The sequence below is a fragment of the Kitasatospora sp. NPDC018619 genome (genome assembly GCF_044391605.1).
GTDB lineage: Bacteria > Actinomycetota > Actinomycetes > Streptomycetales > Streptomycetaceae > Kitasatospora.
Window position 1 is genome coordinate 1 of sequence record NZ_JBISAI010000026.1, and the last position, 56,083, is coordinate 56,083.

Consider the following 56,083-nt stretch of genomic DNA (forward strand, 5'->3'; position numbering starts at 1 on the left):
GCGGATGATGCGGGACGCGAAGATCACGCAGATCTACGAGGGGACCAACCAGGTCCAGCGGATCGTGATGGCCCGCAACCTCCCGTAACCCGCACCGACGCGCCCCGACGGCCGACCGGAGCAGCCGGCCGACCGTCGGGGCCGACCCGTCGTGCCGATGCTAGGTTCCGGAGAATGAGCGAGAAGGAAGAGCAGGACCAGCCCATGACTGACGGGCCCTCGAAGCCGGCGATGCGCGAGGCGCTGGTGGCCGCGGCCTTCGAGCTCTTCCTGGAGCGCGGCTTCGAACAGACGACCGTCGACGACATCGTCTCGCTGGCCGGTGTCGGCCGGCGCTCCTTCTTCCGCTACTTCCCGGCCAAGGAGGACGTGGTCTTCCCCGACCACGAGCGCAGTCTCGCCGAGATGACGGAGTTCCTGGAGTCCGGCTCCGGCGAGGAGGACCCGGTCCGGCACGCCTGCGACGCCGCCCGCCTGGTCCTGCGGATGTACGCCGAACAGCCGTCCTTCTCCGTCCAGCGCTACCGCCTGACCCGCAAGGTGCCGGGCCTGCGGGCGTACGAGCTGTCCGTGGTCTGGCGCTACGAGCACACCCTGGCGGCCTACCTGCGCGGCCGCTTCGCCGACCGTCCGGACGGCCCGCTGCGGGCGGACGTGATCGCCGCGGCCGTCGTCGCCGCCCACAACCACGCCCTGCGCACCTGGCTGCGCTCGGGCGGTCAGAGCGACTGGGTGGCCGAGGTGGACGCGGCGATGGCCTTCGTCACCGGCACCTGGGGCGACCGCCCGGCCGAGAGCACGGCCGAGGGCGAGTCCGACGACGTGGTGGTGCTGGTCGCCAGCCGCCGGGCGCCGCTGTGGCGGATGGTCCAGGGCATCGAGAGCGCGTTGGGCACGGACGCCCACCGGCCGTAGCGCCCCGCCCGGCCGGCCCGGGGCGGTCCGCCACGGCCCCGGCCGACGGCCCGCCCGGGGCGAGCGCCGGGGGCGTCGGGCCGCCAAGGGAGCCGGTCCGCAGGGGGTGACGCGGAGTGCTCCGGCCGACTGATTCACGAGATGGGCGTACGAACTGTATTTCTGCTGATGGGCACGGCGTTTCTGACGGGCCGTGAGGCCGTACGGGTCCGGGCGCCGGTTGCGGCGGGATCGGGGGCGTGGCTCCCTGAATCCTGTGCGGGGCCGACCGGCACCGCCGCCCGTGAATCCCGAAACTCCGTGGAGGAGATCTTCATGCGTGCTCTCAAGCGAGTCGTGGCCGTCGGTGCCCTCACCGTCCCGCTCGTGATCGGCTGCGCCGGCCTGGCCTCGGCTCAGGAAGGCCTGGACGCGTCCTTCGGCAAGGGCCAGTTCATCGCGAACGAGAACGGTGCCGGCGTCGCCGCCACCGAGTCCTCCGTCAGCCCCGACGGGGTCTCGCACGCCGACTTCTGGATCTGGGCGGACGACACCGGCGTCTACGGCTCCTTCACGGGCTCGGGCGCCACCTGGCAGAACGGGTGAGGTAGCCCACGCCCCCGGAACCCGGGTTCCGGGAGAACCGCACCGGAAGAGCAGAGGACAGGAAAAGCCGAGGACCGGAAGAGCAGAGGATCGGAAAAGCAGAAGGGCCCCAGATCGAATCTGGGGCCCTTCGACAGTGTCCGAGGGGGGACTTGAACCCCCACGCCCGATAAAGGGCACTAGCACCTCAAGCTAGCGCGTCTGCCATTCCGCCACCCGGACGGGGTGTTGTCCTCGCGGCTTCCGATCTCTCGTCCGTCGCGCTGACAGATGTAACTGTAGCAAAGATCGGCTTGGGGTCCCAAAACGGTTCCGAGGCCGGGTGCGGGCCCGGTGGCGGGCGCAGGGGGCGGCCTGTGGCGGGGGCGTGACCAGGGGGTTTCGGGACCGTGCGGGGGGTGGATCGGGATCCGGGCCTGGGGGAGGATGGGCGGACGTGCTCGTACGGCCCGGGTGCAGGTCCTGGGGGTGGCGCGCTGGTGCGTCGGTTGCGGGCCCAAGACGAGGAGTGACCGTGAGCGAGCGGAGCGAGTCGGCGGCGCCGAAGGTGACGGCTGAGTCGGAGGTCGCCGGGATCTGTCGCGATCTGATCCGGATCGACACCAGCAACTACGGGGACGGCTCCGGGCCGGGGGAGCGCAAGGCGGCCGAGTACGTGGCCGAGCAGCTCGCCGAGTTCGGCCTCGAACCGAAGATCTTCGAGTCGGCCAAGGGGCGGGCCTCGACCGTGGTCCGGATCGAGGGCGAGGACCGCTCCCGTCCGGGCCTGCTGATCCACGGGCACACCGACGTGGTGCCCGCCAACGCCGCGGACTGGACCCACGACCCGTTCGGCGGGGAGATCGCGGACGGCTGCGTCTGGGGGCGCGGCGCCGTCGACATGAAGGACATGGACGCGATGACCCTGGCGGTCGTCCGCGACCGGCTGCGCACCGGGCGCAAGCCCCCGCGCGACATCGTGCTGGCCTTCCTCGCCGACGAGGAGGCCGGCGGCACCTACGGCGCGCGCTTCCTGGTGGACAAGCACCCGGGGCTGTTCGAGGGCGTCACCGAGGCGATCGGCGAGGTCGGCGGCTTCTCCTTCACGGTCAACGACCAGGTGCGCCTCTACCTGGTGGAGACGGCCGAGAAGGGCATGCACTGGATGCGCCTGACGGTCGAGGGCCGGGCCGGCCACGGCTCGATGGAGAACGACGACAACGCCATCACCGAGCTGTGCGAGGCGGTCGCCCGGCTCGGCCGGCACCAGTTCCCGCTGCGGATCACCAAGACCGTCCGGGCCTTCCTGGACGAGCTGTCGGACGCGCTCGGGGTCGAGCTGGACCCGGAGAACATGGACGAGACGCTGCGGGTCCTCGGCGGCATCGCCAAGATGATCGGCACCACGCTGCGCAACACCGCCCAGCCGACCATGCTCGGAGCCGGCTACAAGGTGAACGTGATCCCCGGTCAGGCCACCGCGCACGTGGACGGACGCTTCCTGCCCGGCTACGAGGAGGAGTTCCTGGCCGAGCTGGACAGCGTGCTCGGCCCGCGCGTGAAGCGCGAGAGCCTGCACTCGGACAAGGCGATCGAGACCGGCTTCGACGGCGCCCTGGTCGAGGCGATGCAGACCGCGCTGCGCGCCGAGGACCCGATCGCCCGTGCGGTGCCGTACTGCCTGTCGGGCGGCACGGACGCCAAGTCCTTCCAGGACCTGGGCATCCGCTGCTTCGGCTTCGCGCCGTTGCAGCTGCCGCCGGAGCTGGACTTCGCCGGGATGTTCCACGGCGTGGACGAGCGGGTGCCGGTGGACGGCCTGAAGTTCGGCGTCCGGGTGCTGGACCGCTTCATCGACGCCTGCTGAACGACTGATCAGGCGACTGGGTCGGCCCGCTCCCGGAGTGCCGGGGGCGGGCCGACCGCATTGTCCGAGCTGATGATTGTGGGACCGGGAAAAGGAGATCGACAGAAGCGATTCTGCTAGTGATTCCAAGCTGATCAATTGTGCGAGGCCTCACCGTTGCGGGTGAATGGGAGATCCACTCCGTACCCCGTTCGGCCGCAGCGTCGTTCATCCCTGTGCAGCCCGCCGAACGGGTTGCGTTGTCCATACAGGAGGAACGATGAAGGTCAAGAAGATCGCCGCTGTCACCGCCGCCACCGGTGGCCTGGTGCTGGCCGCCGCCGGTGTCGCGTCCGCTCACGCGGGCACCGAGGGTGTGGCCGCCGGCTCCCCGGGCGTGCTCTCGGGCAACCAGATCCAGGTTCCGGTGCACATCCCGGTCAACTTCTGCGGCAACACCGTCAGCGTCGTCGGCGTGCTGAACCCGACCTTCGGGAACCACTGCGCCAACGTCTGAGCCGCGCTCCGGGCCGACGGGGCCCGTTGAGCCGGTTCGGACCGGCCCCCGGGTGGCGGACGCGCCGCGCCGGGGGCGTTCGCGTTCCCGGCGGTCCACCGGCCGGTCCGCCCCGGTCGGCGGCCGTCCGCCCGTACCGGTCCGGACCGTGTCCGGTCGGCCCGTGGACCCGTGGATACACCGGGAGCGACACGATCGCTCGATCGGGTGAAGCCGAGAGGTTCGGCTCAACCTCCCCGTGGGGCTCTCGTTAACTCGTGTGCAGCCGAAGCCCTTGCGTGATTTACGGATATACCGAAATTCCGACTTTCTTGCAAGGTTCATGTCAAGTCGACACGTCATCTCGAAATGTCAGGGGAAAACATGAGGAATGTAGCCAAGAAGGGGATCCTCACGGCCGTGGCCACCGGCAGTGTGCTGGCCTCGACCGCCGGCTACGCCTACGCGGGTGGCGCCGAGGCGCAGGGGGTGGCCGCCGGCTCAGCCGGTGTGGTCTCGGGCAACTCGGTCCAGGTGCCGATCGAGGTGCCGATCAACGCCTGCGGCAACACGGTCGACCTGATCGGCTTGCTGAACCCGTCCTTCGGCAACCGCTGCGCCAACGTCAACGGCGGCGGCCACACGGCGGCCAAGCCCGTCCAGAGCGGCCGGCCCGGCGGCTCGGGCGTCACGGGCGGCGGCACCACCGGCGGTGGCCCCGGCACGGTCGACGGCTCCGGCACCGGGGGGAGCCAGGTGACCGGCCTGCCGGGCGCCGGCCTTCCCGGCACCGCCGTCCCCGGTGCCGCCGTGCCCGGCACCTCCGTCCCGGGGGCCGGGGCCTCCGGCGTCACCGCCAACTCGCCGGGCGTGATCTCCGGCAACAGCGTCCAGGCGCCGGTGGACGTCCCGGTCAACGCGTGCGGCAACTCGGTGAACGTGGTCGGGGTCGGCAACCCGGCCTTCGGCAACGACTGCGCCAACGTGGAGAAGGTCGCCCCGAAGCCGCCGGTCGAGGGCTGCGACGAGGCCTGCCCGACGCCGCCGCAGGTCTCCGCCGAGCGGGAGGTGGCGAACGTCGCGCGCACCGGGGCCACGGCCACCGCGGCCACCGCCGTCGAGCCCCCCGCCGCGGCTCCGCTCGCCGCTCCGGCGCCGACCGCCCAGCTGGCCTCCACCGGCGCCGGCGGCGTCGAGCTGCTCGGGGCCGCCGGCCTCGCGCTGCTGCTCGGCGGCGGCGTGCTCTACCGCCGGGCCCGGGCCGGCGCCCGCTGACCCGGAGAGGAACGCACCCGCGGCCGCCCGTTCACCGGGCGGCCGCCGGTGCGTGAGGGCTCCGGGCGGCCCGGGCGGCGGGGCCACCGCGCCCGGCCCGTCACCAGCTCCGGACCTGCCGGATGATCCGCCGCTTCAGCCGGACCGTCCGGCTGCCGTCGGGGAACAGCCTCAGCCGGTCGAGCTCCCAGTGCCCGTACTCGGCGTGCTCGGTGAGCAGTTGGCGCGCCGCGTTGCGCGTCGTGCCGCGCGGCATGCGCAGGGACTGGTACTCGTACTCCGGCTGCCGGACCGGCTTCCGTGGGGTCAAAACGCTCCTCCTGGGGATCACCTTCAGGCAAGCCTACGGCCTGCCCCGGACAGTCGGCCCGGGCATTTCCGGCCGTCCTCCCGCGCGGAGGGAGCGGCCCGAAGGACAGCGGCCCGGGTCGTCGACTGACAGTGCATCAGTCCTGCTGCCGCCGTGGAGGGGATACCCCGTCCCCGGCGCGCGAAGCGGCACCCGGACGGCCTCGGCGGGCCCACTGCGTGCCCTGCGCGCCCTCTTCGCGCCGGTGGCGCGTGGGGACGAAAGGGAAGGGATCGGACATCAGGGCGGAAGTTGCGGTGAAATCGCGGGTGTAGGTGACAACCGCTGTGCGTACCGACGCCGCGGGGAGATAGCGTCTGCACCATGTCTGATGCCGCGCAGCCCACCATTGCCGAGGTACGCGCCGCCGCTGAGGCGGTCAAGGCCGCCATCGACCGTCATCTGGAAGCGGTGTCAAGCCCCAACGCAGCCGATGATCCCGCCGTCTCCGCCGCCTACGAGCAGCTCGCGACGGCGGCCATCGCCTACGACCAGCTCCTGTACGAGGCGTACGACGAGGTCACGCCCTTCGAGATCCCCGGGGACGAGGGCCCCGGCGGGTACCACGGCCCCGACCAGCCCGAGGCGATCAGCGTGTTGATCCGCCGCGACTACCACGTCGTCGACCCCAAGCGGCTGCGCGCCCAGGCCGAGCGGTTGGACGAGTCGCTGACCCCCGGCGGTGCCGACGGAGCGGGCGGGGTGAACACCGCGATCGGTGTGCTGTTCGGCGAGTACGAGCCCGACGAGATCGCCGCCCGCGCCGAGGAGTTCGGCCTGGAGGAGGCCGACTCCACGCTCTGGGTCGCGGCCGCGGAGCCGACCGAGCCGGGCGAGTGGCTGCCGGAGCCCTTCGAGCACGCCGATCCCGAGCTGCTGATCTGCCGGTTCGACGTGAGCGAGGTCTACGACGACGAGGACCCGGACGACTGACGCCGTCCGGGACGGCCGACGGGCGGGCCCGGTGCCACCGGGCCCGCCCGTCGCGCGTTCCGCGCCCGCGCCGCGGTCAGTACGCCGAGGCGGCGGCGTTCTCGGCGAGGACCGCGCGCAGCCGGGTGGTGCGCGGCTGCGCCGGGCGCTCGGCGACGGCCTGGGCGAGCGCCGGGCCCGCCGCGTGCACCACGGACAGGTGCCGCTCGCCGCGGCCGAAGGCGGTGTAGACCCACTGCCGGGTGAGCACCGGGGCGGCGTCCTCCGGGACCACCACGACCGCGCCCGGCCAGCGCCGGCCGAGCGCCTGGTGGACGGTCAGTGCCCAGCCGTGCCGCAGCCTGGCGGCCTCGGCCGGCGGGACGGTACGGCGCGAGCCGTCCGGGTACTCCAGGTGCAGACCGGTGGCGTCGCCGTCCAGCACCCGGGCCGGGCGGGTGGTGCCGGGGGCGGGGGAGTCGACCACCCGGTCGCCCGGGTCGAAGCCGCCGAACCGGCCGGGGCCGGGGTTGAGCCGGGCCTTGGCGGCGGCGTTCAGCGCGCGGGTACCGGCCGGGCCGCCGTGGCCCGCGGTGAGCAGCACCACCTGCTCGGCCGGGATGCCCAGCGCGCGCGGAATGGAGTCGGTGAGCAGCTGGACGGCGCGGTGGACGGCCTCCCCGGCGTCCTTGGCGGTCAGGAGGACCACCTCCTTGTCCGGCGCCTCGACCGGCTGGAGCTCGCCGACGCCGACGCCGGAGACCAGTTCGCCGATCGGGCCGAAGTCCGGGGTGCGGGAGGCGACCGCCGGGCAGGCCTTGGCGGCCAGCAGGTCCGCGAAGAACCGGCCGGGGCCGGCCGACCAGAGCTGGCCCGGATCGCCGCTGAGCACCAGCCGGGTGCCGTCGGCCAGCGACTCCAGGACGGTGGCGGCCAGCTCGACGTCCAGCAGCGGGGCGTCCAGCACGACCAGCAGGTCCAGGGCGAGGGTGCCGTCCGGGGCGCGGCCGGGGCCGGCGGTGCCGGAGAGCAGTTCGGCGAGGGTGACGACGGCGGCCCCGGCCCCGGTGCCGCCGAGCGCGGCGAGGGAGTCCCGGCCCTGGTCGGTCCAGGTGGCGGCCCAGGCCCGCAGGCCGAGGCCGCGGGCTGCGGTGACCAGTGCCACCGGCTCGGCGCGGGCCGCCTCGCCGCCGGTGTGCAGCACCACGGCGCTGTCGGCGACGGCCTTGATCAGGGCGGTCGCGGAGGAGGACGAGGCGGCCTCGGCGGCGGCCGCCCAGGCGCTCGGGCCGGGGGCGGCAGGGCCCTCGGCCTGGGCCGGCCCGGCCTCCTCGGCCGGTTCGGCCTCCTCGCTGTCGGAGGCCCCGGCGGGGTCGGAGGCCTCGGGTGCGTCGGGGTCCTCGCCCGGGGTGAACGTGGCCATCAGCTGGAGCAGCTTCTCGGCGAGGCTGTCCTCCGCCATCGCCAGCCCGGCCAGCCCGAGCAGCGTCCGGGACGGTGCCTCGTCCTCCTCGTCGCCGCCCGCCGGGCGCGCCTCGGGGCCGGACAGCTCCTCCTGGAAGGAGAGCACCCGCCCGTCCTCGACGGCGGCCTGGATCGCGGCGGCCGGCTCGGGCATCCGGAGCCGGTCGAGCCCGGCCGCCACCTCGGCGAGCTCCAGGGCCGAGTGCCCGCGCAGCGCCGCCTGCTCCAGCAGCCACGGCACCAGCGCCCGGGCCCGGCGCGCGTCGCCCGGGCCGGCGTCGGAGCCGAGCAGCTCCCGGGCGAAGCCGTCCGCGTGTTCGGGACGCACGCCGGGCAGGCCCAGCACCGCCCACGGGTCCGCGCGCAGCCGCGCGGGCGCCTCCTCGCCGAGCGCGGCCACGGCGGCGGCCGCCAGCTCGGCCGGGGCGCCGCCGGCGGTCAGCACCTCGGCGGTGGCGCGGAGCGCCTCGGCGCGCTGTCGGTCGGACACCACCGGGGCGGGCGCGGCCGGAGCGGCCTGGGCAGCAGCCGGGGCGCGAGCCGGAGCCGGGGCGGCCGGGGGAGTCGGCTCGGGCCCCTCGGGCTCCCGGGCCTCCGCCGCGGGGGCCCCGTCCGCCGGGGCCCCCTTTCCCGCGATCCCCTCCGCGGGGGCCTCCTCCGCGGGGGTCCCCTCCGCCGGGGCCTCCTCCGCCGGGGTCCCCTCCGCCGGGGCGTCCTCCGCCGGGGCCTCCTCCGCGGCGGCCTCCGCCATCGAGGCCTCCGCGCGGGCGGCACCCGCCCGCGCGGCGCTCGCCGCGGCCTCCGGCGGCTGCATGCCGCGGATCCGCTGGGCCAGCTCCGCGAACTTCGCCGCCTTCTGCTCCGGGGTCAGCCGGGCCCCGGAGGTCACCTCCGGAGCGCCGTTCCCCGTGTCCGTCATCGTCGTCCGCTCCAAAGGTCACTCCACTGCAGGTTCTGCTCGACACCCCGGGCCGGGGGTCACAGCTCGGTCCACCCCTGGTCCGGGTAGCGGTGCACCGGCGACGAGATGTCGTCCAGTGCGCCACGGATCTCATCCGGAAGCGTAAGCGCCTCCACCGACAGCGCCGCCTGGAGCTGGGCCGTCGTCCGTGCGCCGACCAGGGCGCTCGCCACCCCCGGCCGGTCCCTGACCCAGGCCAGCGCGACGGCCAGCGGGCTGCTGGCGAGCCCGTCGGCGGCGGTGGCGAGGGCGTCCACGATCCGCCGCGAGCGCTCCCCGAGGTACGGCTGGACGAAGGCGGAGAGGTCCGCGGAGGCGCCGCGGGAGTCCTGCGGGACGCCGTGCCGGTACTTGCCGGTGAGCACCCCGCGCCCGAGCGGGGAGCCGGCCAGCACCCCGACCCCGCCGTCCAGCGCGGCGGGCAGCGCCTCCCGCTCGATGCCGCGCTGGAGCAGCGAGTACTCCAGCTGCGCCCCGGCCAGCGGCACCCGCCCGTGGTGGGCGCGCTGCCAGGCGGCGGCCTTGGCGAGCTGCCAGCCGCTGAAGTCGCAGACGCCGACGTAGCGGGCGCGCCCGGACGAGACGGCGATGTCGAGGGCACTGAGCGTCTCCTCGACCGGGGTAACCGGGTCGAAGGAGTGCACCTGCCACAGGTCGACGTAGTCGGTGCCGAGCCGGCGCAGCGAGGCGTCCAGGGCGCCCAGCAGGTGGCCGCGCGAGCCGTCGAAGCGGCGGGCGGACGCGGGGACGCTGCCGGCCTTGGTGGCGATGACGAGCTCGGAGCGGGGGACCAGGCTCTCGGTGAGCCGCGAGAGCAGGTACTCGGCGCCGCCGTCCGCGTAGACGTCGGCGGTGTCGACCAGGTTGCCGCCGGCGTCGACGAACTCCTTGAGCTGCTCGCCGGCCTCCTGTTCGTCGGTGTCGCGGCCCCAGGTCATGGTGCCGAGGCCGAGCCGGGAGACCTGAAGGCCGGTACGGCCGAGGTGACGCTTTTCCATCGGACGGGTCCTTCACTGGCCAGTGGCCGCGGGAGACCCGGCAGCCCTGTGAACGCGCAGGTGGGAAGAGTGCTCCCCACGTCGGCAGAGCGTAGCGGCCGGTGCGCGGACAGGGGTGCCGACCCGCAGAACGATCAACAGCACAGGTGTGACCCACCCCACCCCTACCCGTCAGTAGCATGTTCGGCGCGGGCGCGGCTACCCTCGCTGGCAACCCCAACCCACTGGAAGGTGCGGCAGATGCGACTCGGGATCAACCTCGGCTACTGGGGGCTCGGCATGGACGCCGACAACATCGCCGTGGCCCAGGAGGCGGACCGGCTGGGCTACTCGGTCTGCTGGGCCGCGGAGGCGTACGGCTCGGACGCCGCGACGGTGCTCAGCTTCGTGGCCGCGAAGACCGAGCGGATCGACGTCGGCTCGGCCATCTTCCAGATCCCGGCCCGCACCCCGGCCATGACCGCGATGACCGCCGCGACCCTGGACACCCTGTCCGGCGGCCGGTTCCGGCTCGGCCTCGGCGTCTCCGGCCCGCAGGTGTCCGAGGGCTGGTACGGGGTGAAGTTCGACAAGCCGCTCGCCCGCACCCGCGAGTACGTGGAGATCATCCGCAAGGCGATGTCCCGTGAGCGCCTCGTGCACGAGGGCGCGCACTGGACGCTGCCGCTGCCCGGTGGCCCCGGCAAGCCGATCAAGCTCACCGTGCACCCGGTGCGCGAGCACATCCCGCTGTACATCGCCGCGATCGGCCCGAAGAACCTGGAGCTGACCGGTGAGATCGCCGACGGCTGGCTCGGCATCTTCTTCTCGCCCGAGCACGCCGCGCTCTCCCTCGCCCCGCTGACGGCCGGCCGTGCCAGGGCCGGGAGGACGCTGGAGGGCTTCGACCTCTGCCCGACCGTGAACCTCGCGGTCGGCGAGGACGTCACGGCGGGCGTCGACGCCCTGCGCTCGTACGCCGCGCTCTACATCGGCGGCATGGGCAGCAAGGAGAAGAACTTCTACAACCAGCTCGCCCGGCGGATGGGCTACGAGCAGGCCGCCGACGAGGTGCAGGAGAAGTACCTCGCCCGGGACTACGCGGGCGCGGCGGCCGCCGTCCCGCACGACCTGGTCGACGCCACCTCGCTGATCGGCGACACCGCCCGGATCGCCGACCGGATGCAGGCCTACGCCGAGGCGGGTGTCAGCACCCTCACCCTGGCCCCGGCCGGGCTCACCCTGGACGAGCGGATCCGGGCGCTGCGCACCGGTGTCGAGGCCCTGGAGCGCGCCGGGCTGGCGTGACCCCGCGGCGGGCGGGCGGCACGGCGGGCTACAGCCAGTCGTGCCGCTTGAACACCCGGTGCAGCACCGCGCAGACCACCGCCATCAGCACCAGCACCGCCGGGTACCCCCAGACCTGGTGCAGCTCGGGCATGTGCTCGAAGTTCATCCCGTAGACGCCCGCGATCATCGTCGGCACCGCGGCCAGCGCCGCCCAGGCGGAGATCTTCCGCATGTCGTTGTTCTGCTGGACGCTGACCTGCGCCAGGTTGGCGTTCAGGATGTCGGAGAGCAGCCGGTCCATGCCGTCCACCTGGTCGTTCACCCGGGCCAGGTGGTCCGCGACGTCCCGCAGGTAGGGCGCGACCTCGGGGGTGACGAAGCGGGCGCCGCGCTGCAGGGCCAGCATCGGCTCCAGCAGCGGGCCGGTGGCCCGGCGCACGGACATCACCTGGCGCTTGTAGCCGTAGATCCGCCCGGCGGTGTCGCGGCCGACCCGGGCGGGGGAGAAGATGTCCGCCTCCAGCTCGTCCAGGTCGGTCTGGAGCGCGGCGGCGACCTCCATGTAGCCGTCCACGACGGTGTCGCAGACCGCGTGCAGCACCGAGCTGGGCCCGTGGCGCAGCCGTGCCGGGTCCTCCTCCAGGGCCGCCCGCAGGCCGCCGAGCGGGCTGTCCTCGCCGTGCCGGACGGTCATCACGAAGTCCGGGCCGAGGAAGGCCATCACCTCGCCGACCGTCACGACGTGCCCGCCGGGGTGGTAGCCGAGGGTCTTGAGGGCGACGAACAGCGAGCCCTGGTAGGCCTCCACCTTGGGGCGCTGGTGGGCGCTGACGGCGTCCTCGACGGCCAGCGGGTGCAGCCCGAACTCCCTGCCGACGCTGTCGAGTTCCTCGGCGGTGGGCTCGAAGAGGCCTATCCAGACGAAGCCCTCGGGGCCGGCCGTGCGGGCGGCGGCGAGCGCGCCGCCCGGGTCCTCGGGAGCGTCGAGCCGTCGGCCGTGGTGGTAGGCGGCGCAGTGGACGATCATGCGGGCCATTGTCACCCGAGTGGCGCCGTCCGGCACGGATCCGGGTGCCGCCGGTCCGTGGCGGCCGCTCGCGGCGCCGTGCGGACGGGCGGGGCGGGCGGGCCGCGCGGGCAGCACGACCGGCGGACCCGCTCCCGCGCCCGCGTCCGGAGGCCGTAGGCTGACCCCATGCCCACCCTGCTGCTCGTCCGCCACGGCCGCTCCACCGCGAACACCGCCGGGATCCTGGCCGGTTGGACCCCCGGCGTGGACCTCGACGACACCGGGCGGGCGCAGGCCGCCGCGCTGGCCGGTCGGCTGGCCGCGATCCCGCTGGTACGGGCGGTCAGCAGCCCGCTGGAGCGCTGTCGACAGACGCTGGAGCCGCTGCTGGCGGTCCGGCCCGAGCTGGGGCCGCCGGACGAGGACGAGCGGCTGGGGGAGTGCCACTACGGCGACTGGACCGGCCGCCCGCTGGCCGAGCTGGCCAAGGAGCCGCTCTGGCGCACCGTGCAGGACCACGCCGCCGGTGCCGCCTTCCCCGGCGGGGAGTCTCTGCGCGAGCTGAGCCACCGCACGGTGGACGCGGTGCGCGGGTGGAACCGGACGATCGCCGCCGAGCACGGCGAGGACGCGGTCTGGATCGCCTGCTCGCACGGGGACGTGATCAAGGCCGTGGTGGCCGACGCGCTCGGGCTGCACCTGGACCACTTCCAGCGGATCAGCGTCGAGCCCTGCTCGGTCACCGCGATCCGCTACACCCCGCAGCGGCCCTTCGTGCTCAGGATGGGCGACACCGGCGACCTCGCCTCGCTCGCCCCGGGGCCCGCCCCGGCCGCGGCCACCCCGGCCGGCGACGCGGTGGTCGGCGGAGCCGTCTGAACCGCGCCCCCGACGGGCCGACCGGGGCGGCCCCGTCCGGGCGGCACCGCCCACCTCCCCGGGTGCCATCCGCCCGCGGCCGCAGGCTCGGCTCCCCGGCCGGAGCCCGGAGGTCGTAGGGTGACTTACGAGTCCATCCGGCCGCGCTCCGCCCTCGGCGGAACCGCGCCGACCGACACGATCCGGAGCGAGAGCGTGCCCCGTCAGGTCTTCTTCTACGACCAGCCCGAGCGGTTCGTGGCCGGCACCGTCGGCCAGCCCGGTGCCCGGGCGTTCTACCTCCAGGCCAGTGCCCGGGGCCGGATCACCAGCGTGCTGCTGGAGAAGACCCAGGTCGCGGCGCTCGCCGAGCGCATCGAGGAGGTCCTGGACGAGGCGCTGCGGCGCAGCGGCGGCGACGCCGCCATCCCGGCCGCCGCCCCGCGGGACCTGCTCGACACCGCCCCGCTGGACCTCCCGCTGGAGCAGGAGTTCCGGGTCGGCACCATGGCCCTGGCCTGGGACAGCGTGGACGCCTGCCTGGTGGTCGAGGCGCAGGCGCTGGTCGAGGACGAGGAGGAGGGCGCCGAGGCGGTCTTCACCGACGACGAGAACGGCCCGGACATGCTGCGGGTGCGGCTGTCCGGCGCGATGGCCCGGGTGTTCGCCAAGCGCGCGCTGGACCTGGTCTCGGCCGGCCGCAAGCCCTGCCCGTTCTGCAACCTGCCGCTGGACCCGGAGGGCCACCTGTGCCCGCGCGCGAACGGCTACCGGCGCTGAACACCGAGACCCCGCCGCAGGCGGACCCGACGGCGGCCGCCGCGCTGGCCGCCGACGTGCCGACCGCCCTCGCCCTGCTGCGCCAGGGCGAGCTGACCGTGCACGGCCGGCTCACCGACGCGTCCAACGCCGCGCTGTACTGCACGGTCGCGCACGGCTCGCTGAGCGCGCAGGCCGTCTACAAGCCGGTGGCCGGCGAGCGCCCGCTGTGGGACTTCCCGGACGGCACGCTGGCCGGCCGCGAGGTCGCCGCGTACGAGCTGTCCGCCGCGACCGGCTGGGGGCTCGTCCCGCCCACCGTGCTGCGCGAGGGCCCGCACGGGCCCGGCATGGTGCAGCTGTGGGTCGAGCCGGACCCGGCGGCCGAGCCGCTGCTCGCGCTCCAGGACCCGCGCGGCCCGGAGGAGGGCTGGCTGCCGATCGTCCGGGCCGAGGTCGAGGGCGGGCGGACGGCGCTGCTGGTGCACCACGACGACGGGCGGCTGCGCCGGCTCGCCGTCCTGGACGCGGTGCTCAACAACGCCGACCGCAAGGGCGGCCACCTGATTCCGGCCGCGGACGGCCGGGTGTACGGGATCGACCACGGCGTCACCTTCAACACCGAGGGCAAGCTGCGCACCCTGCTCTGGGGCTGGGCCGGGGACCGGCTGCCGGACGAGGCGCTGGAGGTGCTCGCGCGGCTGGCCGAGCAGCTGGACGGCGAGCTCGCCGAGCGGCTCGCCCCGCACCTGACGGCGGCCGAACTGGACGCCACCCGGGCCCGGGTGGCGGGACTGCGCGGCTCCGGCCGGCACCCGCTGCCGTCGGAGGACTGGCCCGCGATCCCCTGGCCGCCGGTCTAGGGCGTGGGCGGCGGCCGGCGGGCGGCCGACCGGGTTGGCCGGGTGGTCTGGACCGGTTGCCGAAATCGGCGGACAGATGGTCTGGACCTGTCCCCGGAACAGGTCGCACACTGCTCCGATGGATGTGCGACGGACCACCCCCACCCCCCGAACCACGCCGGACCTGCCGTTGCACCGGCTGCAGGTCCCGCTGCCCCACCTGCTCCCCTTCGCCATCGGCAGCTTCGACGCGATCGGCCCGCTCTCCCGGGCCGGCTTCCCCCACCGGCACTCCTTCTACGAGATCGTCCACGTCACCGGCGGCCACGGCGCCCACGTCCTGGACCTCGTCCACCGGCCGCTGGCGCCCCCGCAGTTGTGCGTGATCACCCCCGGCCAGGTGCACTACTGGGCGGACGCCGAGGAGCTGACGGGCCGGGTCGTCCTGTTCAACGAGGACTTCCTGCTCGGCCACCCCCAGGACCTCGCCGCCCTGCGCGCCCTGGCCACCCGCCCGGCCCTCGCGCTCGGCGACCACGCCGACGCGATCGCCGGGCTGCTCGCCGACATGGAGCACGAGTACCGCACCAGGGGGCCCGGCTACCAGGGTGTGCTGCGGGCCAGCCTGCACATCCTGATCGTCCGGGCGCTGCGCGCCTGCGCCCCGGCCGACCGCCCGGCGGTGCCCAGCCGCCCGGCCGAAGTGGCCGCCGCCTTCACCCGGTTGATCGCCCGGCCGGGCGGGGTGCGGCACTCGGTGGCCTCCACCGCGCAGGAACTCGGCGTCTCCCCGGGGCACTTGCAGACCCTGGTCAAGCAGGCCACCGGCCGCACCCCCGGCGGGCTGATCCGCCGCCAGCAGACGCTGGAGGCCAAACGGCTGCTCGCCTGCACCGACCTGACGATACGTCAGGTCGCCAAGGAGGCGGGGTTCGTCGACCCGGCGTACTTCTGCCGGTTCTTCCGCCGGGAGACCGGGATGACCCCGGGGGAGTTCCGGGCGAGGGTCGACGGAAATCACCACGATCCCCGGATCATGTCCATCGCCGTCGCGCCGGACGGCCCGTAGTTTTGCTGCTGGCCACCGGTGGCCGGCCCGGCGCGCGCGGACGGGCGACCGGTCCGGCCCTTGTCATGCCCCCACCATGGCAAGGGCCGCCCCCACCCCCCGCCTCACGATAAGGAGACGGCGCATGCCCACGCCCGACGGCATGATCAGCCGCAAGACCGTCCTGAAGGCCGCCGCCGTGCTAGGGGCTGCCCCGCTGCTGGTCGGCGGCGGTGTCGCCCTGGCCCGGGACCAGATCGGCACCGGCGAGCCGCTCGCCTTCACCCCCGAGTGCCACGACGGGGACGCCCCCACCGTCGAGCAGATCGAGGGCCCGTACTTCAAGCCCAACTCCCCGCTGCGCAGCTCGATGGTCAACGACGGCCCCGGCACCCACCTGGTGGTCAGCGGCTACGTCTTCGGCCGTGCCTGCCGGCCCATCTCCGGGGTGCTGTTGGACTTCTGGCAGGCCGACGACGGCGGCAACTACGACAACGTCACCTACACCTTCCGCGGCCACCAGTTCACCGACGCCAACGGCGCGTACAAGCTGGACACCATCGTGCCCGGCCTCTACCCGGGCCGCACCCGGCACCTGCACGTGAAGCTCCAGGCGCCCGGCCGCCCGATCATCACCACCCAGCTGTACTTCCCGGGCGAGCCGCGCAACAACACGGACACCATCTACGACCCCAGGCTGCTGATGAACGTCCGGCAGAACGGGTCGACCCGGGAGGCGAGCTTCGACTTCGTGCTGAACGTCGCGCAGACCCCCGGCACGCCGAGCCCCTCGCCCACCGCCACCCCGACCGGTGGCCCCAGCACGCCGCCGCCGAGCGGCACCTGGGCCGCGGGCACCGCGTACAAGGCGGGCGACCGCGTCACCTACTCCGGCGTCTCCTACACCTGCCTCCAGGCGCACACCGCCATGGCCGGTTGGGAGCCGCCGAACGTGCCGGCCCTCTGGCAGCGGTCGTAGCGGCTCCGACCGCGTCCCCCGGGGGCGCCGGGCGCCCGGTCGGCGGCAGGGCCGGCCGGGCGCTCAACCCTGTCCGGAGCCGGGGGAGGGGCGTCACGAACCGCCAGTTCCGTGCAGTACCAGCCGGGAAACCGTCAGGCAATGGCAGGAAGCGAATCCAGTCGATCTTCCGGACTGGTTAGGCTTTCAAATGTTCGCAAGGTTAAAGTTGTTCCCATGCATGCCTGGCCCGCCTCCGAGGTTCCCGCCCTGCCTGGTCAGGGGCTCCCCCTCCGCATCCACGACACCGCAGCGGGCACGGTCCGGGAGGTCGTGCCGCTGGACGGCACCGCCCGGATCTACGTCTGCGGCATCACGCCCTACGACGCGACCCACATGGGCCACGCCGCCACCTACAACGCGTTCGACCTGGCGCAGCGCGTCTGGCGCGACGGCGGTCACGACGTCCTGTACATCCAGAACGTGACCGACGTCGACGACCCGCTGCTCGCCCGCGCCGTCGAGACCGGCCAGGACTGGACCGCGCTCGCCGAGCGCGAGACGGCCCTGTTCCGCGAGGACATGACCGCGCTGCGGATGCTCCCGCCGGCCCACTACATCGGCGCCGTCGAGTCGATCCCGTGGATCGTCCCGATCGTCCAGAAGCTGCTGGCCTCCGGCGCCGCGTACCGCGTGGACGGCGACATCTACTTCTCCGTCGACGCCGACCCGCACTTCGGCGAGGTCTCCGGCCTCACCCGCGAGGCCATGCGCCCGGTCTTCGCCGAGCGCGGCGGCGACCCGGACCGCCCCGGGAAGCGCAACCCGCTGGACGCCCTGCTCTGGCTGGCCGCCCGCCCGGGCGAGCCCGCCTGGGACACCGAGCTCGGCCACGGCCGCCCCGGCTGGCACATCGAGTGCGTCGCCATCGCGCTGCAGTACCTCGGCATGTCCTTCGACATCCAGGGCGGCGGCAGCGACCTCTCCTTCCCGCACCACGAGATGGGCGCCGCGCACGCCCAGGTCGCCACCGGCACCCACCCGTACGCCAAGGCGTACGTGCACGCCGGCATGGTCGCCCTGGACGGCCACAAGATGTCCAAGTCCCGCGGCAACCTGGTGTTCGTCTCGGCGCTGCGCCGCGAGGGCGTCGACCCGGCGGCGATCCGCCTGGCGCTGCTCGCGCACCACTACCGGGCGGACTGGGAGTGGACCAAGGGCACCCTGGACGAGGCCGTCGAGCGCCTCGGCCGCTGGCGTGCCGCGGTCTCCCGCCCGGACGGCCCCGCGGCCGAGCAGCTGCTCGCCGAGGTGCGCGAGGCGCTCGCGAACGACCTGGACGCGCCCGCTGCGCTGGCCGCGGTCGACCGCTGGGCGTCCCGGCAGGAGGCCGAGGGCGGCACCGACACCGGCGCGCCCGGCCTGGTGACCCGCACCGTGGACGCCCTGCTCGGCGTCGCGCTGTGATCGCGCGGCGCTGACCCCGGCGCCGTCACCCCGCGGCGCCGAACCCGGCGCCGTGACCGCGCACCACGCGCCGAAGGGGCGTCGGGACTCCCGTCCCGACGCCCCTTCGGCGCGTGCGGCCCGCGCCCGCCCGCGGGCTACTCCTCCTCGGCGCCGTCCTGGCTCTCCCGGGTGCCGCCCGGGCCCTCCGGATCGGCCGGCCGCTCCGCCGTGGCGTGCCCGGCCACCGGCTTCTCGCCGGTCGGCCCGACGTTCTCCCGGCGGCGCAGGTAGCGCTCGAACTCGCGGGCGATGGCGTCGCCGGAGGCCTCCGGCAGCTCCGCGGTGTCCTGCGCCTCCTCCAGCTGCTGGACGTACTCGGCGACCTCGCTGTCCTCGGCGGCCAGCTGGTCCACGCCGAGCTGCCAGGCCCGGGCGTCCTCGGCCAGCTCGCCCGGCGGGATGCGCAGGTCCAGCAGGTCCTCCAGCTTGTTGACCAGTGCCAGGGTGGCCTTGGGGTTCGGGGGCTGCGAGACGTAGTGGGGCACCGCGGCCCAGAGCGTCACGGCCGGCACCCCGGCGTGGGTGCAGGCCTCCTGGAGCACCCCGACGATGCCGGTGGGGCCCTCGTAGCGGCTCTCCTCCAGGTCCAGCCGGCGGGCGAGCTCGGGGTCGGAGGTGACCCCGCTGACCGGCACCGGGCGGCTGTGCGGGGTGTCCCCGAGCAGCGCGCCCAGGATCACCACCAGTTCGACGCCCAGCTCGTGCGCGAAGCCCAGCAGCTCGTTGCAGAACGAGCGCCAGCGCATGCTGGGCTCGATGCCGCGGACCAGGACGACGTCCCTGGTGGTCGGCTCCGTCACCCGGACCACCGAGAGCCGGGTGGTGGGCCAGGTGATCCGGCGCACGCCGCCGTCCAGCCAGATCGTGGGCCGGTTGACCTGGAAGTCGTAGTAGTCCTCCGCGTCCAGGGCGGCGATCACCTTGCCGCCCCAGGTCTCGTCCAGATGCGCCAGAGCCGCGGAGGCGGCGTCGCCCGCATCGTTCCAGCCCTCGAACGCGCAGACCATCACCGGGTCGATCAATTCGGGAACATCTTCCAGCTCGATCACCCAGCGTCTCCCTCCGGTCGGCGGTCGGACCGGCGCCGCCCCGGCTGGCCTGCCCGGGCGCCGACCGGCCGGCTGCCGACTGTCGAACCTCTCGTCTCCCGTGGAACGCCGCGCTCCACGGTCCCTACCTGCCCAGCCTACGGGCTTTGATGCGCACCGCGGCCGGGCACCGGGACAGTGTGGGGGAGCGGGCCGCCGCGATCCAGCGGATATCGACCCGCCCCGGCTGACGGCCCGTCAGCAGGCCGGTGGGGGCGGAGGGCGTCCGGACGGCCACGCGGCGTGCCCGGCGCCCTGGCCGGACGGGCGCGGGCGGCCCGGTTCCGGCGCCGCCGCGTCCGTCCGGCCGCGCCGCGCCGCCGTGAGAACGCCTGGTCCACGCCGGCCGCGGCCGGTCCGCGGCGCCCGGAAGGGGGCCTCCGGGGCCCGGTCGGTGCCCCGCGCGGAGGCCCGGAACCGGCCCGCCCGCTTGCTCGCCCCTTGCGGTCGAGCGCTCAGGATACGGAATGGGACGGCGGACCGACCCGTGGGCCGGATACCCTGGCCCCGTGCGGGCCCGAGCAAGCGGGTTCGCAAAGCCGACAGCCGTCGCACCAGGGAGAAGCCCCATGGCCACAGCAGCCACCCCGTCCATCACCCAGCAGAGCCGCGCGAACGCGCTGCGTGAAGCGCTCGGCACCCGGGTGGTGGTCGCCGACGGTGCCATGGGCACCATGCTCCAGGCGCAGGATCCGACGCTGGAGGACTTCCAGAACCTCGAAGGCTGCAACGAGGTCCTCAACGTCACCCGCCCGGACATCGTCCGGTCCGTCCACGAGGCCTACTTCGGGGTGGGCGTGGACTGTGTGGAGACCAACACCTTCGGCGCCAACTTCAGCGCCCTCGGCGAGTACGACATCTCGGAGCGGATCTTCGAGCTCTCCGAGTCCGGCGCCCGGATCGCCCGCGAGGTGGCCGACGCGCACACCGCCGCCGACGGCCGCACCCGCTGGGTGCTCGGCTCGATCGGCCCCGGCACCAAGCTGCCGACCCTCGGCCACGCCCCGTACGGGACGCTGCGCGACGGCTTCCAGCAGAACGCGGCCGGGCTGATCGCCGGCGGCGCCGACGCCCTGCTGGTCGAGACCAGCCAGGACCTGCTCCAGACCAAGGCCGCGATCCTGGGCTCCAAGCGCGCCCTGGCCGAGGCCGGGCTGGACCTGCCGGTGTTGGTGCAGGTGACGGTGGAGACCACCGGCACCATGCTGCTCGGCTCGGAGATCGGCGCCGCGCTCACCGCGCTGGAGCCGCTCGGCGTGGACTACATCGGCCTGAACTGCGCCACCGGCCCGGCCGAGATGAGCGAGCACCTGCGCTACCTGGCCAAGAACGCGCGGATCGGCCTGTCCTGCATGCCGAACGCGGGCCTGCCGGTGCTCGGCAAGGACGGCGCCCACTACCCGCTCTCCCCGGCCGAGCTGGCCGACGCCCACGACGTGTTCACCCGCGAGTACGGCCTCTCGCTGGTCGGCGGCTGCTGCGGCACCACCCCCGAGCACCTGCGGCAGGTGGTCGAGCGGGTCCAGGGCCGCCCGATCGCCGCGCGCGACCCGAAGCCCGAGCCCTCGGCGGCCTCGCTCTACCAGGCCGTGCCGTTCCGCCAGGACACCTCGTACCTGGCGATCGGCGAGCGCACCAACGCCAACGGCTCGAAGAAGTTCCGCGAGTCGATGCTGGCCGGCGACTGGCAGGCCTGCGTGGAGATCGCCCGCGACCAGATCCGGGACGGCTCCCACCTGCTGGACCTCTGCGTGGACTACGTCGGCCGCGACGGCGTCGCCGACATGAAGGAGATCGCCGGCCGGCTGGCCACCGCCTCCACCCTGCCGATCGTGCTGGACTCCACCGAGCCGCCCGTGCTCCAGGCCGGCCTGGAGGCGCTCGGCGGCCGCGCGGTGCTCAACTCGGTCAACTACGAGGACGGCAACGCCCCGGACTCGCGCTTCGCGAAGATCGCCTCGCTGGCCCGCGAGCACGGCGCCGGCCTGATCGCGCTGACCATCGACGAGCAGGGCCAGGCCCGCACCGCCGAGCTGAAGGTCGCGATCGCCGAGCGGCTGATCGCCGAACTCACCACCGACTACGGCATCGACGAGGGCTCGATCCTGGTCGACTGCCTCACCTTCACCCTGGCCACCGGCCAGGAGGAGTCCCGCCGGGACGGCATCGAGACCATCGAGGCGATCCGCGAGCTCAAGCGCCGCCACCCGAAGGTGCAGACCACGCTCGGCCTGTCCAACATCTCCTTCGGCCTCAACCCGGCCGCCCGGGTGGTGCTCAACTCGGTCTTCCTGCACGAGTGCGTCGAGGCGGGCCTGGACTCGGCGATCGTGCACGCCTCCAAGATCCTGCCGATCTCCCGCATCCCGGAGGACCAGCGCGAGGCCGCGCTCGACCTGGTCTACGACCGCCGCCGGGACGGCTACGACCCGCTGCAGCGCCTGCTGGAGCTGTTCGAGGGCGTCTCCACCGCCTCGGTGAAGGCCTCCAAGGCCGAGGAGCTGGCCGCCCTCCCGCTGGAGGAGCGACTGCAGCGCCGGATCATCGACGGCGAGCGGGCCGGCCTGGAGGCCGACCTGGACGAGGCGCTGACCGTGCGCCCCGCGCTGGAGATCATCAACGACACCCTGCTGGCCGGCATGAAGGTGGTCGGCGAGCTCTTCGGCTCCGGCCAGATGCAGCTGCCGTTCGTGCTCCAGTCCGCCGAGGTGATGAAGACCGCGGTGGCCCACCTGGAGCCGCACATGGAGAAGTCCGACAGCGAGGGCAAGGGCACCATCGTGCTGGCCACCGTCAAGGGCGACGTCCACGACATCGGCAAGAACCTGGTCGACATCATCCTGTCCAACAACGGCTACAACGTGGTCAACCTGGGCATCAAGCAGCCCGTCTCGGCGATCCTGGACGCCGCGCAGGAGCACAACGCGGACGTCATCGGGATGTCGGGCCTGCTGGTGAAGTCCACGGTGATCATGAAGGAGAACCTGGAGGAGCTGAACCAGCGCAAGCTGGCCGCGAGCTTCCCGGTGATCCTCGGCGGCGCGGCGCTCACCCGGGCCTACGTCGAGCAGGACCTGCACGAGATCTACGAGGGCGAGGTCCGCTACGCCCGGGACGCCTTCGAGGGCCTGCGGCTGATGGACGCGCTGATCGCGGTCAAGCGCGGCGTGCCCGGCGCGGCCCTGCCGGAGCTCAAGCAGCGCCGGCACGCCCGGGTCGAGGTGGCGGAGCCGGAGCCCGAGGTCAACCTCGGCCAGATCCGCTCCGACGTCGCCGTCGACAACACCGTGCCCACCCCGCCGTTCTGGGGCGACCGGATCGTCAAGGGCATCCCGTTCGCGGACTACGCCTCCTGGCTGGACGAGGACGCGCTGTTCAAGGGGCAGTGGGGCCTGAAGGCCTCCCGTACCGGCGAGGGCCCCACGTACGAGGAGCTGGTGGAGACCGAGGGCCGGCCGCGGCTGCGGGCCTGGCTGGACCGCCTGCAGACCGAGGGCTGGCTGGAGGCCGCCGTGGTCTACGGCTACTACCCGGCCAACTCCAAGGGCGACGACCTGATCGTCTTCCACGAGGACGGCACCGAGCGCACCCGCTTCACCTTCCCGCGCCAGCGGCGCGGGCGCCGGCTCTGCCTGGCCGACTTCTTCCGCCCGGAGGAGTCCGGGGTGCGGGACGTCGTGGGCCTCCAGGTGGTCACCATGGGCAACCGGATCTCGGAGGCGGCCAACGAGCTGTTCGCCGGCAACTCCTACCGGGACTACCTGGAGCTGCACGGCCTCTCGGTGCAGCTGGCCGAGGCGCTGGCCGAGTTCTGGCACGCGCGGGTCCGCTACGAGCTGGGCTTCTCCGGCGAGGACCCGCAGGACGTCAAGGACATGTTCGCGCTCAAGTACCGCGGCGCCCGCTTCTCGCTCGGCTACGGGGCCTGCCCCGAGCTGGAGGACCGGGCCAAGATCGCCGAGCTGCTGAGGCCGGAGCGGATCGGCGTGGTTCTCTCCGAGGAGTTCCAGCTCCACCCGGAGCAGTCCACCGACGCGATCGTGATCCACCACCCCGAGGCGAAGTACTTCAACGCCCGGTAACGCGCGGTTCGCGTCGCGTTCGCTCCTTCCGGACGGAGCGGGCGTATCCTTGATGATCCTGAACGGGCCGGTCCGCTCACCTGCGGGCCGGCCCGTGCCTTCCCCGGGGCCGCCCCGGGCCTGCCGGAAGGACCCCTGCCATGACGACCAGCCCCACCGCCACGCGCATCCTCGACCACGGGGACGGCCGCGGGCTCCAGGCGGTGCTGCTGGACATGGACGGGACGCTGGTCGACACCGAGGACTTCTGGTGGCAGGCCGAGGCCTCGCTCTTCGCCGAGCTGGGCCACCAGCTGGACGAGGCGGACCGCGCCCACGTGGTCGGCGGCCCGATGGCCAGGGTGATGGAGTACCTGGTCGCCCGGACGGGCGCGGACATCGCCCCGGCGGACCTCGGGGTGCTGGTCAACCAGCGCTTCGTCGACCTGCTGGCGGGGGGCGTGCCGCTCATGCCGGGCGCCGAGCGGCTGCTCAACACCCTTGCCGCGCACGGCATCCCGGCCGTCCTGGTGTCCGCCTCGCACCGGCACGTGATCGACGTCGTGCTGCGCTCGCTGGGCGCCGAGCGCTTCGCCTTCAGCATCGGCGGGGACGAGGTGCCGCGCACCAAGCCGTTCCCCGACCCGTACCTGGAGGCGGCCCGCAGGCTCGGCGCGGAGCCGGCCCGCTGCGTGGTGGTCGAGGACACCCCGACCGGCGTACGGGCGGGCGAGGCGGCCGGCTGCCCGGTGATCGCGGTGCCCTCGGTGGCGCCCGTCGAGCCGGCTCCGGGGCGGCTGGTGCTGCCGTCGCTGGAGCAGGTCGACCTCGACCTGTTGCGCTCCCTGGTCGCCTCGCGGGTGTGATTGTCGTCTCACTGCGAGGCGTTCCTACTCGCCGGTAGGCGGCCCGGCGAGCCCCTGCGCGGATGCCGCCGGGGGAGAAAACGGTCATTGAATGACAACTCGTCGGGCAAGTCGTCGTGCCCCGAACTGTCGTGTCCCAAACGTCATCTGCACGCGTACCGGTCGTGCGTGTTCGATATGGCACGCTACTCCGAGTTCGTGCCACCCAGAAGGACGCGCCTCGTGAAGACTTCAGCTGAACGCCTGGCAGTACTCGGTTGCGCCGGCCTGGTCGCCGTGTCGGTCGCGGGCTGTGGATCGGTGACCGACGTGGTCAAGGGGGACAGCGGCAAGTCGATCACCATGGGCACCAGTCAGCTGACCGGTGTCCTGGACCCGGCCGGCGCCTACGACGCCGGCTCCTGGCTGCTGCTGCGCAACACCTTCCAGTCGCTGCTCACCTTCCAGGCCGCCTCCAGCGCGCCCTCCCCGGACGCCGCGCAGTCCTGCGAGTTCACCAGCAGTGAGGCCACCGAGTACCACTGCACCCTGAAGCCCGGTCTGAAGTTCTCCAACGGGCACCCGCTGACGGCCCAGGACGTGGTGTTCTCGATCGAGCGCACCAAGAAGATCAACGACCCGACCGGTCCGGTCGAACTGCTCGACTCGATCAAGTCGGTCGAGGCCAAGGGCGACAACGAGGTGCTCTTCCACCTCTCCGCCCCCGACGCCACCCTGCCGGCCAAGCTCGCCAGCCCGGTCGGCGCCATCGTGGACCACCAGGCCTACCCGGCCGACAAGCTGGTCGCCAACGACAAGCTGGTCGGCTCCGGCCCGTACCGCTTCGACTCGGTCGAGAACCTCAACGGCAGCAAGCAGCTGGGCAAGGTCGTCCTGTCGGCGAACGACAAGTACGGCGGCGAGGCCAAGCTGCGGAACAACAAGTTCACCGTGCGGTACTTCGACAAGGCGGAGGACCTGAAGGCCGCGCTGGACCGCAGCGAGGTCGACCTCACGGACAACAGCCTGGAGCCGAACACCGCCGCCCAGGTCCGCTCCGACCAGCAGGGCGGCAAGGCCGACCTCCAGGTGACCGAGGGCGACAGCAACGACACCCGTTCGCTGGTCCTCAACACCAAGGACCCGCTGATGAGCAACGTCGCCGTCCGCCAGGCCATGGCCCAGATGATGGACCGCAAGGCGCTGGCCCGCGACGTCTTCGCCCGCACCGTCCAGGCGCTGTACTCGATGGTCCCGGCCGGCCTGCCCGGCCACACCACGGCCTTCTTCGACCGCTACGGCGACCAGGACGTGAACAAGGCCAAGAAGATCCTGACCGACGCCAAGGTCCAGACCCCGGTCAAGTTCACCCTCACCTGGTCCCGTTCGCGCGCCGGCAGCAACGAGGCCGAGACACTGAAGAAGCAGCTGGAGACCGGCGGCCTCTTCCAGGTGACGCTCGTCCAGGAGCCGGACTGGGAGACGTACCGCAAGGGCTGGACCGAGGGCAAGTACCAGGCGTACGTCATCGGATGGTTCGCCGACTACCCGGACCCGGACAACTACCTCGCCCCGCTGCTGATCAACGGCGGTGCGTACCACCACGGTTGGGACGACCCGCGGATCAGCGGCAAGCTGGTGCCGGACGGCCTCAAGCAGACCGACCGCAGCGCCGCGGCCGCCACCTACGCGCAGATCCAGGCGATCGAGGCCGAGAGCGTGCCGCTGATCCCGCTGTACCAGAACAAGTCCTTCTTCGCGGCCCGCTCGTACGTCACCGGCGTCGAGTCCACCGTGGACACCACCGGCTACTTCCGCTTCTGGGAGATCAGCCGGAACAACAAGTAGCGCCCGCGGAGCACGGCGGCCCGCCCGCATCCCCGTCGACCGGGGAGCGGACGGGCCGCCGTGACGTTTCTGCGGCCCGGCGGGCCGCCCAGGGGCGCTACAGGGCGCCCGGGCGCACCAGCCCGCTCTCGTAGGCGTACACCGCCGCCTGCACCCGGTCGCGCAGCTGGAGCTTGGTCAGCACGTGGCCCACGTGGGTCTTCACGGTGGTCTCGCTGACGAACAGCTCGGCCGCGATCTCCGCGTTCGACAGCCCGCGCGCCACCAGCTTCAGCACCTCCAGCTCGCGCTCGGTCAGCGCGCTCAGCGCCTGCGGCGGCGCCTCGTCGCCCGAGGGCAGCTTGGTGGCGTACATGTCCAGCAGCCGGCGGGTGATGCTCGGCGCCAGCATCGCCGCGCCGTCCGCGACCACCCGGATCGCCTGCACCAGCTCCTCGGCCGGGACGTCCTTCAGCAGGAAGCCGCTGGCGCCCGCGCGCAGCGCCTCCACCACGTACTCGTCCAGGTCGAACGTGGTCAGCACCAGGACCTTGGCCGGGCCGTCCCGCCCCGGGCCGGCGATCCGGCGGGTCGCCTCGACGCCGTCCATCCTGGGCATCCGGATGTCCATCAGCACCACGTCGGGCTGCAGCGCCCGCACCTGGTCCAGCGCCTGCTGTCCGTCCCCGGCCTCGCCGACCACCACGAGGTCGGACTCGGCCTCCAGGATCATCCGGAAACCGGTGCGCAGCAGCGGCTGGTCGTCGACCAGCAGCACTCGGATCGTCACCTAGGACTCCTTGCTCATCGGATCCCCCGTGGGATCGCTCTCATCCGACGTACGGGTCTGCTGCACGGGCAGCGGGTACGGCGGCGGGGTGCCGCCGAACTCCGGGCAGCTGGTCTGGTGGTCGCACCAGTCGCAGAGGCGGTTGCGGGTGGCCGGGAACTCCCCGGTGGCCACCGCGTGGCTGATCCGCTCCCACAGCGCCTGGAGCTTGCGCTCCACCGCCAGCAGGTCCGCCTGGTCCGGGTCGTAGCTGACCACGTCTCCGCCGCCGCCGAGGTAGACCAGCTGGAGGCGCTTGGGGATCACGCCCTTCCAGCGCCACACCACCAGGGCGTAGAACTTCATCTGGAACATCGCCTTGCCCTCGAAGTCCCGCGAGGGCGCCCGGCCGGTCTTGTAGTCCACCAGCCGGACCTCGCCGGTCGGGGCGACGTCCACCCGGTCGATGTAGCCGCGCAGCAGCAGCCCCGAGTCCAGCGCCGTCTCCACGTAGAGCTCCCGCTCCACCGGGTGCAGCCGGGTCGGGTCCTCCAGCCGGAACCACTGGCCGACCAGCTTCTCGGCGTCCGCCAGCCAGCGGGTGAGCGCCGCGCCGTCCGGGTCCTCCGGGAACAGCGAGCCCAGCTCCGGGCGCTCGCCCAGCAGCCGCTCCCACTGCGGGCGCAGCAGGCCCAGCGCCCGCTCCGGCGTCCGCTCGGCCGCCGGGCTGTCGAACAGCCGCTCCAGCACCGCGTGCACCAGGGTGCCCCGGGTCGCCGCCGGGCTCGGCGGCTCGGGCAGCCGGTCGATCACCCGCAGCCGGTACAGCAGGGGACAGGTGAGGAAGTCCCCCGCTCGGGACGGCGAGAGCCCGGTCGGGGGTGCCGCCGGACGCCCGGCGGCACTGCTGGTCTGGGTGTGCTGCATGGCTACGACCCTATTGCCCTTCGCTGTCATCCCGCTGCCACGGTGCTGCCACCGGGGCCGACGAGTGGGTATGAAGGCAGCAGGAGGCCCGCGCAGCGCCGGAGGGCCGCGATCACGTAGCGTGGGCGCACCGGGCACGACGGGGGAGACGACCGAAGGGATCACGGTGAGCGACAGCAGGGGGCAGCAGCCCTCCGACCGGCCACCGCAGGCGGGCGACGGGCGCCCGGCCGCGCCGCCGCCCGAGCGCCGCGGCGGCATCCTGATGGGCCGCCCCTTCGGCGTGCCGGTCTACGTGACCCCCTCCTGGTTCGTCATCGCCGCACTGATCACCTGGGCCTTCGGCGGACAGCTGGGCGACGTGCTGCCCGAGCTGGGCGGCGCCCGCTACCTGGTCGCGTTCTTCTTCGCCGTCGCCTTCTACGCCTCCGTGCTGGTCCACGAGCTCGCCCACACCGTGGTCGCGCTGCGCTACCGGCTCGGGGTCCGGCGGATCCAGCTCCAGTTCTTCGGCGGGGTCTCCGAGATCGAGAACGAGGCGCAGAGCCCCTGGCGGGAGTTCTGGCTGGCCTTCGTCGGCCCGCTGCTCTCCCTGCTGCTCGGCGGCGCCTTCTACCTCGCGGTGCGGGCCGTGGAGCTCTCCACGGTGCCCGGGGTGCTGCTGACCGGCCTGATGGTCTCCAACCTCGTCGTCGCCGCGTTCAACCTGCTGCCCGGCCTGCCGCTGGACGGCGGCCGGATGCTGCGCGCGGTCGTCTGGGCGGTCACCGGCAGGCCGATGGCGGGCACCGTGGCCGCCGCCTGGGTCGGCCGCGGGCTGGCCGTCGCCGTGCTGATCGGCCTGCCGCTGCTGAGCGCGGCCCGCGGGGTCGAGCGGACCACCACCGACACCCTGGTGGACGCGGTGCTGGCCGCGGTGCTCGCCGCGATCATCTGGAACGGCGCCACCGGCAGCCTGCGCAACGCCCGGCTCAAGGAGGCGCTGCCCGCCCTGCGGCTGCGCGAGCTGGCCCGCCGGGCCGTCGAGGTCACCGCCGACACCCCGCTCGGCGAGGCGCTGCGCCGTGCCCACGAGGCCCGGGCCGGCGCGGTGATCGTGGTGGACGGCCGGGGCGAGCCGATCGCCCTGCTGCGCGAGTCCGCCGTCCGCTCCGTGCCCGAGCACCGCCGCCCCTGGGTGGCCGTCGGCCCGCTCGCCCGCGACCTCGAACCCGGGCTGCGGCTGGACGCCGACCTCGGCGGCGAGGACCTGCTGCGGGCCGTCCAGGCCGCCCCGGCGGGGGAGTACCTGGTGGTCGAGCCGGACGGCCGGGTGTACGGCGTCGCCGCCCTCAGCGACATCGAGCAGCGGCTGACCGCCGCCGTCTCCGGGCGCTGACCGGGCGGGGCGATCACCCGCGTCCTGCGGAGCGGTCCGCTTCCCTTAGGATTGTCGGCATGTCCGAACCGACCGGTGCCGCCCGCCGACGCGGGCCCTTCCAGGTCGGGGACCAGGTCCAGCTGACCGATCCCAAGGGTCGCCACTACACGTTCACGCTCCAGGCCGGGAACCAGTTCCACACCCACAAGGGTGCGTTCCCGCACGACGAGCTGATCGGCGCTCCCGAGGGCACGGTCGTGCGCACCACGGGGAACGTCCCGTACCTCGCGCTGCGCCCCCTGCTCCCCGACTACGTCCTGTCCATGCCGCGCGGCGCCGCCGTGATCTACCCCAAGGACGCGGGGCAGATCCTGGCGATGGCCGACATCTTCGCGGGCGCCCGCGTGGTGGAGGCCGGAGTCGGCTCGGGCGCGCTCAGCACGTACCTGCTGCGCGCCGTCGGCGAGCACGGCATGCTGGCCTCCTACGAGCGCCGGCAGGACTTCGCCGACATCGCCCGGGGGAACGTCGAGCGCTACTTCGGCGGGCCGCACCCGGCGTGGAAGCTCACCGTCGGCGACCTCCAGGACAACCTGGTGGAGTCCGACGTCGACCGCGTCATCCTCGACATGCTGGCCCCCTGGGAGTGCCTGGACGTCGCCTCCAAGGCGCTCGTCCCCGGCGGCCTCATCTGCTGCTACGTGGCCACCACCACGCAGATGTCCAAGACCGTCGAGGCGCTGCGCGAGCACGGCACCTTCACCGAGCCGCAGGCCTGGGAGACCATGGTCCGCACCTGGCACCTGGAGGGCCTGGCCGTCCGCCCGGACCACCGGATGATCGGCCACACCGGCTTCCTGCTCACCGCCCGCCGCCTGGCGGACGGCGTCGAGCCGCCGCTGCGCCGCCGCCGCCCGGCCAAGGGCGCGTACGGCGAGGACTACGACAACGGGGCGCCCGAGCCCAGCCTCCAGGAGCGCGCCGCCGCCCGCAAGGCCGCCCGCGGCACGGACACGGACCAGCCCGACCTGGGCTGAGCCGACGGGACCACCGGGAAGGGGTGGCCGGGAGCGTTCCGCTCGCGGCCACCCCTTCGCCGTCCGCCGATGCCGGTGTGGGACGATGCTCGCTCACGCTTTGGTGGCCGGAGGCCTGGAGGGGACGCCTGGTGGAGACCGCGGTCGGGACGACGACGGCGAAGGCCGGACAGCAGACTCCGCGGGGCCGCACCGGGCCCGGGCACGCGCGCACCGCGCCCTGGCACTGGGCCCTCGCCCTGGCCGGCTGCGGCGCGGTCGTGGCGGCCGCGCTGGCCGCCTCCCCGGCGACCGGCACCCCGGTGTCCGCGCACGGCACTCCCGAGGCCCTCGCCGCGACCGTCGCCCCCGACCCGGCCCAGGTGCAACTCCCGCTGGACTGCGGCCCGTTCCCGGTCCGGACGGCGCTCACCGTACCCGCCCGGCTCGCCGACGGGCGCCCTGGCACGGTGGTCGCCGCGCACTGCGCCACCGAGACCGGCACCCCGCCGGACGCCGTCTTCCTGCTCGGCTTCGGCCCGGGCGGGCGCCCCGCGGTGGTGGCGACCCTGCTCACCGAGCGCGAGAACCTCACCGTGAGCCGGATCGCGGTGCGGTCGGACGGCGCCATCACCGGCCATGCGCAGGGGTATTCGAGCGAGGACGTGCCGAGGTTCCGGCCCGACGTCTCGCTCGACCTCACCTGGACGCACGGGGGCGGCGGCTGGGAACGCACCCAGACCGCCGCCCCGCTCTCCGCCGTGTGACGGACCGACTACTCCGCGTCCGGGCCGTACACCTCGACCCGGTCGGCGACCCGGCGCACGTGGATGCAGTCGCCGGGGCACTCCTTCGCCGAGTCCACCACGTCCTGAAGGATCGTCAGCGGCACTGGGGCGGTCTCCCCGGGCTGCTGGCGCAGCTCGTCGTCCGGCCCCTTCACGTAGGCCAGCCCGTCGATGTCGAGCTCGAAGACCTCGGGTGCGTACTGGGCGCAGATGCCGTCGCCGGTGCACAGGTCCTGGTCGATCCACACCTCCAGCGCCTCGGCGTCTGCCGCCGTCTGCTCGGTCACCGACATGGTCCCCTGCCGTTTCTGTCCCGGGTCGCCCCTATTCCTGGAGCAATCCCGCCATTCGTACAACGATCGGACCTCGACTTGTGGTCGCGATCGGATATCGCTTCGCTCGACGATACATCTGGCCCGCTTTGGGTGGTGCGCGGTGGGTATCCCCCTTAGCAGAGGGGAAGCACGCTGGGGCGAAGATCGGACACGCCCGTTCCATCTTTCTTGATCTAGGGGTTTACGGACCCCTGGTCCCAGGTAGGGTCTGGAAGCGTCCAGCTCCCCGGAGGAGGTGAGGACCGTGGCAGCCCACGATGACGACTACAACCGCAGCACCGGCAGGCCCGCTCGTGGTTCCGACGAGGCCGCTCAGGTCTCGTACCTTGAGCAGGAACTCGCCGTGCTGCGCCGCAAGCTCGCCGACTCGCCGCGCAATTCGAGGATCCTCGAAGAGCGGATCGTCGAGCTCCAGACCAACCTGGCGGGCGTGACCGCCCAGAACGAACGGCTCGCCTCCACCCTGCGCGAGGCCCGCGACCAGATCGTGGCCCTCAAGGAGGAAGTGGACCGGCTGGCCCAGCCCCCGGCCGGCTTCGGCACCTTCCTCGCCGCGAACGAGGACGGCACCGCCGACATCTTCACCGGCGGGCGCAAGCTCCGCGTGAACGTCAGCCCCACCGTCGCCCTCGACGAGGTGCGCCGCGGCCAGGAAGTGATGCTCAACGAGGCCCTCAACATCGTGGACGCGATGGCCTTCGAGAACATCGGCGAGATCGTCACCCTCAAGGAGCTCCTGGAGGACGGCGAGCGGGCCCTGGTCCTGGGGCACACCGACGAGGAGCGCGTGGTGCGGCTCGCCGAGCCGCTGCGCGGGCTGACCATCCGGGCGGGGGACGCGCTGCTGCTGGAGCCCCGCTCCGGCTACGTGTTCGAGGTCGTGCCGAAGGCCGAGGTCGAGGAGCTGGTCCTCGAGGAGGTCCCGGACATCGACTACCGCCAGATCGGCGGCCTGAGCAACCAGATCGAGCTGATCCGCGACGCGGTCGAGCTGCCGTACCTGCACGCCGACCTGTTCAAGGAGTACGAGCTGCGCCCGCCCAAGGGCGTGCTGCTCTACGGCCCGCCCGGCTGCGGCAAGACGCTGATCGCCAAGGCGGTCGCCAACTCGCTGGCGAAGAAGGTCGCCGAGGTCACCGGGCGCCCCCAGGGGAAGAGCTACTTCCTCAACATCAAGGGCCCCGAGCTGCTCAACAAGTACGTGGGCGAGACCGAGCGGCAGATCCGCCTGGTCTTCCAGCGGGCCCGGGAGAAGGCGGGCGAGGGCACGCCCGTCATCGTCTTCTTCGACGAGATGGAGTCGCTCTTCCGCACCCGCGGCTCCGGCGTCAGCTCGGACGTGGAGAACACCATCGTCCCGCAGCTGCTCGCCGAGATCGACGGCGTGGAGGGCCTGGAGAACGTCATCGTCATCGGCGCCTCGAACCGCGAGGACATGATCGACCCGGCGATCCTGCGGCCCGGCCGCCTGGACGTCAAGATCAAGATCGAGCGCCCGGACGCCGAGGCCGCGAAGGACATCTTCTCCAAGTACCTCAAGGACTCGCTGCCGTTCCACCCGGACGACCTCAAGGAGCACGACGGCTCCGTGGAGGCCACGGTGGCGGCGATGATCCAGTCGGTGGTGGAGCGGATGTACTCCGAGACCGAGGAGAACCGCTTCCTGGAGGTCACCTACGCCAACGGCGACAAGGAGGTCCTGTACTTCAAGGACTTCAACTCCGGCGCGATGATCCAGAACATCGTCGACCGCGCGAAGAAGATGGCCATCAAGGACTTCCTCGACCACGGTCAGCGCGGTCTGCGCGTCTCCCACCTGCTCGCCGCCTGCGTGGACGAGTTCAAGGAGAACGAGGACCTCCCGAACACCACCAACCCGGACGACTGGGCCCGCATCTCCGGCAAGAAGGGCGAGCGGATCGTCTTCATCCGCACGCTGGTCACCGGCAAGCAGGGCGCCGAGTCCGGCCGCTCCATCGACACTGTCGCCAACACGGGGCAGTACCTGTAAGCACACGGTTGGTCCGGGCCGGCAGCGGTCCCCGGAGCTGTACGCACACCGTCCGGCTGTGGCGCCTCGCGGCCCCGCAGCCGGACGGCGCGTCTCCGGGCCCGCCGGCCGGCCCCGGGTTCTAGGCTCGACCCACCGTCCGCGGGCAGAGGCCCGGCGTCGGTGTTGTTCGGCGGTACGTCAGAGTGCTCCGCCCGTCGGGGGCGGCGCACCGGGCAAGGAGGGCCGCATGACCGTACGGCGAGTGATGGGCATCGAGACCGAGTACGGCATCTCCGTACCCGGGCACCCCAACGCCAACGCCATGCTCACCTCGTCCCAGATCGTCAACGCGTACGCGGCGGCGATGCACCGGGCACGGCGGGCCCGCTGGGACTTCGAGGAGGAGAATCCGCTGCGCGACGCACGGGGGTTCGACCTGGCCCGCGAGGTCGCGGACGCCAGCCAGCTGACCGACGAGGACATCGGCCTCGCCAACGTCATCCTCACCAACGGGGCCCGGTTCTACGTGGACCACGCGCACCCCGAGTACAGCTCGCCCGAGGTGACCAACCCGCGTGACGCCGTGCTCTGGGACAAGGCCGGCGAGCGGATCATGGCGGCCGCCGCGCAACGCGCGCTGGAGCTGCCCAACGGGCAGAACATCCACCTGTACAAGAACAACACCGACAACAAGGGCGCCTCCTACGGCACCCACGAGAACTACCTGATGAAGCGGGCGACACCGTTCGCCGACATCGTCCGCCACCTCACCCCGTTCTTCGTCTCCCGCCAGGTGGTCACCGGCGCCGGCCGGGTCGGCATCGGCCAGGACGGTTCGGCGCACGGCTTCCAGATCAGCCAGCGGGCCGACTACTTCGAGGTCGAGGTGGGCCTGGAGACGACGCTCAAGCGCCCGATCATCAACACCCGGGACGAGCCGCACGCCGACGCCGAGAAGTACCGCCGGCTGCACGTGATCATCGGGGACGCCAACCTCTCCGAGATCTCCACCTACCTCAAGCTGGGCACCACCGCGCTGGTGCTGTCGATGATCGAGGACTCCTTCATCGCGGCCGACCTCGCCGTCGACCAGCCGGTGCGCACCCTGCACCGGGTCTCCCACGACCCGACGCTCACCCACCTGGTCACCCTGCGCAACGGGCGCAAGCTCACCGCCGTCCAGCTCCAGCTGGAGTACTGCGAGCTGGCCCGCAAGTACGTCGAGGACCGCTTCGGCACCGACGCGGACGAGCAGACGGTGGACGTGCTGGCCCGCTGGGAGGACGTCCTCGGCCGGCTGGAGCGCGACCCGATGTCGCTCTCCCGGCAGCTGGACTGGGTCGCCAAGCGGGAGATCCTGGAGGGCTACCGCAGCCGGGACGCCCTGGAGTGGGACAACCCGCGGCTGCACCTGGTCGACCTCCAGTACAGCGACGTGCGGCCCGAGAAGGGCCTCTACAACCGCCTGGTGGCCCGCGGCAGGTTCGACCGGCTGCTCACCGAGGAGGAGGTCGAGCGGGCCGTCTCCAAGCCGCCGGAGGACACCCGGGCGTACTTCCGCGGGCGCTGCCTGGAGCAGTACGCGGAGCACGTCGCGGCGGCCTCCTGGGACTCGGTGATCTTCGACCTGCCCGGCCGGGACTCGTTGCAGCGCGTGCCCACCCTGGAGCCGCTGCGCGGGACCCGCAACCACGTCAAGGAGCTGCTCGACCGCTGCCGCACGGCCGAGGACCTGCTCCGCGTGCTGTCCGGCGGGTAACTTTTCGATCACCACGGGTGAACGTCCGCCGAATGGGAATCATCCGGGGTGGCAGCGGGTGTCGGACACGAAGCGCCACCGGCAAACCGGGAGCGGCAGTCGCACCTTGTGTATAGGGTCGTTGCAGCAAGCGGCGACCCGACCGTGCCAGACGAATCGAGCGGGGTGAGGGAAATGGCGAGCAAGGACACCGGCGGCGGCCAGCAGCGGGCGAACCGTTCCTCCGAGGAGGTCGAGGAGCAGGCCGCGGAAAGCCAGAATTCCGAGGACCTCAAGGAGCGTCAGGAAAAGCTGAGCGACGACGTCGACGCGGTGCTGGACGAAATCGACGAGGTGCTCGAGTCGAACGCCGAGGATTTCGTCCGGGGATTCGTCCAGAAGGGCGGGCAGTAGTCCGGTCCCGGTATTCCGAATTCACGGTCGCGACCGTTCCGGGCGGTCGGGTGGTGCGAACCGCCCGGCCGCCCGGCACCGGCCCCTCCACCCCTGGACAGTGATCGTCGGGCGGGTAGGGTGCGGGCAGCGCGCGCTTCAAGCTACCTGGAAGGAATCGTGTGGAAGCCAACACTCGTGGCACCGGGCGTCTACCGGCTGCCTTCCTGACCCCGGGGTCGTCGTCGTTCATCGACTTCCTCGCCGACCACCAGCCGGAGCTGCTCCCCGGCCGCCGCGGGCTGCCCGAGGGCGTCATGGTCGAGGCCCCGCACGGGACCACGATCGTCGCCGCGGTCTTCGACGGCGGCGTGGTGATCGCGGGTGACCGGCGGGCGACGATGGGCAACGTGATCGCCCAGCGCGACATGGAGAAGGTCTTCCCGGCCGACGAGTTCAGCGCGGTCGGCATCGCCGGCACCGCGGGCCTCGCGATCGAGATGGTCCGGCTGTTCCAGCTGGAGCTGGAGCACTACGAGAAGATCGAGGGCGCCACCCTCTCGCTGGAGGGCAAGGCCAACCGGCTCACCACCATGATCCGGGGCAACCTGGGCATGGCGATGCAGGGCCTCGCGGTGGTGCCGCTGTTCGCGGGCTACGACCTGGACCTCGGCCGCGGCCGGATCTTCAGCTACGACGTCACCGGCGGGCGCTCCGAGGAGCGGGGCTTCACCGCCACCGGTTCGGGCTCGGTCTTCGCCCGCGGCTCGATGAAGAAGCTCTACCGCGAGGGCCTGACGGCCGACCAGGCCGTCACCATGGTCGTCCAGGCGCTGTACGACGCCGCGGACGACGACTCCGCCACCGGCGGCCCGGACCTCGCCCGCAAGATCTTCCCGATCGTCTCGCTGATCACCGAGGACGGCTTCCGCCGGCTCACGGAGGCCGAGGTCACGGAGGTCGCCGTCGCCGTCACCGACGAGCGCCTGGCCCGGCCCAACGGCCCGCAGGCCCCGCTGATCTAGCTTCCACCTCACAGGAAAGGGACGACCGCCGGTGTCGACACCGTTCTACGTCTCACCCCAGCAGGCCATGGCGGACCGCGCGGAGTACGCCCGCAAGGGCATCGCGCGCGGTCGCAGCGTGGTCGTGCTCACCTACGCCGACGGCATCGTCTTCGTCGCGGAGAACACCTCCAGGGCTCTCCACAAGGTCTCCGAGATCTACGACAAGATCGCCTTCGCGGCGGTCGGCCGCTACAACGAGTTCGAGAACCTGCGCATCGGCGGCGTCCGCTACGCCGACCTGCGCGGCTACTCCTACGACCGGGCCGACGTCACGGCCCGCGGCCTGGCCAACGTGTACGCCCAGACCCTGGGCACGATCTTCTCCTCGGTCGGCGAGAAGCCGTACGAGGTCGAGCTGATCGTCGCCGAGGTCGGCCGCACCGCGGACAACGACCAGATCTACCGGCTCACGCCGGACGGCTCGGTCGTGGACGAGAAGAACTACGTGGTGGTCGGCGGCAACGCCGACTCGATCGGCACCTACCTGGGCACGCGCCACCGCGCCGGGATGAGCCTCACCGAGGCGGTGAAGGTCGCGGTGGACTCGCTCGCCCGCGACCCGAACGGCGGCAGCCCGCGCAGCCTCACGCCGGAGCAGCTGGAGGTCGCCGTCCTGGACCGCCAGCGGTTCCAGCAGCGCAAGTTCAAGCGGATCCTGGGCAACCAGCTGGGCCGGCTGCTCGACGGGGACCAGTCCGCGGAGGCGGACGACGAGGAGAACCCGGCGGACGGCACGCCGGTGTAGCAGTGCCTGTGGAGTCCCGTGCGGCGGCCCTGCCGCCGCCGTGCGGGACTCCGGTGCCCCTGCGGCGGCCCAGTCGTCGTGGAGGCGGTTTCGGACAGCTCCGACAAGAATGGAGTGCTCATGGACCGCCGGATTTTCGGGCTGGAGAACGAGTACGGCGTGACCTGCACGTTCCGCGGGCAGCGGCGGCTGTCGCCGGACGAGGTGGCGCGGTACCTGTTCCGCCGGGTCGTCTCCTGGGGCCGCAGCAGCAACGTCTTCCTGCGCAACGGCGCCCGCCTGTACCTGGACGTCGGCTCCCACCCCGAGTACGCCACCCCCGAGTGCGACGACGTCGTCGAGCTGGTGACGCACGACAAGGCCGGCGAGCGCATCCTCGAAGGGCTCCTGGTGGACGCCGAGCGGCGGCTGCACGAGGAGGGCATCGCGGGGGACGTCTACCTCTTCAAGAACAACACCGACTCGGCCGGGAACTCCTACGGCTGCCACGAGAACTACCTGGTCGCCCGGCACGGCGAGTTCTCCCGGCTGGCCGACGTGCTGATCCCCTTCCTGGTCACCCGGCAGCTGATCTGCGGCGCCGGCAAGGTGCTCCAGACCCCGCGCGGCGCGGTGTACTGCGTCAGCCAGCGGGCCGAGCACATCTGGGAGGGCGTCAGCTCCGCCACCACCCGCTCGCGCCCGATCATCAACACCCGGGACGAGCCGCACGCGGACGCCGAGCGCTACCGCCGGCTGCACGTGATCGTCGGCGACTCCAACATGTCGGAGACCACGACGCTGCTCAAGGTGGGCGCCACCGACCTGGTGCTGCGGCTGATCGAGGCCGGGGTGGTGATGCGCGACCTCACCCTGGAGAACCCGATCCGGGCGATCCGCGAGGTCAGCCACGACCTCACCGGCACCCACCAGGTGCGGCTGGCCAACGGCCGGGAGGCCAGCGCGCTGGACATCCAGGAGGAGTACTTCACCAAGGCCCTGGAGTTCGCCGACCGCAAGGGCATCAACACCGGCACCGTCGCCCGGGTCCTCGACCTGTGGGGCCGCACCCTGGAGGCCGTCCGCTCCGAGCAGCTGGACGGGGTCGCCCAGGAGATCGACTGGATCATGAAGTACAAGCTCATCGAGCGCTACCGCGAGAAGCACCAGATGAGCATGTCCAACCCGCGGGTGGCCCAGATCGACCTCGCGTACCACGACATCCACCGCCGCCGGGGCCTGTTCTACCTGCTCCAGGGCAAGGGCCAGGCGCAGCGGGTGACCACCGACCTCAGGACCTTCGAGGCCAAGTCGATCCCGCCGCAGACCACCCGGGCCCGGCTGCGCGGGGACTTCATCCGGCGGGCGCAGGAGCAGCGCCGGGACTTCACGGTGGACTGGGTGCACCTGAAGCTGAACGACCAGGCGCAGCGCACGGTGCTGTGCAAGGACCCGTTCCGCTCGGTGGACGAGCGGGTGGAGAAGCTGATCGCGGGGATGTAGCCGCGCGGCGGTGTGATCGAGGACGCCTCCGGCCCCGGTGCTGCCTACCGGGGCCGGAGGCGTGCCGGGCATACGCTGTCCGTCGAGTCAGGAGAGCCGACTTCGACCGACAGTTAGGACCACCGTGCGCCGCACCGCCGGTTTGCTTCTCACCCTGCCGCTGCTGCTCGCGGCCGCCTGCGGCAGTTCCCCCAAGGCGGCCGGCCCGGCGTCGCCGTCCCCGGCGAGCGCCGCCCCGACGGTGCCCGCGCCGGTCGGCGAGGCGTCACCGATGCCCACTCTTTCGGGTGGCGGTTTCGGCAGCAAGGCCACCATCACGCTGCCCGAGGGGCAGCAGCCCAGCGGCCAGTTCGTGGTGAACACGGTCAGCGAGGGCGAGCGGGCGACCGTCAACAAGGGCGACTGGGTGACGGTCAACTACACCGCCAAGGACTGGAGCACGGGCAAGGACCTGCCCAGCTCGTACGACGCCAACGGCAAGCCGCAGCTCTACCAGGCCGGCAGCGGGCAGCTGGTGCCCGCGCTGGACCAGAGCGTGATCGGCAAGAAGGTGGGCACCCGGCTGCTGGTGGTGGCCCCGCCGGCGGCGGCCTTCGGCGAGCAGGGCTCCACCCAGCTGGGCGTCAACAAGGGCGACACCGTGGTGTTCGTGCTGGACGTCATGGAGAGCCTGCCGCCGGACTCCACGCTGACCGGGACGATGACCGAGCCGGCCGCGCCCCTGCCGCAGGTCAAGGACAACGGCAAGGCGCCGGCGACGATCACCGTCCCGGCCGGGCAGGCCGCGCCGACCGACCTCCAGCAGGCGGTGCTGATCAAGGGGGAGGGCAAGCAGGTCAAGAGCGGGCAGACCCTGGTGGTGCAGTACACCGGGGTGCTGTGGGCCAACGGCCAGCAGTTCGACGCCTCCTGGACGCACGGCGGCGCGCAGGCGGTGCAGATCGGCACCGGCAGCGTGATCGAGGGCTGGGACAAGGGGCTGGTCGGGCAGACCGTCGGCAGCCGGGTCCTGCTGGTGGTGCCGCCGTCGCTCGGCTACCAGGACAAGGCGCAGGGCGCGGTGCCGGCGAACTCGACCCTGGTCTTCGTGATCGACATTCTCGAAGCGGTCTAGGAACTCAGCCGGAGGATTCCGTACGCTTGGGCGGACGCTCGTACAACGAAGCGTCCGCCCTCATCCTGAGCTGTCATACTGCCCACGCACTGTGGCAGGCGCCGCCCGGTGCCCGGGTCCGGGGCGGGCGGTGCGACCGCAGGCCGGCGTGCCCACGCCGGGCGCAGACCTGGAAGACCTCGTGGCGAGATGGATGGGGAGTCATGACTGAGAAGACGCCGAGCCCGGGCGGGGCCGGTCCCGCGGCGAACGACAGCTCTGCGGGTGACCCGGTCGCCTCCCGCCCCGGCGGCCCGGTCGGCGGGGAGCGCGAGTCGATCGTCGTTCCCCCGGCGATCCTCGCGCAGCAGGCGGGCTGGGCGAAGCCCGGCGAGGCGCCGCGCGTCCCGGGCGGTACCAGGACGGACGACGCCCCGCAGATCTTCGCCTCCAACGTGCGCAAGACCGACACCTCGGAGGCCGGGTACGACGAGAACCCGCCCGGCGTCGGCAAGCTGGGCGTCATCCTCGGCACGGTGATCGCCCTGCTGCTGGTCGGCAGCGGCGTCACGCTGTACATGGTGAACAAGGACGGCTCCAAGGACACCGCCGCGGCCGCGCCGGACGCCGCCAAGAGCGCGCCGCCCACGCCGACCGCCGAGCCGGTGCCGCCGATCAAGGACAGCGCCAAGGTGCTGCCGACCGTCACCGGCGAATTCGGCAAGAAGGCCGAGATCCAGATCCCGGGCGAGGCCTCGGACGGCTCCTTCGTCGTCAAGGTGCTCACCGAGGGCACCGGCCCCAAGGTGGAGAAGAACTCCTGGGCATCGGTGGACTACACCGCCAAGGACTGGAACACCGGCAAGGACATCCCGAGCTCGTACGACGCCAACGGGAAGCCGCAGATCTTCCAGGCCGGCACCGACGCGCTGATCCCGGCCCTGGACCAGGCCGTGATCGGCAAGAAGGCCGGCAGCCGGCTGCTGGTGGTGGCCCCGCCGGCCGCCGCGTTCGGCGCCCAGGGCAAGGCCGACATGTCGATCGGCCCCAAGGACGACCTGGTCTTCGTGATCGACGTCCGCAACGCCAACGCGCCCGACGCCGTGGTGAGCGGGACGGTCACCCCGCCGCCGGCGGACTTCCCGCAGGTCAAGGACAACGGCAAGAAGCCGGCCGAGATCACCCCGGTGGCCGGGGCGAAGGACCCGACCGAGCTGAAGTCCCACGTCCTGATCAAGGGCAGCGGGCCGAAGGTGGAGAAGGGCGAGAAGGTCGTCGTCCAGTACACCGGCGCGCTGTTCTCCAGCGGCAAGGTGTTCGACTCCTCGCTCAGCAAGGGCCAGGCGTTCAGCTTCTCGGTGGGCGGCGGCCAGGTCATCCAGGGCTGGGACCAGGGCCTGGAGGGCCAGACCGTCGGCAGCCGGGTCGAGCTGGTGATCCCCGCCTCGCTGGGCTACGGCGACAAGGGCCAGGGCGACATCCCGGCCGGTGCGACGCTGGTCTTCGTGGTGGACATCCTCGACGCGGGTCAGGGCTGATCCACTTTCGGGTGACAATGGTGCACGTGTGACCTTCGGGTCCGGCCGCGTGGCCGGACCCGGACGGGCGGCGGGCGCGCGTACCGTGGTCCGTCCGGACGGCTGTCCGGGCGGACCGGGGCGGGCGCCCGCCGCTTGGTCGTGAATGCAAGCGAATGCGAGAAGAGGGACTGTGAGCGCCAACCTCAACGAGAAGCCCGAGATCGACTTCCCGGTCGGCGAGGCCCCGTCGGAGCTGAAGATCCGCGACATCGTCGTCGGTGACGGCGCGGAGGCCAAGCCGGGCCAGAACGTCAGCGTCCGCTACGTCGGCGTGACCTTCGAGACCGGTGAGGAGTTCGACGCGAGCTGGAACCGGGGCACCGCCCCGTTCCAGTTCCCGCTGGGCAAGGGCCGCGTCATCAAGGGCTGGGACCAGGGCGTCGTCGGCATGAAGGTCGGCGGCCGCCGCGAGCTGACCATCCCGTCGCACCTGGCGTACGGCGCCCAGTCGCCGACGCCGGCGATCCCGCCGCACTCGACCCTGATCTTCGTGGTCGACCTGCTGGCCGTCTGAGTCCGCGCCGACCGTGGGCCGGACCCCTCCGGGGGCCCGGCCCACGGGCCTTTCCGGGCCGGAACGGCACGGCGCGGACAGCAGGTGCGGGAGGCCGCTTTTGCCGTGCGTACCGCTACCGGTACGGTCGGTCCCGCCGGGTGGTGATCGCCCGGTTGGCGCACCCCGCGCGCGGCGCGGCACACCGGAAGGGTCAGCGATGGCGATCGCCAAGGCAGAGCGGCTGATGAATCTCGCCCTGTGCCTGATGAACACCAGACGTCCGCTCTCCAAGAAGGAGCTGCGGGAATCCATCGAGGCGTACCGCGAGGCCTGGCAGAACAGCAGCGAGGACGCCTTCAACCGGATGTTCGAGCGGGACAAGGACGACCTGCGCGAGCTCGGCCTGGTGATCGACGTCGACGAGAGCACCCTGGACGGCGAGCTCGGCTACCTGGCCCGCCCCGACCGCAACCGGCTGCCCGAGATCGCCCTGGACGCCGAGGAGGCGGCCGCGCTGACCCTGGCCGCCCGGGTCTGGCAGCAGGCCAAGATGTCCGGCGCGGCCAGCGGCGCCCTCCAGAAGCTGCGGGCGGCCGGGGTGCCGTTCGCCGAGGCCGAGGGCCGCACCGCCCTGGAGCCGCGCATCCCCGCCCGGGAGGCCGCGTTCGAGCCGCTGCTCACCGCCGCCCGGGACCGCCGGCCGGTCACCTTCGCGTACCGCAAGGCCGGCGCCGCCTCCGTCGAGCAGCGCAGCGTGGAGCCGTGGGCGCTGGAGTGCTGGCGCGGGCACTGGTACCTGGCCGGGTACGACCGCGACCGGGGCGACGCCCGGGTGTTCCGGCTCAGCCGGATCACCGGCCGGGTGAAGGCGCGCTCCGGGGCCTTCCTCGGCACCGTGCCCGAGCACGTGGACGTCCGGGCCACCGTGGCGAAGTTCGCCGGGGAGGGGGCCACCGCCACCGCGACCGTCCGGGTCCGCCGGGGCGCCGGCTTCCCGCTGCGGACCAAGGCGCTGGGCAGCACCCGGGTGGACGAGGACTGGGACGAGCTGGAGATCCCGTACGGCAACGGGCTGGGGGCGGACCTGGCCGAGTTCGGGCCGGACGTGCTGGTGCTCGGGCCGGAGGAGCTGCGGGCTGATGTGGTCGACCGGCTGCGGGCGGTCGCGGGTACCGACGGAGTGGACGCATGAGCAACGCCATCGACCAGACGCGACGGATGCTGTCGCTGGTCACCTACCTGCGCGAGCGGCCCGGGGCCGAGGTCGCCGAGGTGGCCCGGGCCTTCGGGATCAGCGAGCGCGAGCTGATCGCGGACCTCGACGTGCTGCCCATGTGCGGCACCAGCTTCCGCGGCGGCGACCTGCTCGACATCGACACCGACGGCGAGCGGATCTGGTGGCACAACGTGGACGACGTGGCGCAGCCGCTGCGGCTCGCCGCCGACGAGGCGACCGCGCTGCTGGTGGCCGCCCGCGCGGTGGCCGGGCTGCCGGGCCTGCGGGCCGGGGACCGGGAGGCGCTCACCCGGGCCGTCGCCAAGATCGAGAACGCGGCGGGGGAGAGCGCCGAGGGCAGCGCCCGGGTCGGCGTGACCTTCGAGGCGGAGAGCCACGTCTTCGCCGACATCGACCGCGCGCTCAGCGAGGGCCGCCGGCTCTGGCTGCGCTACTACTCGCACGGGCGCGGCGGGATGACCGAGCGCGAGGTCGACCCGATCCGGCTGCTCACCGAGGGCCACACCTACCTCGAAGCCTGGTGCCGCACCTCCGAGGACCACCGGATGTTCCGGCTCGACCGGGTCGCCGAGATCCGCGTCCTGGACGTCCCGGCCGACCCGCCCCGGCGCGAGCCGCGCGACCTGAGCGGCGGGCTGGTGAACCCGGCCGCGGACGACCCCGAGGTGGTCGTCGAGGTCTCCTCCGGCGGGCGCTGGGTGGCCGAGTACTACACCCACGACCGGGCCGAGGAACTGCCCGACGGCGGGCTGCGGATCACCCTGCGCAGCGCCGACCCCTCCCAGCTGCGCCCGCTGGCGCTGCGGCTGGGCCGGGACGGCCGGATCGTCTCGCCGCCCGAGCTGGCCGAGCAGGCGCGCTCGGCCGCGCGGGAGGCGCTGGCCGCCTACGGGGAGGGGCGGGCCTGAGCGGTGGAACCCGGGACGAGATTCAAGGTGTACTGCTCCGAGTGCCGGGAGAAGGTGGAGCTCCCGGCCGAGGAGTTCCGCCTGACCCTCGGTCGCACCCCGGCCCAGGCGCACTACAGCTTCGGCTGCCCGCGCTGCGGGGCGGCGGTGCGCAAGCCGGCCGGGGAGAAGATCGTCGAGGCGCTCACCGGGGCCGGGGTGCGCACCATGCGGCTGGTCCCGGCGGAGGGGTGACCCCCGTATAGGGTGGGCGCATGTCCTGGATGCTCGTCGCCGCCGTCCTGCTCGCCACCGCGGGCCTGCTGGTCCTCGGGGTCCTCGGGATCCGGCTCTGGCTGGACGTGCGGACGCTGGCCCGGGGCGTGGACACGGCCTCGCGGGCGCTGGCCGCGGCGGCCGGGGACCTGGCGGAGGCGGTGCCGGGCGCGGGCGCCCCGGCGGCGGCCGAGCGGAGCGCGGCGGGCGCGGCGAGCGCGTAGCACAGTCGGCCCCCGGGCGGTACGGGGACTGCTGCGCGCGGGTGAGGGCGGGTTACGCTCTCAGTCGGCTCCTGAACCGCGTACCGGGGGCCGCTGTCCTGTTCGGGCGGCCGTCGTCGTGGCGTCATCCGCAGCGGTTACCATCCGCAGCGGACGGCCCGACGGGCCGCCATGACTGAAGGTGGTCGCGCATGCGCATCTCGATGACCGCGATCGTGGTGATCGTGGTTCTCGCCATCGTGCTGTTCGGAGCCAAGCGGCTGCCGGACCTGGCGCGCTCGCTGGGCAAGTCGATGCGGATCCTGAAGAGCGAGGCCCAGGCGATGCGTTCGGACGGCGCGTCCGAGCAGGCCGCCCGGGCGGAGCCGACCGCGGCCCCGGTCGACGGCGGCACGGGCCGGACCATCCAGTCAGCTCCGGGGGCGACGGCCACGGCCCGTCCGGTGGGCGAGCCCGCCGCCGGGGCCACCGCGCCCGACGCCGACCGCCCGCACTGAGCGCGGCGCACGTGAGGCACCCGACGCGCGGGGCGCGCGCGACCACGGAGGCCCGCCGACCGGCGGGCCCCGACGCACGAGTTGAGGACCGGGGTTGAGCAAGCTCTCCAAGGCGCCGAAGGCGTCAAAGGATCCTGAGGGGCGGATGGCCCTCGCCGACCACCTGAGGGAACTGCGCAACCGCGTGGTCAAGTCGGTCCTGGCGATCGTGGTGTTCGCGGTCGTCGCGGCGGTCTACCACAAGCAGATCGAGCACTTCCTGCTCCAGCCGCTGCCGCAGTGCGGCAAGGACCCGGGGGAGTTCCACGGGCGCTGCGCCCAGGTGTCCAACATCGGCCTCACCGCCGGCTTCAACTGGATGCTGAAGGTCGCGCTGACCGCGGGCGTGGTGGCGGCCGTCCCGGTCTGGCTGTACCAGGTGTGGGCCTTCGTGGCGCCCGGGCTGCACAAGCACGAGAAGAAGTACGCGATCGTCTTCATCTCCTGCGGCGCCCCGCTGTTCCTGGCGGGTGTGGCCTGCGCCATCTGGGTCATGCCGACGATGGTCGAGATGCTGATCTCGTTCACCCCGAGCGACACCACGCCGATCCTGCCGCCCGAGGACTACTTCGACATCGCCACCCGGATGGTGCTGGTCTTCGGCTTCGCCTTCGAGTTCCCGCTGCTGCTGGTGATGCTCAACCTGGTCGGCATCGTGACCGGCAAGCGGCTGCTCGGCTGGTGGCGCGGGATGGTCATGGGCATCACCGTGTTCACCGCGTTCGCCACCCCGGGCGCCGACCCGATCAGCATGCTGCTGCTGGCCGTGCCGATCTGGGCGCTGTACTTCGTGGCGGTGGCCGTCGCGCTGCTCAACGACCGCCGCAAGCGGCGCAACAACCCGGACGCCGACCTGGACGACGAGGAGGCCTCGCAGCTGGACCTCACGGTGCAGGGGGTCGACGGCGCGGAGTCGGTGAGCGCCTCGGCGGCGCCGACGGCCAGCGCCGCGCCGGTGCCGGCGGCCCGCCGCGAGGAGATGGACGACATCACCTGAGCCGGTGGTTCCCGAGGGGCCCCGGTCCGACCGCTCTGCCGAGCGGTGGGCCGGGGCCCCTCGGCGTTCCCGGCCTCGGCGCTGGTGGGGCCGGTCGGCTTTCGGCGGGGCGGTCTTGGCAGCTTGCATGGCATGTGACATATTACTGGCGTGTCGAAGAACGAGGGACCTCCCCTGGACGTCGTCGTGGTCGGCGCCGGTGTGGTCGGCGCCGCCTGCGCCTACTACGCCGCCCGCGCCGGGCTCGCCGTCGCCGTCGTGGACCGCGGGCCGGTGGCCGGCGGCACCACCGGCGCGGGCGAGGGCAACCTGCTGGTCTCCGACAAGGAGCCCGGCCCCGAGCTCGACCTCGCCCTGCTCAGCACCCGGCTCTGGCGCGAGCTCGCCGACGGCCTCGGCCCGGCGGTCGAGTACGAGCCCAAGGGCGGCGTGGTGGTCGCCTCCACCGCCGCCGGGCAGGACGCGCTGCGGGCCTTCGCCGCCGGGCAGCGGGCCGCCGGGGTCGAGGCCGAGGAGGTGCCCGGCGAGCGGCTGCGCGAGCTGGAGCCGCACCTGGCCGAGGGCCTGGCCGGCGGCTTCCACTACCCGCAGGACGCCCAGGTCCAGCCCGCCCTCGCCGCCGCCCACCTGCTGCGCGAGGCCCGCCGCCGGGGCGCCGTACTGATCACCGGGGAGAGCGTCACCGCCGTGGACCTCGGCCCGGACGGCGCCGTGCGCGGCGTCCGGACCGACCGGCGGACCCTGGCCGCCCCCGCCGTGGTGAACGCGGCCGGCACCTGGGGCGGCGAGGTGGCCGCCCTGGCCGGGGTGCACCTGCCGGTGCTGCCCCGCCGCGGCTTCGTCCTGGTCACCGAGCCGCTGCCGCGGGTGGTGCGGCACAAGGTCTACGCCGCCGACTACGTGGCCAACGTGGCCAGCGGATCGGCCGGGCTGGAGACCTCCGCCGTGATCGAGGGCACCCCCGGCGGGCCGGTGCTGATCGGCGCCAGCCGCGAGCGGGTCGGCTTCGACCGCACGCTCTCCCAGGAGGTGCTGCGCCGGCTCGCCGGGCAGGCCGCCGCACTCTTCCCGGTGCTCGCCGGCGTCACCGTGCTGCGGGCCTACCGGGGCTTCCGCCCGTACCTGCCGGACCACCTGCCGGCCATCGGGGCGGACCCCCGGGTGCCCGGGCTCCACCACGCCTGCGGGCACGAGGGGGCCGGCATCGGCCTGGCCCCGGCGACCGGACTGCTGATCAGCGAGCAGCTCACCGGCGGTCGGCCGCAGCTGGACCTCGCACCGTTCCGGGCGGACCGCTTCCCGGCCGGGTGACGGCCCGGCCGCCCGAGCACCCGTACCGGAACGCCTTCCGGACCCTTCCTGGACCCGTGAGATCGGAAAGAGGCCGCCGATGCGCCGCCGCACCCCCGCCGGGCTGGTCGAGGCCGAGCCCGGGCCCGCCCACCACATCGAGTTCGACGGGCGGCCCGTGCCCGCGCTGCCCGGACAGTCGATCGCCGCCGCCCTGTGGGCCGACGGCGTGCTCGCCTGGCGCACCACCAGGGTCGGCGGCAGGCCGCGCGGTGCGTTCTGCGGGATCGGCGCCTGCTTCGACTGCCTGGCGACCGTGGACGGCCGCCCCAACCAGCGCACCTGCCTGCTCCCCGCCGAGCCCGGCACCACCGTCACCACCCAGGAGGGCCACGGCCGTGCCGACCTCACCGTCTGAGACCGTCGACCTCGTCGTGGTCGGCGCCGGCCCGGCCGGACTGGCCGCCGCCGTCGCCGCCGCCGACCTCGGGCTGAGCTGCGCCCTGCTGGACGGCGGGAGCAGCACCGGCGGGCAGTACTACCGCCACCCGGCGCCCGCCCTCGGCGCGGCCCGCCCGGACCGGCTGCACCACCGCTGGTCCGCCTACACCGGGCTCGCCGCCCGGTTCCGGGCGCACGAGCGCGCCGGGCGGGCCGCCTTCCGGGCCGGGCACCAGGTCTGGGCGCTGGAGCGCACCGCGGACGGCTTCGCGGCGCACGCCACCCTCGGGCCGGAGGGCACCGACCGGGCCACCGTCCCGTCCCGGTGGGTGCTGCTCGCCACCGGCGCGTACGAGCGGCAGCTGCCCTTCCCCGGCTGGACCCTGCCGGGCGTGGTCACCGCGGGCGGCGCCCAGGCCATGCTCAAGGCCGGGCTGGTACTGCCCGGGAAGCGGATCGTGGTGGCCGGCAGCGGCCCGCTGCTGCTCGCGGCGGCTGCCTCGCTGGTCACCGCCGGGGCCGAGGTGCCCGCGGTGGTCGAGGCCACCGCCTACCTCGGGTACCTGCGCCGCCCCGGCGTGCTGGCGGGCGTCCCCGGCAAGCTCGTCGAGGGCGCCGGGCACGGCGGCGCACTGCTGCGCCACGGCGTGCGGCCGCGCCCGCGCAGCGCGGTGGTCGAGGCGCACGGGACGGACCGGGTCACCGGCGTCACGGTGGCCCGGCTGGACGCCGACTGGCGGCCGGTGCCCGGCACCGGGCGGCGGATCGACTGCGACGCGCTCGCCGTCGGCCACGGGCTGCTGCCGCAGATCGACCTGGCCACCGAGCTGGGCGCGCGGACCGTCACCGGCCCGGACGGCGCGGTCGCACTGGAGGTCGACGCCCGGCTGCGCACCAGCGTGCCCGGCCTCTGGTCGGCGGGGGAGACCAACGGCGTCGGCGGTGCGGACCTCGCGCTCGCCGAGGGCGAGCTGGCCGCCCACGCGGTGGCCGGGCAGCTGCCGCCGGCCGCCCTGCTGCGCCGCCGCTCGCGGCTGCGGGCCTTCGCCGCCCTGATGGCCGCCGCCCACCGGCCGGGGCCCGGCTGGACGGGCTGGCTGCGCGCCGACACCGACGTCTGCCGGTGCGAGGAGGTGCCGGTCTCGGCGATCCGGGAGGCCGTCGACGACCTGGGCGCGGGCGATCCGCGCACCGTCAAGCTGCTCACCCGGGCCGGGATGGGGTGGTGCCAGGGGCGGATGTGCGGTCCGGCGGTGGCCTGCCTGGCCGGACCGGGTGAGCCCGGGCCCGACCGGCGGCCACTGGGCTGCCCGGTGCCGCTCTCCCAGCTGGCGGCGGGGCCCGGACGGCCGGCGGCCGGACCCGACCCGGAGGCGTAGCGGCTCCGCCGCCGACGGGCGGGCCGGGGACCTTGTCTCCGGCCCGCCCGGTCTAGTAAAATGTCACACCTCATCTAGGAGCTCACGTGTCCATCACCCAGCACGACCCCACCCGCCCCTGGCGCGGCATCATGGTCGCCACCACCCTCCCGCTGCGCCCGGACCACTCCGTCGACTACGACGCCTACGCCGAGCACGTCCGCTGGCTGATCGACTCCGGCTGCGAGGGCGTCGTCCCCAACGGCTCGCTCGGCGAGTACCAGACGCTCACCCCCGAGGAGCGCGCCAGGGTCGTCGAGGTCGCCGTCGAGGCCGCCGGCGACGGCTCCCGGGTCATGCCCGGCGTGGCCGCCTACGGCAGCGCCGAGTCCCGCCGCTGGGCCGAGCAGGCCGCCGAGGCCGGCGCCGGCTCCGTCCTGCTGCTGCCGCCGAACGCCTACCGGGCCGACCACGCCTCGGTGCGCGCCCACTACGCCGAGGTCGCCAGGGCGGGTCTGCCGGTCGTGGCGTACAACAACCCGATCGACACCAAGGTCGACCTCGTCCCCCCGCTGCTCGCCCAGCTGCACGCCGAGGGCTCGATCGTCGCGGTCAAGGAGTTCAGCGGCGACGTCCGCCGGGCGTACGAGATCGCCGAGCTGGCCCCCGGGCTGGACCTGCTGATCGGCGCCGACGACGTGCTGCTGGAGCTGGCGCTGGCCGGCGCCGTCGGCTGGATCGCCGGCTACCCGAACGCCCTGCCGGCCGCCTCGGTGGCGCTGTACGACGCCGCCGTCGCCAAGGACCTGGAGAACGCGCTGCCGCTCTACACCTCGCTGCACTCGCTGCTGCGCTGGGACTCCAGGACCGAGTTCGTCCAGGCCATCAAGCTCTCCATGGACGTCGCCGGGCGCCCCGGCGGCCCGGTGCGCGCGCCCCGCGGCCCGCTCGCCCCGGAGGTCGAGGCGGTCGTCCGCGCGGCCACCGAGAAGGCGCTGGCCGACGGCCTCGCCTGAGTCGGCCCCCGGGCCGGCCGCGGCGTCGGCCGGCCCGGCCTGACCTGCACCAACCATCCGAACCTGTACGGGAGTTGTGACGCATGCGCAGCCGCCACGTGTTCCACGCCGTCGACTCGCACACCGAGGGCATGCCGACCCGGGTGATCACCGGCGGCTTCGGGGTCGTCCCCGGCGCCACCATGGCCGAGCGCCGGGTGCACTTCCAGGAGCACCTGGACCACTTCCGCACCCTGCTGATGTACGAGCCGCGCGGCCACGCCGCGATGAGCGGCGCCGTGCTCCAGCCGCCGACCCGGCCGGACGCCGACTTCGGCGTGCTCTACATCGAGGTCTCCGGACTGCTGCCGATGTGCGGCCACGGCACCATCGGGGTCGCCACCGTCCTGGTCGAGACCGGGATGGTCCCGGTGGTCGAGCCGGTCACCACCGTCCGGCTGGACACCCCCGCCGGGCTGGTCGTCGCCGAGGTGCGGGTCGAGGACGGCGCCGCCAAGGCGGTCACCATCCGCAACGTCGCCTCCTACTGCGTCGCCCTGGACCGCACCGTCGAGGTGCCCGGCTTCGGCAGCGTCACCTACGACCTCGCGTACGGCGGCAACTTCTACGCCATCCTGCCGCTCGACCGGCTCGGACTGCCCTTCGAGCGCGCGCGCAAGCAGGAGATCCTGGACGCCGGGCTGGCCCTGATGGACGCGATCAACGCGGGCCCGGACCGTCCGGAGCACCCGCAGGACCCGTCCATCCACAGCTGCCACCACGTCCAGCTGCTCGCCCCCGGCTCCACCGCCGAGCACTCCCGGCACGCGATGGCCATCCACCCCGGCTGGTTCGACCGCTCGCCCTGCGGCACCGGCACCTCGGCGCGGATGGCCCAGCTGCACGCGCGCGGCGAGCTGCCGCTCGGACGGGACTTCCGCAACGACTCCTTCATCGGGACGACCTTCACCGGGCGCCTGGTCGAGGAGACCGAGGTCGCCGGACGGCCCGCGGTGGTGCCCACCGTCACCGGCCGGGCCTGGGTCACCGGGACGGCCCAGTACTTCCTCGACCCGAGCGACCCGTTCCCGGCGGGCTTCCTGCTCTGACCGGCCGCTCCGCCCCTCCTGCTCCCGCTCCCCCCTCCGCCCCCGTACCTCCCCCCGAAGGGCTGCCGGCTGTGACCATCACCTCGTACAACCCCGCCGACCCGGACGACCTCGTGGTCGCCGTCGAGGAGCCCGGCGCCGAGGCCGTGCGGGCCGCCGTCGGGCGGGCCCGGGCGGCGCAGGGCGACTGGCTCGCCGCCGGTGCGGGTGCCCGCTCCGCGGCGCTCGGCCGGATCGCGGACGCCGTGGAGGCGCACGCCCACGAGCTGGCCGCGCTGGTCGTGCGGGAGGTCGGCAAACCGCGGGCCGAGGCGCTCGGCGAGGTCGCCCGCACCGCGGCGATCTGGCGCTACTACGCCCAGGCCCCGTACGCGCCCTCCGGAGCGGTGCACGAGACCGCCGCCGGCCCCGGGCTGCTGCTCACCCGGCGCCGCCCGTACGGGGCCGCCGGGCTGATCACGCCGTGGAACTTCCCGCTGGCGATCCCGACCTGGAAGGCCGCCCCGGCCCTCGCCGTCGGCAACGCGGTGGTGCTCAAGCCGGCCCCCGAGGCGACCGCCTGCGCGCTGCGCCTCGCGGAGCTCGCCGGGCTGCCCGAGGACGTCCTCACGGTGCTGCCCGGCGGGGCGGAGGAGGGCGCGGCGCTGGTGGCCTCCGCGGACGTGGTCTCCTTCACCGGCTCGACCGGCGTCGGCCGGGCCGTGGTGCGGGCGGCGACCGAGCGCGGGGTGCCGGTGCAGGCCGAACTCGGCGGGCTGAACGCCGCGCTGGTACTGCCGGACGCCGACATCGCCCAGGCGGCCGGGCACATCGCCGCGGCCATCGCCGGGTACGCGGGCCAGAAGTGCACCGCCACCAGCCGGGTGATCGCGGTGGGCGCCGCGTACGAGCCGCTGCGCGAGGCGCTGGTCAAGGCGCTGGCGGCGGTCGACGACACGGTCTGCGGGCCGGTGGTCTCCGCCGCCGCCCGGGACCGGCTGACCGGGGCCGTCTCCTCGGCGGTCGAGGCCGGGGCGAGCGTGCTCACCGGCGGCGGGGTGCCCGAGCGGGCCGGCTGGTACGTCGAGCCGACCCTGCTCGCCGGGGTGCCGGCCGACCACCCGCTGGCGCGCGAGGAGTTCTTCGGCCCGATCGCGGTGCTGCACGCCGCGGCCGACCTGGACGAGGCCGTCGCGCTCGCCAACGACACCCCGCACAGCCTGTCCACCTCCGTCCACACCCGCAGCCTGGACGTGGCGCTGGCCGCCGCCGACCGGCTGGACGCGGGCATGATCCGGGTCAACGCCCCGTCCAGCGGCGTCGACTTCCACCTGCCCTTCGGCGGGGCCAAGGGCGCCGGCCACGGCGACCGCGAGCAGGGCCAGGCCGCCCTGGACTTCTACACCGTCAGCCGGACCGTCAGCGTGCTGCCGGCGGGTGGGGCGTGATGTTCGTCCGCACCGTCGACTACCACACGGCCGGCGAGCCGTTCCGGATCGTGCTGGACGGCGTCCCGCCGATCCCCGGCGACACCGTCGCCGAACGCCGCGCCATCGCGCTCGGCGCGGGCGGCAGCGCGACCGCCCCCCGGCCCAGCGCCCTGGACGACGTCCGGCAGCTGCTCAGCCGCGAGCCGCGCGGCCACGCCGGGATGTACGGCGGCTTCCTGGTGCCGCCGGACGACGACGAGGCGCACCTCGGCGTGCTGTTCTGGCACAAGGACGGCTACTCCACCGCCTGCGGGCACGGCACCATCGCGCTCGGCGCCTGGGCCGTGGACTCCGGACTGGTGGCGGCCCCCGCGGACGGCGTGGCGCGGGTGCGCATCGACGTGCCCTCCGGCCGGGTCACCGCCCTGGTGCACCGCGGCGGCGGCCGGACCACCGGGGTGACCTTCCGCAACGTGCCCAGCCGGGTCACCGCGCCGAAGCTCGCGGTGGAGACCTCGCGCGGCACCGCGGAGGTCGCCGTGGCGCACTCCGGCGCCTGCTACGCCTCGGTGCCCGCGGCCTCCCTCGGGCTGCGCGTGGAACGGGCCCGGTTGCCCGAACTCACCGCCGTGGGGCGGGAGATCAGGGCCGCGCTGGCCGGCCACGAAGCCGTCGCCCACCCGACGGACGCCCGGCTGTCCGGCGTGTACGGGGTGATCCTCCACGACGAGCTCCCCCCGGTGGACGGGGTGCTGACCCAGCGCAACGTCACCGTCTTCGCGGACGGCCAGATCGACCGCTCGCCGTGCGGCTCCGGCACCTCCGCCCGGCTCGCCGTGCTCGCCGCCGAGGGCCGGCTGGCCCCGGGCGAGCCGCTGCGGCACGAGTCGGTCATCGGGACGGTCTTCAGCGGCCGGGTCCTGCCGGGCGGCGACCCGCAGGGCGCGGGCGTGGTCACGGAGGTCGGCGGGACGGCGTTCCGCACCGGCGAGCACGGCTTCGTCCTGGAACCGGACGACGGGCTGGGAACGGGGTTCCTGCTGTGAGCGCGGCGAGTGCGGGCGGTGCGGGTGGGAGCGCCGGGAGTGGGGGCGCCGGGAGTGAGGGCGCCGGGAGTGGGGGCACCGGGAGCGGGGGCGCCGCGAGTCCTGCCGCACGGCCCGGCGAGGCGGTTGCGCCGCTCCGGTACGCCGTGCCGGGCACCGGCGGAGTCGGGCCCGCCGAAGCGGTGGGGGCGGTCGAGCGGGTGCTGCTGGACGGGTTCGACCCGGAGGCGGCACCCGCCCGGTCGGCCGTACCGGTGCCCGCCGGCGAACTGCTGCTGATGCCGGCCGCCGCCGGCCGGTACGCGGGCGTGAAGATCGCCGGCGTCGCGCCCGCCAACCCGGAGCGGGGGCTGCCCCGGATCACCGGCAGCTACCTGCTGCTGGACGGGCCCACCCTGCGGCTGCTCGCGCTGCTGGACGGCGCCGCGCTCACCGCGCTGCGCACGCCCGCCGTCACCGCGGCCGCGCTGCGGCGGCTGGCGGTGCCGGAGGCCGAGCACCTGGTGCTGTTCGGCTCCGGGCCGCAGGCCTACGGGCACCTGGACGCCCTGCTCGCCGTCCGGCCGCTGCGCCGGCTCACCGTGGTGGCGCGCGACCCCGGGCGGGCCGGGGCGCTGGCCGGGTACGGGCGGGGGCTCGGGCTGGCGGCCGCACTCGGCGGCCCGGAGGTGGTCCGCGACGCGGACCTGGTGGTCTGCTGCACCACCGCGCGCACGCCGCTGTTCGACGGCGCGCTGGTGCCCGCACACGCGGCGGTGGCCGCGGTCGGCTCGCACCAGCCGGACGCCCGGGAGGTCGACGAACTGCTCGTCCGGCGCGCCGAGTTGTACGTCGAGGCGCGGACGGCCGCGCACCGGGAGGCCGGGGACCTGCTGATGGCGGGCGTGGCCGGCCGGCAGCTGTGGAACCTCGCCGAGCTGGTGCGCGGGGACGCGCCGGTGCCGGACGGGCGGCCGCGGTTCTTCAAGAGCGTCGGGATGGCCTGGCAGGACCTGGCGGTCGCGGCGGAGGTGTACCGACGGCAGTAGCGGCCGGGCCGCGGCGGGGTGGCGGCTCGGCCGTGCGCCGGCGCGGTCGCGGGTCAGTCGCCCAGGAACACGAGCCAACGGCCCGGCGTGGCGGCGCATTCGGCGAGCAGGTCGCGCAACTCGCGGACGGCCGCCCGCTGCTCCTCGGTGGTGCAGCGGGCGAGCAGGGCGGTGGCCTCCTCGAAGGCCGCGCCCGCGTCCTGGGCGTCGAACAGGGTGTCGCCGTAGGGGTCGATCCGGCCCAGCCGGTGGCGGGCCGGGTCGGCGTGCCGGGCGAGCGCCTCGTCGAGGGCCTCGCCCGGGTGCGCCAGGTGCAGCATCCGGGCGCCGTTGCGGCCGCCACCGGCCGGGCGGCCGTCGTACAGCGCGATGTCGATCGACACGTCGTCACTCCTGGTCGTGGTCGGGGGTCGTGGAACCGGAGCCGGTGCGGCGGGAGGGGATCCCCGCCGCACCGGCTCCTCGCGTTCTGCGGTCCAGAGCCTGCCGGGCGGCTCGCCGGCGGGCGGCCTGCCGCCGGCTGGTCAGCCGCGGTCGCCGGCGTAGGCGGTGAGCAGCCGGGCCAGGTGCTTGCCGGCGACCAGCAGCGGCTCCTCGCTGCGGGCGACCTGGGCGGCCAGCTCGGCGCCCTCCAGCGCGCTGATCACGGTGCCGGCCAGCTCGCGGGCGTCCTCCTCACCGATGCCGGCGGCGCGCAGCCGCTCCGCCACCAGGGCCCGCCAGTGGGCGAAGGCCTCGGCCACCGCCTCCTCGATCACCGGCACCCGGCCGATCGTCTCCAGGGCGGTGCTGGTGATCGGGCAGCCGTCCTGCCAGTCGGAGGCGCGCAGCTCCGTGGCGAGCAGCCGGGTGCAGGAGGTCATCGCCTCGCCGAGGTCGGCGCAGGAGCCCAGCCCGGCACGCAGCAGGGCGGCGAACTCCTCGTCCCCGTGCCGGATCGCCTCGGCGGCCAACTCCTGCTTGCCGCCCGGGAAGAAGTGGTAGACGGACCCGAGGGTGGCCTCGGAGTCGCGGGAGATCTGCTTGATCCCGGTGCCCTCGTACCCCTGGCGCTGGAGCAGCCGGGAGGTGGCCCGGACGATCCGTTCGCGGGTGCCGGGCTTCGCCCCGGCCTGGGGGGAGGTCTTCTCGGGCGTCTTCACGTCGCGATCCTAGCCGAGGGTCTGAGTAGAGCGTTCGTTCCACTCCTGTGCTAGCGTCGGCCCCGGCGCTCTGAATAGAACGTTCGTTCCAGAGGAGGGGAAGGCGCATGTCCGTGGAGCAGCAGACGGAGAAGTCCGTGACGGTGATCGGGCTCGGCCCGATGGGACAGGCGATGGCCGGGGCGTTCCTGGACGCCGGGTATGCCGTCACCGTGTGGAACCGCACCGCCGGGCGGGCCGAGGGCCTCGTCGCCCGCGGCGCGCGGGAGGCGCCCGCCGCGCGGGAGGCCGTGGCGGCGAACGAACTGGTGGTGCTCAGCCTCACCGACTACGACGCGGTGTTCGCCGTGCTGGACGCGGTCGGGCCGGCGCTGGCGGGGAAGGCGGTCGTCAACCTCAGCTCGGACACCCCCGGGCGGGCCCGCGAGGCCGCCCGCCGGCTGGCCGCGCTCGGGGCGGGGCACCTCACCGGC

The 56,083-nt window shown here is 73.7% G+C and carries 54 protein-coding genes, 1 tRNA gene and 1 pseudogene (1 of these 56 cut by a window edge); 45 read left to right on the top strand and 11 right to left on the bottom strand.

The window, feature by feature from the left end; translation table 11 throughout:
- The 3 genes from ACH5AR_RS29985 to ACH5AR_RS29995 all read left to right on the top strand — a co-directional run.
- The coding region (locus ACH5AR_RS29985; RefSeq protein WP_157846636.1) for an acyl-CoA dehydrogenase family protein at positions 1-88 on the top strand (88 nt) is incomplete at its 5' end.
- 143 nt (positions 89-231) lie between these two features.
- A complete protein-coding gene (locus tag ACH5AR_RS29990) occupies positions 232-915 on the top strand; it encodes a TetR family transcriptional regulator (protein WP_396304745.1) in 684 nt (227 codons plus the stop codon).
- A gap of 315 nt (positions 916-1,230) precedes the next feature.
- Complete coding sequence (locus ACH5AR_RS29995; RefSeq protein ID WP_396304673.1) at positions 1,231-1,500, top strand: hypothetical protein; 270 nt, start codon at positions 1,231-1,233, stop codon at positions 1,498-1,500.
- Between the two features lie 137 nt (positions 1,501-1,637).
- Here ACH5AR_RS29995 and ACH5AR_RS30000 read toward each other — a convergent pair.
- Positions 1,638-1,722, bottom strand: a tRNA-Leu gene (locus ACH5AR_RS30000).
- A gap of 292 nt (positions 1,723-2,014) precedes the next feature.
- Here ACH5AR_RS30000 and ACH5AR_RS30005 point away from each other — a divergent pair.
- From ACH5AR_RS30005 to ACH5AR_RS30015, 3 genes are all read left to right on the top strand, one after another.
- Positions 2,015-3,346: a M20/M25/M40 family metallo-hydrolase gene (locus ACH5AR_RS30005; protein WP_396304674.1), complete on the top strand. Its 1,332-nt coding sequence runs from the start codon at positions 2,015-2,017 to the stop codon at positions 3,344-3,346.
- A 259-nt stretch (positions 3,347-3,605) separates the two neighbouring features.
- Positions 3,606-3,842, top strand: a complete 237-nt coding sequence (locus tag ACH5AR_RS30010; RefSeq protein ID WP_396304675.1) for a chaplin — start codon at positions 3,606-3,608, stop codon at positions 3,840-3,842.
- 399 nt (positions 3,843-4,241) lie between these two features.
- Positions 4,242-5,096 (top strand): chaplin, encoded by an 855-nt coding sequence (locus tag ACH5AR_RS30015; RefSeq protein ID WP_396304676.1) that lies wholly within the window; start codon positions 4,242-4,244, stop codon positions 5,094-5,096.
- A gap of 100 nt (positions 5,097-5,196) precedes the next feature.
- On the opposite strand, the gene ACH5AR_RS30020 is transcribed toward ACH5AR_RS30015, so the two are convergent.
- Entirely contained in the window at positions 5,197-5,406 is a 210-nt protein-coding gene (locus ACH5AR_RS30020) for a DUF5703 family protein (protein ID WP_224285495.1), read from the bottom strand.
- A 363-nt stretch (positions 5,407-5,769) separates the two neighbouring features.
- On the opposite strand from ACH5AR_RS30020, the gene ACH5AR_RS30025 reads away from it, so the two are divergent.
- Positions 5,770-6,378 carry a hypothetical protein gene (locus ACH5AR_RS30025; RefSeq protein WP_396304677.1) on the top strand — a complete coding sequence of 203 codons (609 nt, stop codon included), beginning with the start codon at positions 5,770-5,772 and terminating at the stop codon, positions 6,376-6,378.
- A gap of 76 nt (positions 6,379-6,454) precedes the next feature.
- Here ACH5AR_RS30025 and ACH5AR_RS30030 read toward each other — a convergent pair whose 3' ends face one another.
- Both ACH5AR_RS30030 and ACH5AR_RS30035 read right to left on the bottom strand, forming a co-directional pair.
- Positions 6,455-8,740, bottom strand: coding sequence for a helix-hairpin-helix domain-containing protein (locus tag ACH5AR_RS30030; RefSeq protein ID WP_396304678.1), 2,286 nt, complete (start codon positions 8,738-8,740; stop codon positions 6,455-6,457).
- Between the two features lie 59 nt (positions 8,741-8,799).
- Positions 8,800-9,780 (bottom strand): aldo/keto reductase, encoded by a 981-nt coding sequence (locus tag ACH5AR_RS30035; protein ID WP_396304679.1) that lies wholly within the window; start codon positions 9,778-9,780, stop codon positions 8,800-8,802.
- A gap of 240 nt (positions 9,781-10,020) precedes the next feature.
- On the opposite strand from ACH5AR_RS30035, the gene ACH5AR_RS30040 reads away from it, so the two are divergent.
- Complete coding sequence (locus ACH5AR_RS30040; protein ID WP_396304680.1) at positions 10,021-11,067, top strand: LLM class F420-dependent oxidoreductase; 1,047 nt, start codon at positions 10,021-10,023, stop codon at positions 11,065-11,067.
- A 28-nt stretch (positions 11,068-11,095) separates the two neighbouring features.
- Here ACH5AR_RS30040 and ACH5AR_RS30045 read toward each other — a convergent pair whose 3' ends face one another.
- Positions 11,096-12,076 carry a magnesium and cobalt transport protein CorA gene (locus ACH5AR_RS30045; protein WP_396304681.1) on the bottom strand — a complete coding sequence of 327 codons (981 nt, stop codon included), beginning with the start codon at positions 12,074-12,076 and terminating at the stop codon, positions 11,096-11,098.
- 168 nt (positions 12,077-12,244) lie between these two features.
- Here ACH5AR_RS30045 and ACH5AR_RS30050 point away from each other — a divergent pair, with 168 nt between their 5' ends.
- From ACH5AR_RS30050 to mshC, 6 genes are all read left to right on the top strand, one after another.
- A complete protein-coding gene (locus ACH5AR_RS30050; RefSeq protein ID WP_396304682.1) occupies positions 12,245-12,937 on the top strand; it encodes an MSMEG_4193 family putative phosphomutase in 693 nt (230 codons plus the stop codon).
- A 195-nt stretch (positions 12,938-13,132) separates the two neighbouring features.
- Positions 13,133-13,696: a DUF3090 domain-containing protein gene (locus tag ACH5AR_RS30055; RefSeq protein WP_396304746.1), complete on the top strand. Its 564-nt coding sequence runs from the start codon at positions 13,133-13,135 to the stop codon at positions 13,694-13,696.
- A gap of 44 nt (positions 13,697-13,740) precedes the next feature.
- Positions 13,741-14,538 carry an SCO1664 family protein gene (locus ACH5AR_RS30060; RefSeq protein ID WP_396304747.1) on the top strand — a complete coding sequence of 266 codons (798 nt, stop codon included), beginning with the start codon at positions 13,741-13,743 and terminating at the stop codon, positions 14,536-14,538.
- Positions 14,539-14,656: 118 nt separating this feature from the next.
- Positions 14,657-15,586 (top strand): AraC family transcriptional regulator, encoded by a 930-nt coding sequence (locus ACH5AR_RS30065; RefSeq protein ID WP_396304683.1) that lies wholly within the window; start codon positions 14,657-14,659, stop codon positions 15,584-15,586.
- A gap of 124 nt (positions 15,587-15,710) precedes the next feature.
- Positions 15,711-16,544: a carbohydrate-binding protein gene (locus tag ACH5AR_RS30070; RefSeq protein WP_396304684.1), complete on the top strand. Its 834-nt coding sequence runs from the start codon at positions 15,711-15,713 to the stop codon at positions 16,542-16,544.
- A 216-nt stretch (positions 16,545-16,760) separates the two neighbouring features.
- On the top strand, positions 16,761-17,990 hold the full coding sequence (gene mshC, locus ACH5AR_RS30075; protein WP_396304685.1) for a cysteine--1-D-myo-inosityl 2-amino-2-deoxy-alpha-D-glucopyranoside ligase: 1,230 nt from the start codon (positions 16,761-16,763) through the stop codon (positions 17,988-17,990).
- A gap of 137 nt (positions 17,991-18,127) precedes the next feature.
- Here the strand turns inward: mshC and ACH5AR_RS30080 are convergent, their stop codons facing one another.
- Positions 18,128-19,081 (bottom strand): PAC2 family protein, encoded by a 954-nt coding sequence (locus tag ACH5AR_RS30080; protein WP_396304686.1) that lies wholly within the window; start codon positions 19,079-19,081, stop codon positions 18,128-18,130.
- Between the two features lie 608 nt (positions 19,082-19,689).
- Here ACH5AR_RS30080 and metH point away from each other — a divergent pair.
- From metH to ACH5AR_RS30095, 3 genes are all read left to right on the top strand, one after another.
- Positions 19,690-23,202 carry a methionine synthase gene (gene metH / locus ACH5AR_RS30085; RefSeq protein ID WP_396304687.1) on the top strand — a complete coding sequence of 1,171 codons (3,513 nt, stop codon included), beginning with the start codon at positions 19,690-19,692 and terminating at the stop codon, positions 23,200-23,202.
- A 140-nt stretch (positions 23,203-23,342) separates the two neighbouring features.
- Entirely contained in the window at positions 23,343-24,047 is a 705-nt protein-coding gene (locus ACH5AR_RS30090; RefSeq protein WP_396304688.1) for an HAD family hydrolase, read from the top strand.
- A gap of 222 nt (positions 24,048-24,269) precedes the next feature.
- Entirely contained in the window at positions 24,270-25,874 is a 1,605-nt protein-coding gene (locus tag ACH5AR_RS30095) for an ABC transporter substrate-binding protein (RefSeq protein ID WP_396304689.1), read from the top strand.
- Between the two features lie 97 nt (positions 25,875-25,971).
- Here ACH5AR_RS30095 and ACH5AR_RS30100 read toward each other — a convergent pair whose 3' ends face one another.
- Positions 25,972-26,643: a response regulator transcription factor gene (locus ACH5AR_RS30100; RefSeq protein ID WP_188299078.1), complete on the bottom strand. Its 672-nt coding sequence runs from the start codon at positions 26,641-26,643 to the stop codon at positions 25,972-25,974.
- Positions 26,644-27,549 carry a RecB family exonuclease gene (locus ACH5AR_RS30105; protein ID WP_396304690.1) on the bottom strand — a complete coding sequence of 302 codons (906 nt, stop codon included), beginning with the start codon at positions 27,547-27,549 and terminating at the stop codon, positions 26,644-26,646.
- Between the two features lie 166 nt (positions 27,550-27,715).
- Here ACH5AR_RS30105 and ACH5AR_RS30110 point away from each other — a divergent pair, with 166 nt between their 5' ends.
- The 3 genes from ACH5AR_RS30110 (at position 27,716) to ACH5AR_RS30120 (ending at position 30,692) form a co-directional block, all read left to right on the top strand.
- The gene (locus tag ACH5AR_RS30110; protein ID WP_396304691.1) at positions 27,716-28,927 is read left to right on the top strand and encodes a site-2 protease family protein; all 1,212 of its coding nucleotides are present in this window, start codon (positions 27,716-27,718) and stop codon (positions 28,925-28,927) included.
- A gap of 59 nt (positions 28,928-28,986) precedes the next feature.
- Positions 28,987-29,946, top strand: a complete 960-nt coding sequence (locus tag ACH5AR_RS30115; protein WP_396304692.1) for a tRNA (adenine-N1)-methyltransferase — start codon at positions 28,987-28,989, stop codon at positions 29,944-29,946.
- 131 nt (positions 29,947-30,077) lie between these two features.
- A complete protein-coding gene (locus ACH5AR_RS30120; RefSeq protein ID WP_396304693.1) occupies positions 30,078-30,692 on the top strand; it encodes a hypothetical protein in 615 nt (204 codons plus the stop codon).
- 8 nt (positions 30,693-30,700) lie between these two features.
- On the opposite strand, the gene ACH5AR_RS30125 is transcribed toward ACH5AR_RS30120, so the two are convergent.
- A complete protein-coding gene (locus ACH5AR_RS30125; RefSeq protein WP_396304694.1) occupies positions 30,701-31,006 on the bottom strand; it encodes a ferredoxin in 306 nt (101 codons plus the stop codon).
- A gap of 286 nt (positions 31,007-31,292) precedes the next feature.
- Between ACH5AR_RS30125 and arc the strand changes: the two genes are divergently transcribed.
- The 24 genes and pseudogenes from arc to ACH5AR_RS30245 all read left to right on the top strand — a co-directional run bounded on the left by arc (position 31,293) and on the right by ACH5AR_RS30245 (position 54,468).
- Positions 31,293-33,059 (top strand): proteasome ATPase, encoded by a 1,767-nt coding sequence (gene arc / locus ACH5AR_RS30130; RefSeq protein WP_396304695.1) that lies wholly within the window; start codon positions 31,293-31,295, stop codon positions 33,057-33,059.
- Between the two features lie 229 nt (positions 33,060-33,288).
- Complete coding sequence (gene dop / locus ACH5AR_RS30135; protein ID WP_396304696.1) at positions 33,289-34,800, top strand: depupylase/deamidase Dop; 1,512 nt, start codon at positions 33,289-33,291, stop codon at positions 34,798-34,800.
- A 174-nt stretch (positions 34,801-34,974) separates the two neighbouring features.
- A complete protein-coding gene (locus ACH5AR_RS30140) occupies positions 34,975-35,193 on the top strand; it encodes a ubiquitin-like protein Pup (protein WP_049652012.1) in 219 nt (72 codons plus the stop codon).
- A 132-nt stretch (positions 35,194-35,325) separates the two neighbouring features.
- A pseudogene (locus ACH5AR_RS30145) lies at positions 35,326-35,403 on the top strand (recombination endonuclease VII); the annotation flags it as partial.
- Positions 35,400-36,197 carry a proteasome subunit beta gene (prcB, locus tag ACH5AR_RS30150; RefSeq protein ID WP_396304748.1) on the top strand — a complete coding sequence of 266 codons (798 nt, stop codon included), beginning with the start codon at positions 35,400-35,402 and terminating at the stop codon, positions 36,195-36,197. The pseudogene ACH5AR_RS30145 and the gene prcB, both read left to right, overlap by 4 nt.
- Before the next feature lie 31 nt (positions 36,198-36,228).
- On the top strand, positions 36,229-36,984 hold the full coding sequence (gene prcA, locus ACH5AR_RS30155) for a proteasome subunit alpha (protein ID WP_396304697.1): 756 nt from the start codon (positions 36,229-36,231) through the stop codon (positions 36,982-36,984).
- Between the two features lie 120 nt (positions 36,985-37,104).
- Positions 37,105-38,466 carry a Pup--protein ligase gene (pafA, locus tag ACH5AR_RS30160; RefSeq protein ID WP_396304698.1) on the top strand — a complete coding sequence of 454 codons (1,362 nt, stop codon included), beginning with the start codon at positions 37,105-37,107 and terminating at the stop codon, positions 38,464-38,466.
- Positions 38,467-38,590: 124 nt separating this feature from the next.
- Positions 38,591-39,580 (top strand): FKBP-type peptidyl-prolyl cis-trans isomerase, encoded by a 990-nt coding sequence (locus ACH5AR_RS30165; protein ID WP_396304699.1) that lies wholly within the window; start codon positions 38,591-38,593, stop codon positions 39,578-39,580.
- A gap of 203 nt (positions 39,581-39,783) precedes the next feature.
- Positions 39,784-41,097, top strand: coding sequence for an FKBP-type peptidyl-prolyl cis-trans isomerase (locus ACH5AR_RS30170; RefSeq protein ID WP_396304700.1), 1,314 nt, complete (start codon positions 39,784-39,786; stop codon positions 41,095-41,097).
- Between the two features lie 172 nt (positions 41,098-41,269).
- Positions 41,270-41,653, top strand: coding sequence for an FKBP-type peptidyl-prolyl cis-trans isomerase (locus ACH5AR_RS30175; RefSeq protein ID WP_396304701.1), 384 nt, complete (start codon positions 41,270-41,272; stop codon positions 41,651-41,653).
- Positions 41,654-41,852: 199 nt separating this feature from the next.
- The gene (locus ACH5AR_RS30180) at positions 41,853-42,827 is read left to right on the top strand and encodes a helix-turn-helix transcriptional regulator (RefSeq protein WP_396304702.1); all 975 of its coding nucleotides are present in this window, start codon (positions 41,853-41,855) and stop codon (positions 42,825-42,827) included.
- Complete coding sequence (locus tag ACH5AR_RS30185; protein ID WP_396304703.1) at positions 42,824-43,780, top strand: helix-turn-helix transcriptional regulator; 957 nt, start codon at positions 42,824-42,826, stop codon at positions 43,778-43,780. Before ACH5AR_RS30180 ends, ACH5AR_RS30185 begins: the two co-directional genes overlap by 4 nt.
- Positions 43,781-43,807: 27 nt before the next feature.
- Positions 43,808-44,014 carry a hypothetical protein gene (locus ACH5AR_RS30190; RefSeq protein WP_380699046.1) on the top strand — a complete coding sequence of 69 codons (207 nt, stop codon included), beginning with the start codon at positions 43,808-43,810 and terminating at the stop codon, positions 44,012-44,014.
- Positions 44,015-44,034: 20 nt separating this feature from the next.
- Entirely contained in the window at positions 44,035-44,259 is a 225-nt protein-coding gene (locus ACH5AR_RS30195; protein WP_396304704.1) for a hypothetical protein, read from the top strand.
- 191 nt (positions 44,260-44,450) lie between these two features.
- A complete protein-coding gene (gene tatA, locus ACH5AR_RS30200; RefSeq protein ID WP_396304705.1) occupies positions 44,451-44,756 on the top strand; it encodes a Sec-independent protein translocase subunit TatA in 306 nt (101 codons plus the stop codon).
- A 145-nt stretch (positions 44,757-44,901) separates the two neighbouring features.
- Positions 44,902-45,792, top strand: coding sequence for a twin-arginine translocase subunit TatC (gene tatC / locus ACH5AR_RS30205; protein WP_396304749.1), 891 nt, complete (start codon positions 44,902-44,904; stop codon positions 45,790-45,792).
- 150 nt (positions 45,793-45,942) lie between these two features.
- Complete coding sequence (locus tag ACH5AR_RS30210; protein ID WP_396304706.1) at positions 45,943-47,103, top strand: NAD(P)/FAD-dependent oxidoreductase; 1,161 nt, start codon at positions 45,943-45,945, stop codon at positions 47,101-47,103.
- A 79-nt stretch (positions 47,104-47,182) separates the two neighbouring features.
- The gene (locus ACH5AR_RS30215) at positions 47,183-47,500 is read left to right on the top strand and encodes a (2Fe-2S)-binding protein (RefSeq protein WP_396304707.1); all 318 of its coding nucleotides are present in this window, start codon (positions 47,183-47,185) and stop codon (positions 47,498-47,500) included.
- Positions 47,481-48,902, top strand: a complete 1,422-nt coding sequence (locus tag ACH5AR_RS30220; protein ID WP_396304708.1) for an NAD(P)/FAD-dependent oxidoreductase — start codon at positions 47,481-47,483, stop codon at positions 48,900-48,902. Before ACH5AR_RS30215 ends, ACH5AR_RS30220 begins: the two co-directional genes overlap by 20 nt.
- A 131-nt stretch (positions 48,903-49,033) precedes the next feature.
- On the top strand, positions 49,034-49,897 hold the full coding sequence (locus tag ACH5AR_RS30225; protein WP_396304750.1) for a dihydrodipicolinate synthase family protein: 864 nt from the start codon (positions 49,034-49,036) through the stop codon (positions 49,895-49,897).
- Between the two features lie 83 nt (positions 49,898-49,980).
- Positions 49,981-50,985, top strand: a complete 1,005-nt coding sequence (locus tag ACH5AR_RS30230; RefSeq protein WP_396304709.1) for a proline racemase family protein — start codon at positions 49,981-49,983, stop codon at positions 50,983-50,985.
- Positions 50,986-51,047: 62 nt separating this feature from the next.
- Positions 51,048-52,412 (top strand): aldehyde dehydrogenase family protein, encoded by a 1,365-nt coding sequence (locus ACH5AR_RS30235; protein WP_396304751.1) that lies wholly within the window; start codon positions 51,048-51,050, stop codon positions 52,410-52,412.
- On the top strand, positions 52,412-53,440 hold the full coding sequence (locus ACH5AR_RS30240; RefSeq protein WP_396304710.1) for a proline racemase family protein: 1,029 nt from the start codon (positions 52,412-52,414) through the stop codon (positions 53,438-53,440). Before ACH5AR_RS30235 ends, ACH5AR_RS30240 begins: the two co-directional genes overlap by 1 nt.
- Before the next feature lie 146 nt (positions 53,441-53,586).
- The gene (locus ACH5AR_RS30245) at positions 53,587-54,468 is read left to right on the top strand and encodes an ornithine cyclodeaminase family protein (RefSeq protein WP_396304711.1); all 882 of its coding nucleotides are present in this window, start codon (positions 53,587-53,589) and stop codon (positions 54,466-54,468) included.
- Positions 54,469-54,521: 53 nt separating this feature from the next.
- On the opposite strand, the gene ACH5AR_RS30250 is transcribed toward ACH5AR_RS30245, so the two are convergent.
- Complete coding sequence (locus tag ACH5AR_RS30250; RefSeq protein WP_396304712.1) at positions 54,522-54,851, bottom strand: hypothetical protein; 330 nt, start codon at positions 54,849-54,851, stop codon at positions 54,522-54,524.
- 141 nt (positions 54,852-54,992) lie between these two features.
- Positions 54,993-55,610: a TetR/AcrR family transcriptional regulator gene (locus ACH5AR_RS30255; RefSeq protein ID WP_396304713.1), complete on the bottom strand. Its 618-nt coding sequence runs from the start codon at positions 55,608-55,610 to the stop codon at positions 54,993-54,995.
- A gap of 107 nt (positions 55,611-55,717) precedes the next feature.
- Here ACH5AR_RS30255 and ACH5AR_RS30260 point away from each other — a divergent pair, with 107 nt between their 5' ends.
- On the top strand, positions 55,718-56,083 hold the 5' end (the start) of the coding sequence (locus ACH5AR_RS30260) for an NAD(P)-dependent oxidoreductase (protein ID WP_396304714.1). The gene runs 516 nt beyond the window's last position; only the first 366 of its 882 coding nucleotides appear in the window; its start codon is at positions 55,718-55,720; its stop codon lies beyond the right edge, outside the window.

Bases quoted from the DNA above. Each gene is read 5' to 3' on its own strand.
- ACH5AR_RS29995 (WP_396304673.1), top strand. From the start codon at position 1,231: ATGCGTGCTCTCAAGCGAGTCGTGGCCGTCGGTGCCCTCACCGTCCCG.
- dop (WP_396304696.1), top strand. From the start codon at position 33,289: ATGACCGTACGGCGAGTGATGGGCATCGAGACCGAGTACGGCATCTCC.
- ACH5AR_RS30070 (WP_396304684.1), top strand. From the start codon at position 15,711: ATGCCCACGCCCGACGGCATGATCAGCCGCAAGACCGTCCTGAAGGCC.
- ACH5AR_RS30180 (WP_396304702.1), top strand. From the start codon at position 41,853: ATGGCGATCGCCAAGGCAGAGCGGCTGATGAATCTCGCCCTGTGCCTG.
- tatA (WP_396304705.1), top strand. From the start codon at position 44,451: ATGCGCATCTCGATGACCGCGATCGTGGTGATCGTGGTTCTCGCCATC.
- ACH5AR_RS30045 (WP_396304681.1), bottom strand. From the start codon at position 12,076: ATGATCGTCCACTGCGCCGCCTACCACCACGGCCGACGGCTCGACGCT.
- ACH5AR_RS30040 (WP_396304680.1), top strand. From the start codon at position 10,021: ATGCGACTCGGGATCAACCTCGGCTACTGGGGGCTCGGCATGGACGCC.
- metH (WP_396304687.1), top strand. From the start codon at position 19,690: ATGGCCACAGCAGCCACCCCGTCCATCACCCAGCAGAGCCGCGCGAAC.
- ACH5AR_RS30090 (WP_396304688.1), top strand. From the start codon at position 23,343: ATGACGACCAGCCCCACCGCCACGCGCATCCTCGACCACGGGGACGGC.
- ACH5AR_RS30105 (WP_396304690.1), bottom strand. From the start codon at position 27,549: ATGCAGCACACCCAGACCAGCAGTGCCGCCGGGCGTCCGGCGGCACCC.
- ACH5AR_RS30185 (WP_396304703.1), top strand. From the start codon at position 42,824: ATGAGCAACGCCATCGACCAGACGCGACGGATGCTGTCGCTGGTCACC.
- ACH5AR_RS30195 (WP_396304704.1), top strand. From the start codon at position 44,035: ATGTCCTGGATGCTCGTCGCCGCCGTCCTGCTCGCCACCGCGGGCCTG.
- ACH5AR_RS30140 (WP_049652012.1), top strand. From the start codon at position 34,975: ATGGCGAGCAAGGACACCGGCGGCGGCCAGCAGCGGGCGAACCGTTCC.
- ACH5AR_RS30170 (WP_396304700.1), top strand. From the start codon at position 39,784: ATGACTGAGAAGACGCCGAGCCCGGGCGGGGCCGGTCCCGCGGCGAAC.
- ACH5AR_RS30215 (WP_396304707.1), top strand. From the start codon at position 47,183: ATGCGCCGCCGCACCCCCGCCGGGCTGGTCGAGGCCGAGCCCGGGCCC.
- ACH5AR_RS29990 (WP_396304745.1), top strand. From the start codon at position 232: ATGCGCGAGGCGCTGGTGGCCGCGGCCTTCGAGCTCTTCCTGGAGCGC.
- ACH5AR_RS30125 (WP_396304694.1), bottom strand. From the start codon at position 31,006: ATGTCGGTGACCGAGCAGACGGCGGCAGACGCCGAGGCGCTGGAGGTG.
- ACH5AR_RS30010 (WP_396304675.1), top strand. From the start codon at position 3,606: ATGAAGGTCAAGAAGATCGCCGCTGTCACCGCCGCCACCGGTGGCCTG.
- tatC (WP_396304749.1), top strand. From the start codon at position 44,902: ATGGCCCTCGCCGACCACCTGAGGGAACTGCGCAACCGCGTGGTCAAG.
- ACH5AR_RS30025 (WP_396304677.1), top strand. From the start codon at position 5,770: ATGTCTGATGCCGCGCAGCCCACCATTGCCGAGGTACGCGCCGCCGCT.
- ACH5AR_RS30225 (WP_396304750.1), top strand. From the start codon at position 49,034: ATGGTCGCCACCACCCTCCCGCTGCGCCCGGACCACTCCGTCGACTAC.
- pafA (WP_396304698.1), top strand. From the start codon at position 37,105: ATGGACCGCCGGATTTTCGGGCTGGAGAACGAGTACGGCGTGACCTGC.
- ACH5AR_RS30240 (WP_396304710.1), top strand. From the start codon at position 52,412: ATGTTCGTCCGCACCGTCGACTACCACACGGCCGGCGAGCCGTTCCGG.
- ACH5AR_RS30065 (WP_396304683.1), top strand. From the start codon at position 14,657: ATGGATGTGCGACGGACCACCCCCACCCCCCGAACCACGCCGGACCTG.
- ACH5AR_RS30030 (WP_396304678.1), bottom strand. From the start codon at position 8,740: ATGACGGACACGGGGAACGGCGCTCCGGAGGTGACCTCCGGGGCCCGG.
- ACH5AR_RS30115 (WP_396304692.1), top strand. From the start codon at position 28,987: ATGTCCGAACCGACCGGTGCCGCCCGCCGACGCGGGCCCTTCCAGGTC.
- ACH5AR_RS30230 (WP_396304709.1), top strand. From the start codon at position 49,981: ATGCGCAGCCGCCACGTGTTCCACGCCGTCGACTCGCACACCGAGGGC.
- ACH5AR_RS30035 (WP_396304679.1), bottom strand. From the start codon at position 9,780: ATGGAAAAGCGTCACCTCGGCCGTACCGGCCTTCAGGTCTCCCGGCTC.
- ACH5AR_RS30050 (WP_396304682.1), top strand. From the start codon at position 12,245: ATGCCCACCCTGCTGCTCGTCCGCCACGGCCGCTCCACCGCGAACACC.
- mshC (WP_396304685.1), top strand. From the start codon at position 16,761: ATGCATGCCTGGCCCGCCTCCGAGGTTCCCGCCCTGCCTGGTCAGGGG.